Genomic DNA, 52,346 nt, shown 5'->3' with positions numbered 1-52,346 from the left:
CGCCCGGTTACATTCCGAACCCGGAAGCTAAGCCTTTCAGCGCCGATGGTACTGCAGGGGGGACCCTGTGGGAGAGTAGGACGCCGCCGAACAATTATTCCGGGAAAGCCCCGTACCGCAAGGTACGGGGCTTTTCTGCGTTCCCGTACTGTTTGCGCCGGTCATGTTGCGCCGGACTTGGCTGGTCGTGGCCGGCGGTCCTGCACAGCCGATCGGCGGTTTTGCACGGCCGGTCGACGGTTTTGCAAACCCCCGATCTCAGGGTAAGCTTTAGCTCGTTGCCGCAGGGCAGCAAGGCCCCAATAGCTCAGTCGGTAGAGCGTCTCCATGGTAAGGAGAAGGTCTGCGGTTCGATTCCGCATTGGGGCTCATCAATGAAAAGGCCCCCGCCACTGGCGGGGGCCTTTTTCGTGTCCGGAGGAGTAGCCCCTAGAGCATCGGCGGCTCGGGCACCCTCATGGCCAGGATGGCCATGTCGTCGGATGCCGGCTCGGCGGCGAAGCGCTCGACGGCCCGCAGAATGCGTGCCGCCACCGCACCGGCCGTGAGGCCCGTACACGTGGCCAGGACGTCGGCCAGGCCGTCGTCACCGAGCATGCGCGCGCCCTCGCGGCGTTCGGTCACGCCGTCGGTGACGCACAGCAGGACATCGCCCGGGTCGAGGGTGAGCTCCTCTTCGTACAGCTCCAGGTCCTCGATGACGCCCAGGAGGGGCTGAGGCTCCGCGGCCGCGACGACCGAGCCGTCCTGTCGCAGACGCAGGGGCAGGGGGTGACCGGCGCACACCACCTTCAGGAGCGCGCTGCCGTCCTCCTGGGGCCACAACTCGCCGTACAGGAGCGTGAGGAAGCGGCTGCGGGTTCCCTCGTCCAGGATGGCGGCGTTCAGGCGCTCCAGGACCGCGGGGCCGGTGAAGCCCTCGCGTGCCAGCAGGCGCAGGGCGTGCCGGGCGAGGCCCGTGACCGCTGCGGCTTCGGGGCCCGTACCGCAGACGTCACCGATGGCGAAGCCGTAGGCGCCGTCGTGGATCGGGAAGACGTCGTAGAAGTCGCCCCCGACCTCGTTGCCCTCGCCGGCGGCCCGGTAGATGACCTCGATCTCCACGTTGGGCACATCGGGCAGGCCCGGGGGCAGCAGGCTGCGCTGGAGCGACTGGCTGATCGCCATGCGCTCCGAGTAGAGGCGGGCGTTGTCGAGTGCCAGCGCGGCCCGGCGGGAGAGGTCCTCGGCCAGTTCCAGGATCTCCTGGCGGAAGTGGTCGTCCGACGGCTTGCCCAGCGTGAGCATGCCGATGACGCGGTTACGGGCGACCAGCGGGAGTACCACCGTCTCGCCGCCCACCGCGGACGCGGTGGCGAGGATGGTGCGCGTCGCGATTCCCATGCTCAGAGGCGCGTCTCGGTCGAGGCTGCGTGTGGACGTGTGGAGGGCCGCCCGGTGAGCGGCCTGCGACGGGGCCGTCCAGACGCGTGCTCCGGGGGCCGGAACCGGGTCCGGTGGGGCGATCTTGGAGAGCAGGTCCTTGAGGCCGTCGATGCGGTCCTCGTCCTCGTGGAGGACGTACGAGAGGTACGGCTCCGACGACTGGTCCGCGATCGTGTAGACGGCGCACCAGGTGGCCAGGGTGGGGACCGTCATCTGGGCCATCAGGGCCAGGGTCTGGTCCCGGTCGAGGGTGCCTGCGAGCAGGTCGGACGCCTCGACGAGGAAGGACAGGGAACCGCGGCGCAGCCGTTCCAGCTCGCCGAGGCGGGCGGACTCGACGGCCAGGGCGATGCGGTCGGCGGCGAACTGGAGGCGCAGTGCCTCCTCGTTGGAGTAGCGGCCGGGTGCTTCGGCGGCGACGCCCAGGGAGCCGGTGAGGCGTCCCTCGACCTTCAGCGGCACCGTGACGACGGACCGCATGCCCGTGTCGCTGAGCAGCGGGACCGCGCCGGGTACCGCCGTGAGGTCTTCGTGGACGGCGGGCATTCTCGCGGAGCCGTACCGTCCGGTGCCGGCTTCGACGGGGACCCGGGCGAAGCGCTGGCGGGCCGAGGGGAGGCCGGTCGTGGCCCGTACCTCGAGTTCGGTCTCGTCGTCGGTGGCGAGCAGCAGGAACGCCGAGTCGGCGTCGAGCATGTCGCGCGCCCGCTCGACCGTGCGCTGGAGCAGCCCGTCGAGGTCGTCGGGGGCGGGGGAGCCGATGAAGACCTCGAAGGGGTCCGTGGTGCGGCTCTCGGTGCCCGTGTCGGTGACCGGCGTGCGTACGGGGGACTGGAGGACGGCACGCTCGTAGTCGCGGACGAGGAGGCAGACCGTGGACGGTTCGCCCTGGGTGTCGCGGACCCGCAGGTGCGAGGCGTAGACCGGGATGACGCGGCCGTCTGCGCCGCGGAATCCGTAGCTGCCCTCCCAGCGGGAGAGCTGGAGCGCGTCGGCGATGCCGGTGCTCGTGCCGGGGGTCTGCGGCCACGCGGCGAAGTCGGTGAGCTGTTTGCCGGTGACCTGGTCGGCCTCGTGCCCGAAGAGGAAGGTGGCGTCGTCGTTCCAGGCGGTGACCGCGCCGGTGCTGTCGATCTGGACGACGGCCACCCGTACCCGTTCGTCGGTGACGGGGAGCAGGGCCGTGGGCAGGACGGGGCCTGCGGAGCGGATGCCGACGGGCCGTTCGGGCAGGTCGAGTTGGAACCAGACGTGTTTGTGCGCGGGTGTGTACTCGACGCCCCAGCGGGAAGCGAGTGCGGCGCAGAGCAGCAGGCCGCGGCCGCTCTCCCGTTCCGGGCTGGTGTCCATGCCTGAGCCCTGGAGGGGGATCTCCCGCTCGGGGTAGTGGTCGGAGACCTCGATCCGTACGCCGTCCTCCGTGCGCAGGCACAGGACGTCCGCCGCGGTCCCCGCGTGCACGACGGCGTTGGTGACGAGTTCGCTGGTGAGGACGACGGCGTCGTCGACGATGTCGGTGTATCCCCACCCCTGGAGGGTGTCACGGACAAAGGCACGGGCGGTCGCGACCGAGCGCCCTACCGGCTCGAAGGTGGCAGCCGCGCGCGCGGTGATCACAGCACTCCCCATATGGTGTCTCGTCGCTTCCCCGAGTCCTGTGCCCGATACTTGCCGCTTCGATTCGCCTAGCCAGGCTAGACGCTCGCTCACTGTCCCGGGTACACGAGGGCCGACTTCGGTACGGAGGAGGTCCGGTGGCTGTGCGCCGGCGCACAACTATGGGCTTGGGGAGGAGGATGGGGGGTAGGGGCCCGGAGGTTCCACCCCGACCTGTCGCGGCCTGGTACGTTTCAACGATTTGACGTCCACATGGTCACCCGTCAACGGTGTCCTGTGGCGGTGAGCCAAACAAGATCTGGGCAAGCTTCCGGATAGGCCCGAGCGATACGGTCAACCCCTGCGGGAGGGACACGGTGGAGTCTGGCGTGGCGGCGCGGGGTTCAGGCACGCGCACAAAAGGCGGACAGTCCGTGAAAAAACAGCGCAATGGGACCATCGATGTGGACGCGGCAGCTCTGAACAGACTGCTCGCGGCCCTCGTGGCGATGCGGGACGGCAACTTCCGCAGGCGGCTGACCGTCTCCGGCGACGGCGTGCTGACCGAGATCGCGGCGGTCTTCAACGAGGTCGCGGACCGCAATCTGCACCTCACGGGTGAGCTGGCTCGTGTCCGGCGTGTGGTCGGACGTGAGGGAAAGCTCACCGAGCGGCTGGAGACCGGGGCCTGTGAGGGGTCCTGGGCGGCCGCCATCGACGCGTCCAACGAGCTCGTGGACGATCTGGCGCGGCCGGTCTCGGAGGTCGGGCGGGTGCTGTCGGCGGTCGCCGACGGTGACCTCGAGCAACGCATGGAGCTGCGGTCGCACACGGCCGACGAGACCGTGCGGCCGCTGCGCGGTGAGTTCCTGAAGGTCGCGCGCACGGTCAACAACCTGGTCGACCAGCTGTCGGCGTTCACCGAGCAGGTGACGCGGGTCGCGGTCGAGGTGGGGACCGAGGGCAAGCTGGGCGGACAGGCGCAGGTGCGCGGTATGTCCGGTTCATGGAAAGACCTCACGGATTCCGTGAACACCATGGCGTACCGGCTGACCGCTCAGGTGCGTGACATCGCTCTCGTGACGACGGCGGTCGCCAAGGGTGATCTGTCGCGGAAGGTCACCGTTCATGTGGCCGGCGAGATGCTTCAGCTGAAGAACACCGTCAACACGATGGTGGACCAGCTGTCGTCGTTCTCCTCCGAGGTGACCCGGGTCGCTCGTGAGGTGGGCACGGAGGGCGAGCTGGGCGGTCAGGCCACGGTGCCGGGTGTGGCCGGGGTGTGGAAGGACCTCACCGACTCCGTCAACACGATGGCCGGGAACCTGACCTCCCAGGTGCGCGGTATCGCCGAGGTGACGACGGCGGTCGCCAATGGTGACCTGTCCCAGAAGGTCACGGTGAGCGCGCGCGGCGAGGTCGCGCAGCTGGCCGAGACCATCAACCAGATGACCGAGACGCTGCGGACCTTCGCGGACGAGGTCACCCGGGTCGCCAGTGAGGTCGGGGGCGAGGGTCTGCTCGGCGGGCAGGCACAGGTGCCGGGTGCCGCGGGGACGTGGAAGGACCTCACCGACTCGGTGAACACGGTCTTCCGGAACCTGACGACGCAGGTGCGCGACATCGCGCAGGTGACCACCGCGGTGGCCAGCGGCGATATGACCCAGAAGGTCACCGTCGATGTGGCCGGCGAGATGCTGGAGCTGAAGAACACCGTCAACACGATGGTGGACCAGCTCCAGTCCTTCGGTTCCGAGGTGACCCGGGTCGCCCGGGAGGTCGGCGTCGAGGGCCGCCTCGGCGGGCAGGCCGAGGTGCCGGGTGCGGCGGGGACGTGGAAGGACCTCACGGACTCGGTGAACACGGCGTTCCGGAACCTGACGGGTCAGGTGCGGGACATCGCGCAGGTGACCACGGCGGTCGCGAACGGTGACCTGTCGCAGAAGGTCACGGTCGATGTGGCCGGCGAGATGCTGGAGCTGAAGAACACCGTCAACACGATGGTGGCGCAGCTGTCGTCCTTCGCCGACCAGGTGACCCGGATGGCGCGGGACGTGGGTACGGAGGGCCGCCTCGGCGGACAGGCGCGGGTCGACGGTGTCTCCGGTACGTGGAAGGAGCTCACCGACTCCGTCAACTTCATGGCGGGGAACCTGACCTCCCAGGTGCGTCAGATCGCGCAGGTGACCACGGCGGTGGCCCGGGGCGATCTGTCCCAGAAGATCGATGTGGACGCCCGGGGCGAGATCCTGGAGCTGAAGAACACCATCAACACGATGGTGGACCAGCTCTCCGCCTTTGCCGAGCAGGTGACCCGGGTGGCCCGTGAGGTGGGCACGGACGGGCGGCTCGGCGGTCAGGCGCAGGTTCCCGGTGTGGCGGGCGTGTGGCGTGATCTGACCGATTCGGTGAACGGCATGGCGGGGAACCTCACCGCTCAGGTCCGTAACATCGCCCAGGTCGCCACGGCGGTGGCCCGGGGTGATCTGTCGCAGAAGATCGATGTGGACGCCCGGGGCGAGATCCTGGAGCTGAAGAACACCCTCAACACGATGGTGGACCAGCTGTCCAACTTCGCCGAGCAGGTGACCAGGGTCGCCCGTGAGGTGGGTACGGAAGGCATCCTGGGCGGTCAGGCCGAGGTGCAGGGTGTGTCCGGTACGTGGAAGGACCTCACCCAGTCCGTCAACGGCATGGCGAACAACCTGACCATGCAGGTGCGCAACATCGCCGAGGTCACCACGGCGGTCGCCAAGGGTGACCTCTCCAAGAAGATCACCGTTGACGCCAAGGGCGAGATCCTCGAACTGGTGACGACCGTCAACACGATGGTCGACCAGCTGCTGAACTTCGCCGACGAGGTGACCAGGGTCGCCCGTGAGGTGGGCACCGAGGGCATCCTGGGCGGTCAGGCCCGGGTGCGTGGTGCGACGGGCATCTGGAAGGACCTCAGCGACAACGTCAACCTGATGGCCAACAACCTGACCAGTCAGGTGCGCAACATCTCGCGTGTCTCGTCCGCCGTCGCCAACGGCGATCTGACCAAGAAGGTCACGGTCGAGGCGCGCGGCGAGGTCGCCGAGCTCGCGGACACCGTGAACACCATGGTGACGACGCTGTCCTCGTTCGCGGACGAGGTGACGCGGGTGGCGCGCGAGGTGGGCACGGAAGGCGAGCTGGGCGGGCAGGCACGGGTGCCGGGTGTCTCCGGTACGTGGAAGGACCTCACCGAGTCGGTGAACTCGATGGCGTCCAACCTGACCGGACAGGTGCGGCAGATCGCGACCGTCACCACGGCCATCGCCAAGGGCGATCTCACCAAGAAGATCGACATCGACGCGCGGGGTGAGATCCAGGAGCTGAAGAACACCATCAACACGATGGTGGATCAGCTGTCGTCGTTCGCCGAGCAGGTGACCCGGGTGGCCCGGGAAGTGGGCACCGAGGGGCAGTTGGGCGGCCAGGCCCGGGTCCGGGACGTGGACGGCACCTGGCGTGACCTCACCGAGTCGGTGAACGAGATGGCCGGCAACCTCACCCGGCAGGTGCGCGCCATCGCGGCCGTCGCGACCGCGGTGACCCGTGGTGACCTCAATCTCAAGATCGACGTGGACGCGGCCGGCGAGATCCAGGTGTTGCAGGACAACATCAACACCATGATCGCGAACCTGCGTGACACCACCCTCGCCAACAAGGAGCAGGACTGGCTCAAGGGCAATCTCGCCCGGATCTCCGGTCTGATGCAGGGCCGCCGCGATCTGGACGACGTGGCGTCGCTGATCATGAGCGAGCTGACTCCGGTGGTCTCGGCCCAGCACGGCGCGTTCTTCCTGGCCATGGCGCCCGGAGACACCGACGAGGTGGGCGCGGACGACGGCAGGGAGAGCGCGTACGAGCTGCGCATGCGCGGCAGTTACGGCTACTCGGCGGGTTCGATGCCGACGTCCTTCCGGCCCGGTGAGACGCTCATCGGGACGGCTGCCGAGGAGAAGCGGACGATCCAGGTGGACAACGTGCCGCCCGGTTATCTGAAGATCTCCTCCGGTCTCGGTGAGGCCCCGCCCGCGCATGTGATCGTGCTGCCGGTGCTCTTCGAGGGCAAGGTCCTCGGTGTGATCGAGCTGGCCTCGTTCCAGCCGTTCACGCACATTCAGCGGGACTTCCTCAACCAGCTCGCCGAGATGATCGCGACGAGTGTCAACACGATCAGCGTCAACACCAAGACGGAGAAGCTCCTTGAGCAGTCGCAGGAGCTGACCGAGCAACTCCGGGACCGCTCGCAGGAGTTGGAGAACCGGCAGAAGGCTCTTCAGGCGTCCAACGCCGAACTGGAGGAGAAGGCCGAGCTGCTGGCCCGGCAGAACCGGGACATCGAGGTGAAGAACACCGAGATCGAGGAGGCCCGGCAGGTGCTGGAGGAGCGCGCGGAGCAGCTCGCGGTCTCCATGCGCTACAAGTCCGAGTTCCTGGCGAACATGTCGCACGAGTTGCGTACGCCCCTCAACTCGCTGCTGATCCTGGCCAAGCTGCTCGCGGACAACGCCGAGGGCAATCTCTCGCCGAAGCAGGTCGAGTTCGCCGAGACGATCCACGGGGCAGGTTCCGACCTGCTCCAGCTGATCAACGACATCCTCGACCTCTCGAAGGTCGAGGCGGGCAAGATGGATGTCAGTCCGACCCGGATCGCCCTGGTCCAGCTGGTCGACTACGTGGAGGCGACGTTCCGGCCGCTCACCGCGGAGAAGGGGCTCGACTTCTCCGTACGGGTGTCGCCTGAGCTTCCCGCCACGCTGCACACGGACGAGCAGCGGCTCCTCCAGGTGCTGCGCAACCTCCTGTCCAACGCGGTGAAGTTCACCGACAGCGGGGCCGTCGAGCTGGTGATCAGGCCGGCCGGCGCCGATGTGCCCAACTCCATCAAGGAGCATCTGCTGGAGTCGGGTTCGCTGCGCGACGCGGACGCCGATCTGATCGCGTTCTCGGTCACCGACACCGGTATCGGGATCGCGTCCAGCAAGATGCTGGTGATCTTCGAGGCGTTCAAGCAGGCGGACGGGACGACCAGCCGTAAGTACGGCGGTACGGGCCTCGGCCTCTCCATCAGCCGGGAGATCGCCCGGCTGCTGGGCGGTGAGATCCATGCGGCGAGCGAGCCGGGCCGGGGTTCCACCTTCACGCTCTATCTGCCGCTGCACGCGAGCGAACTGCCGGCGCAGGGTTATCCGCAGATGGGGCCGGGCCCCATCGAGGCGCATGGCAACGCGATCGAGAACGGCCTGCGTGCGGAGGCACCGGCCGGCCACCCGGCCGGGTCGGAGCTGCCGCTGGGTGATCCCGCCGGCACCGCCGGGATGTTCCGGCGGCGGCGCAAGGCCCTGGGCGGGTCCGGACGGCAGACCGCTCTGCCGGCCGGCCGGCAGCAGAGCGCTGGGGGCGCCGCGCACGAGGAGTGGGTGCAGGGTGCGCCGGCGGGTCAGGAGGAGCAGGAGCCGCGGCGGACGTTCCGGTTCCATGGCGAGAAGGTGCTGATCGTCGACGACGACATCCGTAACGTCTTCGCGCTCACCAGTGTGCTGGAGCAGCACGGTCTGTCGGTGCTGTACGCGGAGAACGGCCGCGAGGGTATCGAGGTCCTGGAACAGCACGACGATGTGACGGTCGTGCTGATGGACATCATGATGCCCGAGATGGACGGTTACGCGACGACCACGGCGATCCGCAGGATGCCGCAGTTCGCCGGTCTGCCGATCGTCGCGCTCACCGCGAAGGCGATGAAGGGTGACCGGGAGAAGGCGATCGACTGCGGGGCTTCCGACTATGTCACCAAGCCGGTCGATCCTGATCACTTGCTGTCTGTCATGGAGCAGTGGATGCGCGGAGAGTGATGACAAATTGAAAGAATCGCGATGAGTTGCTGATCGACTGTGTCTGAACGGGTGTGAGTACGGGGGATCCGGGGAACCTTCTGGTCTCCCACCGCGTTTTCGGTACGTGCACAGTGACATCGCGGTGACAGGGTGTGGTGACGGGCGGGGTGCGGCTACCATGACCGGCACAAGGACGGACGGCGTAAGGGAGTCGTCCCCTGGGGCGGCACCCGGTGCGATTCCGGGGCGAGGAGGACGGGCCATGGTGCAGAAGGCCAAGATCCTCCTGGTCGATGACCGGCCGGAGAATCTGCTGGCGCTGGAGGCCATCCTCTCTGCGCTCGATCAGACACTGGTACGGGCATCGTCAGGGGAGGAAGCGCTCAAAGCGCTGCTCACGGACGACTTCGCGGTCATTCTGCTGGACGTCCAGATGCCAGGCATGGACGGTTTCGAAACCGCCGCGCACATCAAGCGGCGGGAGCGGACCCGGGACATCCCGATCATCTTCCTCACCGCGATCAACCACGGTCCGCATCACACCTTCAGGGGTTACGCGGCGGGTGCGGTCGACTACATCTCGAAGCCGTTCGACCCCTGGGTGCTGCGCGCCAAGGTCTCGGTCTTCGTCGAGCTGTACATGAAGAACTGTCAGCTGCGCGAGCAGGCCGCTCTCCTGCGGCTCCAGCTGGAGGGCAGCGGCCACGCGGGCGCCGCCCACGAGAAGGAGCCGGCCGGTCTGCTGGCCGAACTCTCCGCGCGGCTCGCGGCTGTCGAGGAGCAGGCGGAAGCGCTTTCCAAGCAGCTCGACGACGAGTCGGCGGACGCGGCGGCCGTGGCGACGGCGGCCCATCTGGAACGCAAGCTCACCGGCCTCCGCCGCGCGCTGGACGCGCTGGAACCGGGTACCGGCGGCTCCACGGCCGTCCTGCCCTCCCAGGGCTGAGACCGGGCGCTGCGGCCCCGTCCGAGCCGGACGGGCCCGCCAGGCTCCCGTAGGGCCCACAGGCTTCCGCAGGGCCCCAGACTTCCGTATGGCATGAACGCGCGTCAGTTTCCGGCCCCTGTACGGCGACACGGTCGGGTGAAGCAGTAGGCACACGTGTCCACCGGCGTCGACACCGGTAACCTCTGGCCCATGGCCTCACGTACGTCCGGCAAGGGTTCCCAGGGCACGGCGGGCACCGCGAAGCGCGTCGGCCGTACCCAGGGGCCGGCGAAGAAAGCCGCGCCCGCCAAGAAGTCCGCCCCGAAGAAGAGCGCGCCGCCCAGGAAAGCGCCTGCCAGGAAGGCCGCGCCCAAGCCCGCGCCGTCCCCGACCGGGGGCATCTACCGCCTCGTTCGCGCCGTCTGGCTCGGGCTCGCGCACGGCATCGGAGCGATGTTCCGCTCCATAGGGCGTGGCGCGAAGGGACTCGACCCCGCCCACCGCAAGGACGGACTCGCGCTCCTGCTGCTCGGTCTCGCGCTGATCGTGGCCGCCGGCACCTGGTCGAATCTGCGCGGGCCCGTCGGCGACCTCGTCGAGATGCTGGTCACCGGGGCGTTCGGCCGGCTCGATCTGCTCGTACCGATACTGCTGGGCGCCGTCGCCGTACGGCTGATCCTCTATCCCGAGAAGCCCGAGGCCAACGGCCGCATCGTCATTGGCCTGTCCGCCCTCGTGCTCGGGGTGCTCGGGCAGGTCCACATCGCCTGCGGGTCACCCGGCCGCGAGGACGGTACGGAAGCGATGCAGGACGCGGGCGGCCTGATCGGGTGGGCCGCGTCCAAGCCGCTGATCTTCACCATGGGCGACGTGCTCGCCGTACCGCTGCTCCTGCTCCTGACCGTGTTCGGTCTGCTCGTCGTCACCGCGACGCCGGTCAACGCGATTCCTCAGCGGTTGCGCGCGCTCGGCGTGAAGCTGGGCATCATCGAGCCGGTGTACGCGCCGGGCGCGGAGGGCGGCAGCGACGACGACCGGTACGACGAGCAGTGGCGTGAAGCGCTGCCCGAGCGGTCGCGGCGCTCCGCACGGCGCGCCGCGGCGGATGCGGAGCACGACCCCGATCACGCCGAGTCGGCGGCGCTCTCCAAGCGACGACGGCCGCGCAGGCCGTCCGTGCAGCCCGCCATGAACCGCACCATGGACGCCGTGGACGTCGCGGCCGCCGCCGCGGCGGCGCTCGACGGCGCGGTACTGAACGGCATGCCGCCCTCGCCGGTCGTCGCCGATCTGACGCAGGGCGTCTCCGTCGACCGTGACCGCGGCCGTGAGCGGTCCGGTACGCCGGTGCCCGGGGCCCGCGAGGCGGAGAAGCCCCGGGCCGGTGAGAAGTTCAGGCCCGGTGAGAAGGTGGCGTCGCCGTCCGGCGGCGTACCCGATCTGACCAAGCCGGCTCCCGAGCGCTCCGAGTCGCTGCCCACGCGCGCCGAGCAGCTCCAGCTCTCCGGCGACATCACGTACTCCCTGCCCTCGCTCGACCTGCTGGAGCGCGGTGGGCCCGGCAAGACGCGCAGCGCCGCCAACGACGTGGTCGTGGCCTCGCTGACGAACGTGTTCATGGAGTTCAAGGTCGACGCGGCCGTCACGGGCTTCACCCGTGGCCCGACGGTCACGCGGTACGAGGTGGAGCTCGGCCCGGCCGTCAAGGTCGAGCGGATCACCGCCCTCACCAAGAACATCGCGTACGCCGTGGCGAGCCCGGACGTCCGGATCATCTCCCCGATCCCGGGCAAGTCCGCCGTCGGCATCGAGATCCCCAACTCCGACCGCGAGATGGTCAACCTGGGCGACGTCCTGCGTCTCGCGGACGCGGCGGAGGACGACCATCCGATGCTGGTCGCACTCGGCAAGAACGTCGAGGGCGGCTACGAGATGGCCAACCTCGCGAAGATGCCGCACGTCCTGGTCGCGGGCGCCACCGGATCGGGCAAGTCCTCCTGCATCAACTGTCTGATCACCTCGGTCATGGTGCGGGCGACCCCGGAGGACGTGCGCATGGTGCTGGTCGACCCGAAGAGGGTCGAGCTGACCGCGTACGAGGGCATCCCCCACCTCATCACCCCCATCATCACCAACCCCAAGAAGGCCGCCGAGGCGCTTCAGTGGGTGGTGCGGGAGATGGATCTGCGCTACGACGACCTCGCGGCGTACGGATACCGGCACATCGACGACTTCAACCACGCCGTGCGCAACGGCAAGGCCAAGGCGCCCGAGGGCAGTGAGCGCGAGCTGTCGCCGTACCCGTACCTGCTGGTCATCGTCGACGAGCTCGCCGACCTCATGATGGTCGCGCCGCGTGACGTGGAGGACTCCATCGTCCGCATCACCCAGCTCGCCCGTGCCGCCGGAATCCACCTGGTGCTCGCCACGCAGCGTCCCTCGGTCGATGTCGTGACCGGTCTGATCAAGGCCAACGTGCCGTCCCGTCTGGCCTTCGCGACCTCCTCGCTCGCCGACAGCCGCGTCATCCTCGATCAGCCCGGTGCCGAAAAGCTCATCGGAAAGGGTGACGGACTGTTCCTGCCGATGGGGGCCAACAAGCCCACGCGTATGCAGGGAGCGTTCGTCACCGAGGACGAGGTCGCGGCCGTCGTCCAGCACTGCAAGGACCAGATGGCGCCGGTCTTCCGCGAGGACGTCGTCGTCGGGACCAAGCAGAAGAAGGAGATCGACGAGGACATCGGCGACGACCTGGATCTGCTCTGCCAGGCCGCCGAACTGGTCGTCTCCACACAGTTCGGGTCGACCTCGATGCTCCAGCGCAAGCTGCGGGTCGGCTTCGCCAAGGCGGGCCGGCTGATGGACCTCATGGAGTCGCGCAACATCGTCGGTCCGAGCGAAGGGTCCAAGGCCCGTGACGTGCTCGTGAAACCGGACGAGCTCGACGGGGTGCTGGCCATCATCCGGGGGGAAACCGCTTCGTAGAGGTTTTGTGGGCAACCGTTTCGCCCGGTCGTACGTCAAGTTGAGGGAAGGGACGGGGGGATGTTCCGCTTCCGTCCCGTCCGCAGGGGCGTCCGGCGAACCCGATGGCGTACAAAGTCGTGTCTCCCGGTTGCCCCACCCTTTCGTACCCCCCCTAGACTGAACACCCAGCAGGTGGCTCACGCTCGAAAGGCGCCCCCGTGTCCATCGGCAACTCTCCCGAAGACGACCGGCCTTCGATCGGTCGCGTGCTCCAGCAGACTCGTATCGCCGCAGGTTTGACGGTCGAGGAAGTCAGCAGCTCCACCCGGGTGCGCATCCCCATCGTGCACGCGATCGAGGAGGACGACTTCTCGCGCTGCGGCGGTGACGTCTACGCGCGCGGTCACATCCGTACGCTCGCCCGTGCCGTCGGTCTCGATCCGGATCCGCTGGTCGCCCAGTACGACGACGAGCACGGCGGCCGTCCGGTTCCCACCCCCGCGGCGCCGCTGTTCGAGGCCGAACGCATCCGTTCGGAACCCCGACGGCCCAACTGGACCGCGGCCATGGTCGCGGCCATCGTCGTCGTGGTCGGCTTCGTCGGCTTCACGCTGTTCAGCGGCGAGGACGAACGCCCGAGCACGGCCCAGGTCGCCGAGGGCTCGACGCCCGACAAGACGACACCCAAGCCGACCCACACCAAGCCGGCCGACCCCAAGCCCGTGCCCTCGGAGAGCGCCATCGCGGCGGCTCCGCGGGACAAGGTGACGGTCAAGCTCAGCGCCGTACAGGGCAAGAGCTGGATCTCCGCCAAGGACCACAACGGGCGGCTGCTCTTCGACGGGCTGCTGCTCCAGGGCCAGTCCAAGACCTTCCAGGACAAGGAGCGCATCGACCTCGTCCTCGGTGACGCAGGGGCGATCGAGCTCTTCGTCAACGGCAAGAAGGTCGAGGACCAGTTCGAGCCCGGACAGGTCGAGCGGCTCTCGTACACCAAGGGCGATCCCGAAGCGGGCTGACCCTGACCTCCACTTCCACCTCGGTGAGCGTCCGGCGGTTATGCCGGGCGCTCACCGTCTTTGTCACTGCCTGTAAGGGGGGAACCCTGCACGGCGGGGCCAGTGCCGGGACAAAGTAGTCTTGAGTCCATGCCCGAACGCCGTACCGTCGCCCTTGTCACTCTCGGCTGCGCCCGTAACGAGGTGGACTCGGAGGAGCTTGCAGGCCGCTTGGCAGCGGACGGCTGGGAGCTCGTCGAGAACGCCTCCGACGCGGATGTCGCCGTCGTCAACACCTGTGGGTTCGTCGAAGCCGCCAAGAAGGACTCCGTCGATGCCCTGCTCGAAGCCAATGATCTGAAGGACCACGGCAGAACCCAGGCCGTGGTCGCCGTCGGCTGTATGGCCGAGCGTTACGGCAAGGATCTCGCGGAGGCCCTGCCGGAGGCGGACGGGGTGCTCGGATTCGACGACTACGCCGATATCTCCGACCGGCTCCAGACCATCCTCAACGGTGGCATCCACGCCTCGCACACGCCTCGCGACCGGCGCAAGCTGCTGCCGATCAGCCCGGCCGACCGCCAGGACGCCTCCGTGTCCCTGCCCGGACACGCCCAGGAGATCGCCCCGGCCCCCGAGGACCTGCCGGAGGGCGTCGCCCCGGTCTCCGGCCCGCGGGCCCCGCTGCGCCGTCGGCTGGGCACCAGCCCCGTCGCCTCGGTGAAGCTCGCCTCCGGCTGCGACCGCCGCTGCTCCTTCTGCGCCATCCCGTCCTTCCGCGGCTCGTTCATCTCCCGGCGCCCCTCCGACGTCCTGGGTGAGACCCGGTGGCTGGCCGAGCAGGGCGTCAAGGAGGTCATGCTCGTCTCCGAGAACAACACCTCGTACGGCAAGGACCTCGGCGACATCCGCCTCCTGGAGACCCTTCTGCCGGACCTCGCGGATGTCGAGGGGATCGAGCGGATCAGGGTCAGCTACCTCCAGCCCGCCGAGATGCGGCCCGGCCTGATCGACGTCCTGACCTCCACGCCCAAGGTCGCCCCGTACTTCGACCTCTCCTTCCAGCACTCCGCCCCCGATGTGCTCAGGGCCATGCGCCGCTTCGGAGACACGGACCGTTTCCTGGAGCTCCTGGACACGATTCGCGGCAAGGCGCCGCAGGCCGGTGCCCGGTCGAACTTCATCGTGGGCTTCCCGGGCGAGACCGAGGCCGATCTCGCCGAGCTGGAGCGCTTCCTCACCGGAGCCCGTCTGGACGCCATCGGCGTCTTCGGGTACTCCGACGAGGAGGGCACCGAAGCGGTCGGTTACGAGAACAAGCTGGACGCCGACGTCATCGCCGAGCGGCTCGCCCACATCTCGCAGCTGGCCGAGGAGCTGACCTCGCAGCGTGCCGAGGAGCGGATCGGCGAGACCCTCCAGGTGCTCGTCGAGTCCGTCGAGGAGGACGGCCAGGCCGCTGACGGCCCGGTCGCGGTGGGCCGTGGGGCACACCAGGCGCCCGAAACGGACGGACAGGTCGTCTTCACCACACGCGAGGGTCTCGTACCGGGCCTTATGGTCGAGGCAAAGGTCGTAGGTACCGAGGGAGTGGACCTCGTGGCCGAACACCACGAGCTCGCGGAGGTGGCCAGATGACCGGAGTCCCGGCATCCGCGGCAGGCGGGTCCGGCGCGAAGCCGGCCCGCGGCGGCAAGCTGGGCACTACGGCCGTCAACCAGGCCAGCCTGTGGAACATCGCCAACATCCTCACGATGGTGCGGCTGCTGCTCGTGCCCGGCTTCGTGATGCTGCTGCTCCACGACGGCGGCTACGACCCGGTCTGGCGCTCCTTCGCCTGGGCCGCGTTCGCCGTCGCGATGATCACCGATCTCTTCGACGGCCACCTGGCACGCAGGTACGACCTGGTCACCGACTTCGGGAAGATCGCCGACCCGATCGCCGACAAGGCGATCATGGGCGCGGCACTGATCTGTCTGTCGGTCCTGGGCGATCTGCCCTGGTGGATCACGGGCGTGATCCTCTTCCGTGAGCTGGGCATCACGCTGATGCGCTTCTGGGTGATCCGCCACGCGGTGATCCCGGCCAGCCGCGGCGGCAAGATGAAGACGCTCGCCCAGGGCACGGCCGTGGGCATGTACGTCCTGGTGCTGACGGGGCCGCTGGCGACGCTCCGCTTCTGGATGATGATGATCGCCGTCGCGCTGACGGTGCTCACCGGCCTCGACTACGTGCGCCAGGCCGTGGTGCTGCGGCGCAAGGGGCTCGCGGCCGAGCGGGTCGCGGCCCTGGCGGCTGTCACGTCCGCCGCCGACGTGCCGGGGGCGGAGAGCCCCGAGGACGTGGAGGCCGGCGCGGCCGCCTCCCGTGCGGGTGCCGAGGCACGGGGCCCGGCGGAGGCCGAGCGGTGACCGCCGCGGCCCGGGTGCTGGGGCGACTTGTGGAGCGCGGCGAGACCCTTGCCGTCGCCGAGTCGCTGACCGGCGGTCTGGTCGCGGCCGAGATCACCTCCGTGGCCGGTGCCTCGCGGTCCTTCCGCGGGTCCGTCACGGCGTACGCCACCGCCCTCAAGAGGGATGTGCTGGGCGTCGACGGGCCCCTCCTGGCCGACCGCGGCGCGGTCGACGCCGATGTGGCCCTGGGCATGGCTGCCGGGGTACGGCGGGTGCTGGGCGCGGACTGGGGCATCTCGACGACCGGCGTCGCGGGCCCGGAGGAGCAGGACGGCCGGCCGGTCGGCACGGTGTATGTGGCGGTTTCGGGGCCTGGGGGCGTGGAGAAAGTCGCCGCGTTGCGGTTGAACGGCGGGCGGGCGGACATCCGTAGAGAGAGCGTACGGAGCGTGCTCGAACTGCTGTCCGGAGAACTCGGTGAAAATGCGAGGGCACAGGATACGGAACAGATCGGGGGGAATTGATGTTTGCAGCCCTGAGTGAACACGACATCGCTCCCCGCACGGCCGCGGCGCAAGGCGGTACGGTGGGGCGTGAAGGATGCGGCTACGCGGTCCGAGGAGGGAGCCACCGATGATTCTGCTCCGTCGCCTGCTTGGTGACGTGCTGCGTCGGCAGCGCCAGCGCCAAGGCCGTACTCTGCGCGAAGTCTCCTCGTCCGCCCGGGTCTCGCTCGGTTATCTGTCCGAGGTGGAGCGGGGGCAGAAGGAGGCATCCTCCGAGCTGCTCTCCGCGATTTGCGACGCGCTTGACGTACGGATGTCCGAGCTCATGCGTGAAGTGAGCGATGAACTGTCGCTGGCTGAACTGGCCGAGTCGGCAGCAGCCAGTGATCCGGTACCTGTACCGGTACGCCCGATGCTCAATTCCGTCTCCGTCTCGTCGGTGGCAGGTGTGCCGTCGGGCCGGGTGACCATCAAGGCGCCCGCGGAAGCGGTGGATGTCGTCGCCGCCTGATCCGCGCGGTCATGCGTGAACCGGAGCCCCGGTCGACCCCTCAGGGGTGGACCGGGGCTTCTGGTTTTCTCTGGCTTCCGTGTGTGCGGGTGTGGGGGCTGTTCGGATGCAGCCCGGTCGGTCTCGGGGGAAACTGCCCAGGAGGCGCGTGAACCGGGTCCGCCGTCGCTGTGCGCCCCGGTGTCACACCGGTGCGCCCTCCCGCGGGGAGATCGTGCCGGACTAGCGTCGCCCGGAGGAGGCAGCCATGACACGGCGATGGATACCGGCGCTCGTGTTCGGCGGGCTGTGGTGGTGGGCCGTGCTGCGGCTGGTGCTGGTGCCGGAACACGCCGGGGTGGTCGAGGGTGCGGTGGCGGCGGGCGGGTGGGGGCTGAGTCTGCTGCCGGTCCATGTGGCGGCGACCGCTCGGCCGGCGCGGGCGGGGTCCCGGTCTGGTGGGGGCGGGTCTCGGTCCGGTGGGGACGGGTTTGGGGCTGAGGGGGGCGGGTCCCGGTCCGGTGAGGGCGGGTCCCGGTCCGCGGGTGCGGGGGAGGGTGGCGCCGGGAGCGTGGGCCGGTGATGCTTCACCTGGGCATGGCGACGCCGCCGTTCGGCCGGAGGATCTGGCCGGTCATGAAGGCCGAAGCGTCCGATGCGAGGTGCAGGACCGTGTGCGCGACGTCCATCGGTTCGCCGACCCGGCCGAGTGGGGACATGCGGGCCATCGTGGCCTCCGTCCGGTGCTGCTGGTCCGCGTCATGGCGGTCGGTCATCGGTGTACGGATCCAGCCGGGGGCGACGGCGTTCACCCGTATGGAGTGCGGGCCGAGTTCGGTGGCGAGCGTCCTGGTGAGCTGGACGACCGCGGCCTTGGCGGTGCTGTAGCAGAGGAGGCCGGGGCTTGCGGCGTCGATGGCGCCCGAGGCCATGGTGATCAGGGAGCCGGGGGCGGAGCGGGTGATGAGGCTGCGGGCCACTTCCTGGCAGGCGTAGAGCACGCCCTTGAAGTTCACCGCCAGGACCCGGTCGAGGTCCGCGTCGTCGGTGTCGAGGACGCTGCTCGTGTGCATGATCCCCGCGATGGCGGCCAGGATGTCCACCGCGCCGGCCTTCGCCACCGCGGACCGGACCTGACTACGGTCTGTCACATCCAGCAGATGGGTGTGGGCCGTGCCACCTGAGCCGGTGATCAGCTCGTGGGTCGCGTGGAGCCCCTTCTCGTCCAGATCGGCGCAGTGGACTGTGGCTCCCGCTTCCGCCAGGAGGACGGCGACGGCCCGGCCGATGCCGCTTGCCGCACCGGTGACGAATGCGGACCGGCCGGTGAGGTCGTACGCGGAGAGGGGCATGACGGGACCGTACGACCGGACCTGATGACCCGTCAACTACGGTGTGGGGCCCGCTTGGCAGTGTGGGCACCAGTAGGTGGGGCGGCCGGCGTCGTCGGCCTTTCTGATGGGTGTGCCGCAGCGCAGGCAGGAGCGGCGCTCCCGTCCGTACACATAGAGGTGTTCCTGAGGGCGGGCTCGGGCGGGTGTGCGCATGGGCGTGCGCGCGCCCGTGCGGGAGGCGCCGGCGGCGGGTGTCGGGCCTGTGGTGGTGCGCGTGGGGCGGTCGCGGTTGGCTTCGAGGAGCTGTTTGGCGGTGGTGACCAGCCGGGCGGCGGTGGGTGCGGGGAGTTCGCCGACCGGGAGCCAGGGGGTGAAGCGGGCCATGAAGCAGAGCTCGCACTTGAAGACGTTGCCGATACCCGCCAGATTGCGCTGGTCCAGGAGTGCTTCCCCGAGGGGGCGCTCCGGGTCGGAGAGCAGATTGCGCAGCGCGGTGTCGGCGTCCCAGTCGGGGCCCAGCAGATCGGGGCCCAGGTGGCCGACGATCTTCTCCTCGTCCAGGGTGCGGAGGAGGTCGAGGACGGGGAGCCGGTAGCCGACCGCCGTGTGTGCGGCGTTGCCGAGGACGGCGCGGATCTGGTGAGCGGGTCCGCCGCGCCAGCGCTCGCCCGCCGCGTAGATGCGCCAGGCTCCGTCCATCCGCAGGTGGCTGTGGAGGGTCAGGCCGCCCTCGATGCGCGTGAGGAGGTGCTTGCCGCGAGGGGTGACGTCGAGGACCTTGCGGCCGGTCAGGTCGACGGTGGCGAGGCGGGGGACGCGGAGGTCGGAGTGGGTGAGGACCTGACCTGCGAGCGCGGTGTGCAGACGCTTGGCGGTCTGCAGGACGGTGTCTCCTTCGGGCATGCCTCCATTTTGCGGGGTCGGGGGTGGGGTGGGGCGTTGACGGGCGGTCCTGGGGTGCGGGCGTTGGTCCGGGTGGCCGGGACCGGCTTCGTACGGCGCGGGCGCCTGGGGTCAGGCGCGGAGGCGCAGGCCCCTTGGGGTGGCGAGGAAGCCTGCCGCTTCCAGGGTGCGGCCCAGGGGTGAAGTGAGGGATGAAGCGCCGTTGGTGCGTTCCACCGTGACGGTGCCGAGGGCTCCGGCCCGCGCCGCGGAGGCCAGGGCCTCGGCGGCTGCCCTGAGGGCCGGGTCGTCCGGATCGGTCGGCCAGGCCAGCAGGGTCTTCCCGCCGCGCTCCATGTAGAGCGTCAGCTCGCCGTCGACGAGGACCACGAGCGCGCCGGCCTTGCGGCCGGGTTTGTGTCCCGCGCCCTCCGGCGGCTCGGGCCAGGACAGCGCAGCCCCGTACGCGTTGGCCGGGTCCGCGGCGGCGAGCACCACCGCACGTGGGGCGGTGCCCGGGTCCGTACGGTCGCGGGCCGTGGACGCGGCCCTGAGCCGGTCCACGGCCCCCTCCATCGCGAACTGGGCCGCTCCGAGGCCCTCGACGACATAGCCGCGACGCGCCTGCCCGTTGTCCTCGAAGGCGGCGAGGATGCGGTACGTCGCGGAGAAGCCGCCCTCGACGCCTTCGGCCTGCACCGCTCCGCGCGTGACCACGCCGTGGCGGTCCAGGAGTGTCCGGGCCAGTGCATGCGCCCGGTGCGTGGGTTCCGGCTCGGTCGCGGGGAGCAGGGACCAGCGGCCAGAGACCGTGGGCGGGCCGGTGCGGGAGGCCGGACGGGCGGCGGCGGTCAGCGAGCCGTAACGGCCGCGCGGGACGCTGCGTCTGGCGCGGTGGGCCGTGGAGCCCGCCGTGCGCCCGGAGCCGAGGAGTGCGCGCAGGGGGGCGAGGGTGTCGTTGGTGAGACGGCCCGACCAGGCCAGGTCCCAGAGGGCGTCGGCCAGTTGGGGGTCGGTGCAGTCGGGGTGGGTGGTCGCACGGACCTGGTCGGCGATCTGGCGGAAGAACAGGCCGTAACCGCCGGAGAGCGTGGTCAGGACCGACTCGTGCAGTGCGGATTCCTCCAGCGGGTGCGGCGGGGGCAGCAGCAGCGGAGCGCTGTCGGCGAGGTAGAGGGAGAGCCAGCCGTCCTTGCCGGGGAGCGAGCCTGCGCCGGCCCAGACGACTTCGCCGGTCGTCGTCAGCTCGTCGAGGAGCGCGGGGGTGTAACCCGACACCCGGCTCGGCAGGATCAGCTTCTCCAGTGCGGACGCTGGTACGGGAGCGCCCTGCAACTGCTCGATGGCGCGGGCCAGTCCGTCGATCCCGCGCAGGCTGTTGTCGCCCATGTGCTGCCACTGGGGGAGGAAGGTCGCCAGGGCGGCCGGAGGTACTGGTTCCAGCTCGTGGCGGAGCGCGGCGAGCGAACGGCGGCGCAGCCGGCGCAGGACGGTGGCGTCGCACCACTCCTGGCCGATGCCGGCGGGGTGGAACTCGCCCTGGACGATCCGGCCCGAGGCGGACAGCCGCTGGAGCGCTCCGTCCGTGACCGCCGTACCCAGGCCGAAACGGTCGGCTGCCTGGGTGGAGGTGAACGGGCCGTGCGTACGGGCGTGGCGGGCGAGGAGGTCACCGAGGGGGTCCTTCACCGGTTCGGTGAACGCCTCGGGGACCCCGACGGGGAGCGCCGTACCCAGCGCGTCGCGCAGGCGGCCCGCGTCCTCGATGGCTGCCCAGCGGGGGGCTCCGGCGACGCGGACCTGGATGGCGCGGCGGGCCGACGCCAGTTCCGGTGCCCACTGAGGCTGCGCGCCGCGCTCGGCCAGCTCGGCATCGGTCAGCGGGCCCAGGACGCGCAGGAGGTCGGCGACTCCTTCGATGTCCTTGATCTTCCGGTCCTCGGTCAGCCACTGGAGCTCCTGCTCCAGCTCGGTCAGCACCTCGGGGTCCAGAAGTTCCCGCAGCTCCGCCTGGCCCAGCAGTTCGGCCAGCAGATGCGAGTCGAGCGAGAGGGCGGCCGCGCGCCGTTCGGCGAGGGGGGAGTCGCCCTCGTACAGGAACTGCGCGACGTAACCGAAGAGGAGGGAGCGGGCGAAGGGCGAGGGTTCCTGGGTGGTCACCTCGACCAGGCGGATGCGCCGGGCTTCGAGATCACCCATCAGTTCCGTGAGACCCGGGACGTCGAAGACGTCCTGCAGGCATTCGCGGACCGCTTCGAGGACGATCGGGAACGAACCGAACTCGGAAGCGACCTGGAGCAGTTGTGACGCGCGCTGGCGCTGCTGCCAGAGCGGTGTGCGCTTGCCGGGGCTCCGCCGGGGCAGCAGCAGGGCGCGTGCGGCGCACTCGCGGAACCGGGACGCGAACAACGCGGAGCCGCCCACCTGGTCGGTGACGATCTGGCTGATCTCGCCCTTGTCGAAGACGACGTCGGACGCACCGACCGGAGGCTGCTCGCTGTCGAACGAGGCGGCGGGGAGCGCGGGACCCCGCTCCCCGCCGATGCCGCCGGTGTCCAGGTCCTGGGCGGGGTCGAAGTCGAGGAGGTCGAGGCCCATCAGGTCGGCGTCGGGGAGCCGCAGCACGATGCCGTCGTCGGCGTGCATGACCTGGGCGTCCATTCCGTACCGCTCGCCGAGACGGGCGGACAGGGCCAGTGCCCACGGGGCGTGCACCTGGGCTCCGAAGGGGGAGTGCACGACCACCCGCCAGTCGCCCAGCTCGTCCCGGAACCGCTCGACGAGGATGGTCCGGTCGTCCGGGACGTGGCCGCAGGCGCGGACCTGTTCCTCCCGGTACGACAGGATGTTGTCGGCAGCCCAGTCGTCGAGACCGGCGGCGAGCAGTCTGGCCCTGGCGTCCTGTGGGGACAGGCCCCCGATCTCCCGCAGGAACGCGCCCAGCGCGCGGCCCAGCTCCAGCGGGCGGCCCAGCTGGTCGCCCTTCCAGAACGGCAGCCGGCCCGGGACGCCGGGCGCCGGGGAGACCAGGACCCGGTCCCTGGTGATGTCCTCGATCCGCCAGGACGTGGTGCCCAGGGTGAAGACATCGCCGACCCGGGACTCGTACACCATTTCCTCGTCGAGCTCGCCGACCCGTCCGCCGCCCTTCTTGGGGTCGGACCCCGCGAGGAAGACCCCGAAGAGCCCCCGGTCGGGAATCGTCCCGCCGGAGGTGACAGCGAGCCGCTGGGCGCCCGGGCGGCCGGTGACCGTACCGGCGACGCGGTCCCACACCACGCGTGGGCGCAGCTCCGCGAAGGCGTCGGACGGATAGCGGCCGGCGAGCATGTCGAGGACGGCCGTGAACGCGGATTCGGGGAGCGAGGCGAACGGGGCGGCACGGCGGGCCAGGGCGAGCAGGTCGTCGGCCTGCCAGGTGTCCAGGGCGACGATGGCGACCAGCTGCTGGGCGAGCACGTCCAGGGGGTTGGACGGGACCCTCAGGGCCTCGATGGCACCTTCGCGCATGCGCTCGGTGACCACGGCAGCCTGGACCAGGTCGCCCCGGTACTTCGGGAAGACAACCCCGGTGGAGACGGCCCCCACCTGGTGTCCGGCGCGGCCCACCCGCTGGAGTCCGGAGGCGACGGACGGCGGGGACTCGACCTGGATCACCAGGTCGACCGCGCCCATGTCGATGCCGAGCTCCAGGCTGGACGTGGCGACGACGGCGGGCAGTCGTCCTGCCTTGAGGTCCTCCTCGACCTGGGCGCGCTGTTCCTTGGAGACCGATCCGTGGTGGGCGCGGGCGAGCAGCGGCGGGGCGCCCTTGGCCGCGCCGGACTGGGCCATGATCTCGGCGGGGGAGTGGGCCTCCGGCAGCGGGGCGGCGTGTTCGTCGAACACGGTGCCTGTCGCCCGCTCGTACGCGATCTCGTTGAGTCTGTTGCAGAGCCGCTCCGCGAGGCGCCGGGAGTTGGCGAAGACGATGGTGGAGCGGTGGGACTGGACGAGATCGGCGATCCGCTCCTCGACATGGGGCCAGATCGACGGCTTCTCGGCCTGGTCCGCTCCGCCGTCCGTGGCCGGGGATCCGCCGAGCTCACCCAGATCCTCGACGGGCACGACCACCGACAGGTCGAACTGCTTGGCGGACGGCGGCTGGACGATCTCCACCTTCCGCTGGGGCGACAGGAACCGTGCCACCTCGTCGACGGGGCGGACGGTCGCCGACAGGCCGATCCGTCGCGCGGGCCGGGGCAGCAGTTCGTCGAGACGCTCCAGCGACACGGCGAGGTGGGCGCCGCGCTTGGTACCGGCGACGGCGTGCACCTCGTCCAGGATCACCGTCTCGACACCCGCGAGGGCTTCGCGGGCCGAAGAGGTGAGCATCAGGAACAGCGATTCGGGTGTCGTGATCAGGATGTCGGGCGGCCTGGTCGCCATGGAGCGGCGTTCGGCCGGCGGGGTGTCGCCCGAACGGATTCCGACACGCACCTCGGGCTCGGGGAGCCCCAGGCGTACGGACTCCTGGCGGATGCCCGTCAGAGGCGAACGGAGGTTGCGCTCCACGTCCACGGCGAGGGCCTTGAGCGGTGACACGTACAGCACGCGACAGCGCTTCTTCGCCTCGGCGGGTGGCGGGACGGCGGCCAGCCGGTCCAGTGAGGCGAGGAACGCGGCGAGGGTCTTGCCCGATCCGGTGGGCGCGACCACGAGCACGTCCGACCCCTCGGCGATGGCCCGCCAGGCCCCCTCCTGCGCCGCGGTGGGCGCGCTGAAGGCCCCCGTGAACCAGCTGCGGGTCGCGGGGGAGAACGAATCGAGTGCGGTACCGGCCATGTCCCCCATCGTGCACCTCGCCACTGACAACGGCCGGTGACGGCGGCCCGTGGCGGGGGCCGGGATCTGCGTACGGTGCCCCGGAGCTGCGAGAATGCGCGTATGGCGGCAGCGGGGACGGACAAGGAGTGGGCACGGTACTGGCAGTACGCGGAGCTGCCCGGACTCGATCTGCTGCGGGCCCGCTACGTCCGCCACACCTTCCGGCGCCACAGCCACGAGGGCTATGTCTTCGGCGCGATCACGCGCGGGGTCGAGGACGTCGGCCTGCCCGGCGGCTCCGTGCACGCGGGTCCCGGCGCCGTGGTCATGATCAATCCGGAGGTCCCGCACACCGCCCGTGCCGGCGTCCCGGAGGGCTGGGTGTACGCCACGCTCTACCCTTCCGCGCAGGTGATCAACGACATCGCGGCCGATATGACGAACCTGCGCGGCACAGTCGGCTTCGCCGAGACCAGCGTGCTGGACCCGCACGCGGCCCGGCTGATCACCGAGGTCCACCGGGCGGCCGAGGAGGGCAACGCCCTCGCGGCGGACAGCGTGCTCCGTGTCCTGGTCGCCAGGCTCCTCGGCCGGCACGGCGGGGTGCTGCCGGCCCCCGCACCCCACTCGGCGGGCGCGCGCGACGCTGCGCGCGCCCGGGCGGTGCTCCAGGAGCGGATGGCCGACCCGCCGACACTGGAGACGCTCGCCGCCGAGCTCGGGACCAGTCCGTTCGCGCTGCTTCGCGCGTTCAGGAAGCAGTACGGGATGCCTCCGCACACCTGGCTCACCGACGCCCGGGTGCGGCGGGCTCGCCGCCTGCTGGACGGGGGCACCGCACCTGCCGAGGCCGCCGCAGCCGTCGGCTTCACGGATCAGCCCCACCTCAACCGTCACTTCACCCGGATCGTGGGGGTGCCGCCGGGGGCGTACCAGCGCGAGCGCGCAAGAACGTACAAGACCGCTACGGACACCTCCCCGTAGCGTTCCGGGCGTGGCAGAACAGACAGCACCCCCAGGAAGAGACCGCGTGGACGACAGCGGAGCCGGCGGCCCGGACGCACGAGCGACCGGAGCGCCCGGTACGGACACCTCCGGTACGGCGATGTCCGACGCGCCCAAGCGTGATGCCGAGGTCGTCCGGGACGCGCTCGGCGTCGGTATCGCCGTCGGGCTCTCCGGGTTCGCCTTCGGGGTCACCTCGGCCGGCGCCGGACTGACTCTGCTCCAGACGTGCGCGCTCAGTCTTCTCGTCTTCACCGGCGCCTCGCAGTTCGCTCTGGTGGGCGCGCTCGCGGCGGGAGGGAACCCGTACACCGCGGCGGCCGGAGCCTTCTTCCTCGGCGTACGGAACGCGTTCTACGGGCTGCGGCTCTCGCAACTGCTCGCGCTGCCCCGCGCGGTACGTCCGTTCGCCGCGCAGTGGGTCATCGACGAGACGACCGCCGTCACCCTGCCCCAGCCCACCAGGCGGGCCGCCCGGATCGGTTTCACGGTCACCGGGCTCACCCTGTACGTCCTGTGGAACCTGACCACTCTGGTGGGCGCGCTCGGCGCCGAGGCGCTTGGTGACACCGACGCGTGGGGGCTGGACGCGGCGAGCCCCGCGGTGTTCCTGGCGCTGCTCGCGCCGATGCTGAAAAGCACCGGGGAGCGCGTCACGGCCGCACTCGCCGTCCTGCTGTTCCTGGGACTGCTGCCGGTGCTGCCCGCGGGACTTCCGGTCCTGCTGTCCGCGCTCGCCGCACCCGTCGTGCTCTTTCTGATGGGGCGCCGCAAGAACGGAACGACCGTGGTGACGCAGGACGAGGAGCGCCGTCGATGAACGTCTGGATCGCCATCGGACTCACCGCCGTCGGCTGCTATCTCGCGAAGCTCCTTGGGCTGCTCGTTCCCGCCGGAGCGCTGGAACGCCCCGTGGTGCAGCGTCTGGCCGCGCTGCTGCCCGTAGCGCTGCTGGCGGCCCTCACCGCGGAGCAGACCTTCGGTGACGGGCAGCAGCTCGTTCTCGACGCGCGGGCAGCGGGACTGGCGGCAGCGGCCCTCGCCCTGGTCCTTCGCGCGCCCTTCCTGGTGGTCGTCGGGGCCGCCGTGGTGGTGACGGCCTTGATACGCGCCCTGGGGTAGGGGTCCGCGCACACGGTAAGGGGCTCGGTCCACTGGACCGAGCCCCTTACCGTGCGACGCCCCGACGCCCGCTCAGTGTGCGAGCGGAGCAGCGGAAGGCATCTCCGGTACGCCCAGCCGTGCCGCGTCCCTCTCCGGCCGCAGGAAGCAGACCGCGCATACGCCGGCCACCGCCACGAGCCCCGCCATCAGCAGATACGCGGAGTGGTATCCGGCAGGCACCGATGCGGCGGCATCCACCATCCGCCCCGTGACCAGCGGCGACAGGATGCCCGCGAGGGCGTACACGAAGGCCAGTGCGCCCAGCACCACACCACGCTGCGCGGAGGGCGTGATCCGGGCGACGGCTGTCTGCGACACGGTGAGGATGACATTCGTCAGCGCCATGGGGCCCACCATCAGCGCGATCTTCACCCCCACCGAATCCACCTGGGCGAACGCCGCGATCGCCACGGCGGCCACGCACATCACCAGACCGCCACCGAGGCCGGAGGGGAGCCGGCCGGAGGTCTGCTTGCGGGAGGCCCGGCGTGCCAGCAGTCCGTGTCCGAGGAGCACCACGGCGTTGCCGACCGCGGTGGCCGTGACCACCGTACCGGACTGCCGCAGGCTCAGGCCGGAGACCTCGTGCAGATAGTCCGGCGCCCAGGTCAGTCCGGCCGACAGCAGCCAGTACGCGGCGAAGGCGCCGAACGCGGCCGTCAGCCAGGTGCCGGAGAGCAGCAGCCTGCGGTACGGGACCGTGGGCGCGTCCTCGGCGCTGGACGCGGTCCGGCCGAGCGGCGGGGCGAGCGGCCCCTCCTCCCCCCGGAGGTGCCAGCAGACCGCCCAGACCAGGCCCACCAGGCCCACGACGCCGAAGGCCCACCGCCAGCCCCACACATCGATCACGACCGTGAGCAGGGGAGCCGACAGGGCCACCCCGCCGGCCGCGCCGACCATCAGCACGGCGGTGGGCAGGGTGCGGTCCTTCTGCCCGAACCAGCCGTGCAGATGGTGCACGGCGACCGGGGCGGCGGGTCCCTCGGCCGCACCGAGCAGCACCCGAGTGGCCAGCAGAGTCCCGAACCCGGCCGCACCGAGCAGCATCGGAAGCTGCGCCACCGACCACAGCAGCGCCATGCCGAGGAGGAGGACGGTGGTGCGGATGCGGCGGGTCAGGAACGACACCCCGAGTGCGGCCAGACTGAACAGTGCGAAGAACGACGACTGTGCCGTGCCGAACTCACCCCGGGTCAGACCCAGCTCGTCCCGGATCGGGCCGGCGGCGAGCCCCATGACGGTCTTGTCGGCGAAGTTGACCAGCATGAAGGCGAGCAGCAACCAGGTGGTGCCCCAGGCCCCACGCGGCGTGCGGTCCGTGCCGGCGCCCGGCCCGGTGGCTCCGGGGCTGTGCGCGGTCGGCACCGCCCTCGGAGGGGTGCTCATCCGGCTTCCCCCGGCGCCCCGCCGCAGCCGCAGGAGTCGTCCTCGGTGACGCCCACGCTGATCATCCCCGCGGCGCGCCTGCGGCCCGCCGGAGAGCGAGTCAGCTCCGTCTCCAGGTCCGTCCCCTCGGCCACCGCAGCCGATTCGGCCGAGGCCCAGTTGAACACGCCCCGGGCCATCGTGGACGTTTCGGCCGCCGCCCGTTCCGCGTACACCCGTGCCCGTATCCGCGCCACGTCCACGTCGGCCGGAGCCGCCAGGGCGGCCGTCTCCGCGAGATGCGAGGCGAGCCGCAGTTCGCCCTCCTCCAGCAGCTTCACCGCACGGTCGGCCAGCACCGTCGCACCGCCCGCCGCACGCGCGAACTCGGCGGCGACGGCGGCGTCCGGAGCGGGCTTGAGGTGGGCCGGATTCTGGTCGTACCAGCCGCCCCAGAGCCGCCACAGGTTGCGCACGACGAATTCGGGCTCGTCGTAGGCGGGGTGCAGATACGGCTTCTCCAGCAGCTCCTGCGGAACCCGCACCCCGTGCAGCACCGCGTCGAGACGGTGCCCCGCGTTCATCAGGGTGCGCGTCTGCTCGCACAGCGACTCCAGGAACCGCGCCGTGTCGTCGAGTGCCTGGTGGACCCGTTCCTTGCCGACGATCGGCACACCGTGCCCCGGGAGCAGCAGTTCCGCGCCGAGCTCCTGCATGGCACGCAGGGCGCGCGCCCAGTCCTCCGGGTAGCGCTGCACCTTCTGGGGGTTGCCGGCGTTGGGGGTGTTCCAGATGAAGAGGTCGCCCGTGCACAGCGTTTTGAGTTCAGGCACCCACACATAGGTGCTGTCGTCCGTCTCACCCCTGGCGTGAACCAGCTCGAACGTGAGGTCGCCGCGCTCGACGGTCATCGTGTCCCGGTAGGTGGTGTCCGGGTAGCGGTAGGTGGACGGCCAGTTCAGGGACGGTACGCCGAACTGCCGCCGGTTGATCCAGGTGTTGTAGCCCGCGGTGCTGACGTAGCGGTCGAACCGTGCGGTCACCGCCTCGTGCGCGATCACCTCGGGGCGTGCACGTCCCTCGGCGTCGGCCTGGGCGTCGAACGGGGCCACTCCGAAGACGTGGTCCACGTGGCCGTGCGTGTAGACGACCGTGCTGACGTGCCGCGGGCTGAAGGCCCGCACCGCCTGGTGCAACGGCTGTGCGGTACGGATGTCCCCGGAGTCCACGAGCACCAGGCCGTCACCGGTGTCGAACACCGCGACGTTGGCGAACGCCGGGAGGAAGCCGACCCGCTCGCGCACGGTCACCAGTTCGGTGAGCGGGTAGGTGCCCGAGAGGTGGGCCAGCAGTGAATCCTCACCGCGCCACACCTGGTCGGCATAGGTGAGATAGTCCGTCGGGCTGTGCTCCGTCATACCTGCGGCTCCTTCGGCTGAACGGCGATGGCCAGGAACCCGAGTCTCAGCCCCGGAAGTGGCCGACGACACCCGCTCTGGTCACACCGAGGACGGCTGCGTACTGTGATCCGTCACAAGAGCCGCCGGGGGCGCAGGGAGCCGTCATGCCGCTGTCCGAGGAAGCCCGGGCCCTCGCTCTGCGGTGCGAGCCCAAGGTCAACGAACTGGCCCGCCGCATGGCCCGCGAGTCCTTCGAGGAGCTTCCCGGCTATGCCGGGCTCCCGAGCGAGATGAAGGACCTGGAGGTCGCCGCGACCGCCCGGTACGGGGTCCGGCTCTTCCTGCGCCGCGCCACCGACCCGCATCCCGGAGCCGGCGGTCTGCGGCTGTTCCGGGAGCGGGCGGCGCAGCGCGCAGAGGAAGGCTTTCCGCTGCATCTCCTGCTGCGTTCCCACGCGCTCGGGATGTACGTGCTGTGGCAGGCGCTGCGAGACGCGGCGAAGCCCGGCGAGGAGGGCGCTCTCACCGAACTCGTCGACCTGCTCCTGCGCTCGCACCACAAACTGATGGGTACCGTCGCGGAGACCTATCTGGACGAGCGTTCGGCCCTGGAGGCGGAACAGCGGGAACAGCGCCGCTCCCTGGTACGCGGTTTCCTCGACGGCGCCCTGGAGCCCCGCCAGGACCTGCTGGACGAGCTGGGTCTCACCGGGCCCGCCCTGGTGCTCGCCCTGGCCCTGGAACCCTCGTCCGGTGCCGATCCCGGGAGCGGGGACTCGGTGACCGTGCGGCGGCGGACGCGGCGCGTCCAGACCGCTCTCGACCAGACCTTCGGACCGGAACTGCTGGTGCTGTTCGACGCGGGCGCCGGCCGGGCCGTCGTACCGCAGGGGAGCGAGCCTCCTCCCGATCTGGCGCGGAGGCTCACCAGGGCCTGCGGGGCGGACGTCCGGGTCGCGACGGTCCCTGCCGACACCCCGGACGCCGTCCCCGAGGCGTCCCGGACGGCCGTGGAGGTCCTGCGGGTGGCGCGTGCGTGCGGGCTGCCTTCCGGGCTGCACTCCCTGGACGACGTTCTCCTGGAGTACCACCTCTCGCGCCCGGGTCCGAGCAGCCGTCGCATCGCCGCGCTGCTGGCCCCCGTCGCCGCCCGTCCCGAGCTGCTGCGGACCGTGCGTACGCACCTGGCCCACCAGCAGGACCGCCGCCGCACAGCGGACGTACTGGGACTGCACCCCAACACGGTCGACAACCGCCTGGCCCGCTTCACCACGCTGACCGGCCTCGACCTGGCCTCCCCGCGGGGCACCGCGCTGGCCATCGCCGCGCTGCTGCTCCACGACACCGAGGCGTACGGCTCGACGGCGGCGAAGGGCCCCGGTGCCCCGGGGCGGATCAGCTGAGGCGGCGACCGTACGCCCGCAGGGTCTGGAGCGCCCGGAGCGTCACCAGCGGACGCCCCTCCAGGGCCGTCCCCGGCGCCCACTGCCGCCAGGTGACCGGCCAGCCACCGTCCTCCTGCTGCCCGGCCGCCAGATGGTCGAGCGAACGCTCCAGCTCCGCGTCGGTGAACCAGCTTCGGGCGAGCGATCCGGGTGTACGGGCGAAGTCGTACGGGAAGTGGTGTTCACCCGGTGCGTATCCGGGCGCCACCGGGTACTCCGAACGCCGCTGCGGGTCCAGCACCGCCAGCCGCTGGTCGCGTACCAGCCGTCCCAGGCGGTCGGCGGCCGCCTGGGCCCGGGCCCGGTCCGGGACATCGTCCAGGAAGGCGACGGCCGCCTGGATCTCGTACGGATGGGACTGCTCCAGCGCGTCGACGGCGGCCCAGCAGAAATCGGTGGCCCGGAACAGCCACGCGTGCCACACCTGATTGCGGTGGAGCAGCCCCACGACGGGGCCGGTGGCAAGCAGCTCGGCGGGAGGGTCGTCGACGACCGGGATGAACGGAGCGGCCGGGTAGCCCCGTTGCGAGGGGTGGATCGCGGGCAGCGCACCCTCCTTGGTCGACACATCGGTCAGATAGCGGCAGATTCGCTCCACACGCATGCCGGTGCACCGGCCGATCGAGTCGAGCACGCTCAGCGCGTGAGCGGTGTGCAGAGGCTGGCTCACGGGACCGCGCAGATCGGGTTCCAGCGCGTGCCCGTAGCCGCCGTCCTCGTTCAGGTAGGCGGCGAGCGCGGTCTCGACCGCGTCCGCGCCCGCGCCCAGGAACTCCTGGGCGAACCGCCGCTGTTCGAGGACGCGGGCCGTGAGCCAGATGAACTGCTCGGCGCGGGCGAGTGGGTGTGCTCCGGTTCCAGCCATGGACCGACCGTAGAGCGGAAAGCGCTGTCGGCAAGGCCGGGCGGCCCGGCTGCACTCTCAGGAGCGGGATAATGGATGCATGCGGTTGACGATTTTCTGGGAGCGGATGGCGGACCATTTCGGTGCGGCGTACGCGGATTCCTTCGCTCGCGATCATGTGATGTCCGAGCTCGGAGGCCGTACGGTCCACCAGGCGCTGGCTGCCGGATGGGACGCGAAGGACGTCTGGCGCGGGGTCTGCGCGGCGGTCGGCGTCCCCGCCGAAAAGCGCTGACGTCCCCGGGCGCGCACGGACAGCCCCCGGCCCGGCGTCGGCGGTCCCCCCGGACGGGCGGTGGCACCAGGTGACGTTGACGGCATCCGGCCGCTCCGTTCACAGGCGTCCGGGGCGGGCGGTGTCACAGGTATGGGCGAGACTTGTCCCGTGGCACCGACAGACGAGACCGCTCAGACCCAGCCGCCCGCTTCACCGCCCGTCCCGCCGGCCGCGCCACCCGCGCCGCCCACCGGTGCCGGACCGGCTCGTATGCCCGGCTGGCTGCCGCGCGCGATGGTGCTCGCGCTCGCGCTCTACGCCTGTTTCCAGCTCGGCAGCTGGGCGTTCGACCAGCTCATCGGCCTGCTGATCAACGTACTCATCGCCTTCTTCCTGGCCCTGGCCATCGAACCGGCCGTGAGCCGGATGGCGTCGCGCGGCATGCGCCGCGGACTTGCCACGTTCCTGGTGTTCCTCGCCGTCCTGGCCGCCGCAGCCGGCTTCGTCGTCCTGCTCGGTTCGATGCTCGCGGGCCAGATCCTCGACATGGTCGAGGACCTCCCGGAGTACCTCGACTCGGTGATCAACTGGGTGAACCAGACCTTCCGCACCGAGCTGTCCAGAGTCGACGTCCAGGACAGCCTGTTGCACTCCGACTGGCTGCAGAAGTACGTCCAGAACAGCGCGACCGGCGTCCTCGACGTCTCGACGACGGTGCTCGGCGGACTGTTCCGGCTGTTGACGATCTTCCTGTTCTCCTTCTACTTCGCGGCCGACGGCCCCCGGCTGCGCCGCGCGCTGTGCTCCGTCCTGCCGCCCGCGCATCAGGCCGAAGTGCTGCGCGCCTGGGAGATCGCCGTCGACAAGACCGGCGGCTACCTCTACTCGCGCGGACTGATGGCGCTGATCTCCGGCGTCGCGCACTACGTGCTGCTGGTGATCCTGGGCGTGCCCTACGCCCCGGCGCTCGCTGTCTGGGTCGGACTGGTCTCCCAGTTCATCCCCACCATCGGTACGTATCTGGCGGGCGCCCTGCCGATGCTGATCGCGTTCACCGTCAACCCCTGGTACGCGCTGTGGGTCCTCGGTTTCGTGGTGGTCTACCAGCAGTTCGAGAACTACGTGCTGCAGCCCAAGCTCACCTCCAAGACCGTCGACATCCATCCGGCGGTCGCCTTCGGCTCGGTCGTCGCCGGTACGGCGCTGATGGGAGCCGTGGGCGCGCTGATCGCGATCCCGGCGATCGCGACGCTGCAGGCGTTCCTCGGCGCGTATGTGAAGCGGTACGCGGTGACGGACGACCCCAGGGTGCACGGCGGCGGCCGTGGGCGCCGCGGCGGGCCGGTGGGGGCGCGCCTGCGCCACCTGCTGCGGAAATCCGACGGCGGGGGCGAGCGGCCGGACAGGGACGCACGCGGCTGACGCGTGGCGACCGGGGGCAGGGCTGCCGGCGACCGGGGTCTGGGGTAGCGGCGACCGGGGGTCAGCGGTATCCGGTGACGTCCGCGGGAAGGCCGGGGTCCTGGACCTCGGTGAGGTATCGCCAGGCATCGGGCCGACTGCCGTCGATGTCCGTGAAGCCGTACACCTGTGCCAGTCGGCCGCTGGACAGCGACTCCCCGTTCCAGCGGGCGACCTCGGGGTCCTGGGCCAGTGCGGCGACGGCGCGGCCGACGTAGGCGGGGCTCTCGGAGATGGCGAAGTGGGGCGAGTGCGCGATCGCGTCACGCCAGTCGGCCTCGGTGACGCCGTGTGCCTGGAGCATGGCCTCGGACCTGAGCCAGCCAGGGGTGAGCGATACGGCGGTCGCCTGGTGGGGCGCCAGCTCGTGCGCCAGCGCGAAGGCCATCCGGTTCACCGACGTCTTCGCCAGGTCGTAGAAGAACGAGACCCGGTAGTTCTCCGCGTTGTACTCGGTGGTGCCGTCGGTCACTTCGACGACCAGACCGCCGGGCGTCCCGATGAGCAGCGGGATCGCGTAGTGGCTGGTGATGGCGTGCGTGTCGACGGCCAGCCGCAGGGTGTGCAGCCCGGTGTCCAGGGACGATTCCCACACGGACCTGTTCCACTCGATCCGGGCACCCCAGATGTCGTTCACCAGCACGTGGAGGGCGCCCTGCTCGCTTCGGATACGCGCAACCAGCCTGCTGACCTGGGAGGGGACGAGGTGGTCCACCTGTACGGCGATCCCGTGACCTCCCGCCCGGTCCACGAGGGCTGCGGTCTCCTCGATCGTCTCCGGCCGGTTCATCTCGGAACGTTCGGACCCGCTGGTGCGTCCCGTCACATACACGGTCGCTCCGGCGGCACCGAGCTCGACCGCGATGCCTCTCCCCGCCCCGCGTGTGGCTCCTGCGACAAGAGCAACTTTCCCTGCCAGAGATGTCCCCATAAGCCGGGAATCTAACATGATGCCGGACACTCTTCATTGACTTGCCGGGCCTACGCTGTTATAAGCCGCTATTCTCGGCTGGATGGTTCGGCGTGGTGCGCTTGACACCAAAATCGAACATCCATTCTCATGAGATTCCGGCCGGGTTTTCCCGGACCCGACCGTGGAGTTATCCACAGGCCGGGAGGACGTCGAGGCCCATTGTCAGTGGCAGGGGTTAGCGTCTTTGACGTGAAGCGATCGACTCAAGCAAATCGGGTGGAACCCATGGCAGGAACCGACCGCGAGAAGGCGTTGGACGCCGCACTCGCACAGATTGAACGGCAATTCGGCAAGGGCGCGGTGATGCGCCTCGGTGAGCGGCCGAACGAGCCCATCGAGGTGATCCCCACCGGGTCGACCGCGCTCGACGTCGCCCTTGGCGTCGGCGGTCTGCCGCGCGGCCGTGTGGTGGAGGTGTACGGGCCGGAGTCCTCCGGTAAGACGACGCTGACGCTGCACGCCGTGGCGAACGCGCAGAAGCTCGGCGGCACGGTGGCCTTCATCGACGCCGAGCACGCCCTCGACCCCGAGTACGCGAAGAAGCTCGGTGTCGACATCGACAACCTCATCCTGTCCCAGCCGGACAACGGTGAGCAGGCGCTGGAAATCGTGGACATGCTGATCCGCTCCGGTGCGCTCGACCTGATCGTCATCGACTCCGTCGCGGCTCTGGTGCCGCGTGCCGAGATCGAGGGCGAGATGGGTGACTCGCACGTGGGTCTGCAGGCCCGTCTGATGAGCCAGGCGCTCCGCAAGATCACCAGCGCGCTCAACCAGTCCAAGACCACCGCGATCTTCATCAACCAGCTCCGCGAGAAGATCGGTGTGATGTTCGGCTCCCCCGAGACCACGACCGGTGGCCGGGCGCTGAAGTTCTACGCCTCGGTGCGTCTCGACATCCGACGGATCGAGACGCTCAAGGACGGCACCGACGCCGTGGGCAACCGCACGCGGGTCAAGGTCGTCAAGAACAAGGTCGCGCCGCCGTTCAAGCAGGCCGAGTTCGACATCCTCTACGGCCACGGCATCAGCCGCGAGGGCGGTCTGATCGACATGGGTGTCGATCACGGCTTCGTCCGCAAGGCCGGTGCCTGGTACACGTACGAGGGCGACCAGCTCGGCCAGGGCAAGGAGAACGCCCGCAACTTCCTCAAGGACAATCCCGACCTCGCCGATGAGATCGAGAAGAAGATCCTGGAGAAGCTGGGTATCGGGGTGCGGCCCGAGGCCGCGGCGATCGAGCCCGCTGCCGATGCGGCGGTCACCGCCGATGGTGCGGCCGACGCTTCGGCGAAGTCCGTGCCCACGCCGGTCACCAAGGCCAAGGCCACCAAGGCTGCGGCGGCAAAGAGCTAGGCGGTGACGCGTCGTACGGAGTGGCCGGGCGGCGACGCCGTCCCCGGGGCGGTCACCGGCCCTGAATTCGCCGCAGGGTCCGCCCATGCGTCCGAGACGGAGTCCGGTTCCGGGGCGGGGTCCGGTTTCCGGTCCGAGTCCGCCGCGCGGGCCGGGGGCCGTCGGGGGAGAGGCTCGGGCGGGGAGTTCGGCGAAGGCCCGGGGCCGGGCGGGGGCGCCGGCCGCCGTTCCCGCACGGGCTCCAGAAGCGGCGGTTCCTCCTCCTCGTCGAGGGCCGAGAAGGGGGAGCCGCAGGACCCGGTAGAGCAGGCGCGCAACATCTGTCTGCGCCTGCTCACCGGGACCCCACGCACCCGCAGGCAGCTCGCGGACGCCCTGCGCAAGCGGGAGATCCCCGACGAAGCCGCCGAAGAAGTGCTGTCGAGGTTCGAGGACGTGGGGCTGATCAACGACGGGGCGTTCGCGGAGGCATGGGTGGAATCCCGGCATCACAGCCGGGGGCTGGCTCGGCGGGCCCTCGTCCGTGAGCTGCGCACCAAGGGCGTGGATTCCGCGCTGATCGACGACGCGGTCGGACAGCTCGACCCGGAGCAGGAGGAGGAGACGGCCCGCGATCTGGTGGCCCGCAAACTCCGCTCCACCCGTGGCCTGGACCGCGACAAGCGCCTGCGCCGCCTCGCGGGCATGCTCGCGCGCAAGGGGTACGGGGAGGGGATGGCCCTGCGCGTGGTGAGGCAGGCACTGGCGGAAGAGGGCGAAGAGACGGAGGGCCTGGACGAGCCCTTCTGAGCGCGGGGGGACCGGTGAGGGGGCCGGGGGCGGCACGTGGGTGGAGCGGGACAGGGGATCGGGCAAGCGACTGGTGCGGTGGCCGCGGAGATCGTGTGCCGTGCCGACGCTGGTGGTGCGGGGGATGCCGTAGCGGGGGTGCGGCATGCCGGAGCCCGGTGACGGTGTCCGGGGGGGCATGGCGGACAGGAGTTGGGCGGCGCATGGTCGGTCCCGGCCGTCGGGGGTGGTCGGGGCGGTCAGTGGCCTGCGGTCAGTGGCCCGCGCGTGCGGCTCGTCGGATGGTGGCGTCGAGCAGGGACAGGGCGTCTGCGGCGGTGCGGTCGGGGTGCCGGTTCCACGGGCCGATCAGGTCGGTCCAGCCCTGCGAGCGGAGTTCGGTGATCAGCCAGGCGCCGGCTTGGTCCACCGTGTGGAGGGAGCCGTACCCGAGGCGGTGAGCGGTGAGGAGGGCGCCGCAGATACAACGGGCGCCACGGGCGTTGCGCAACCGGTACGGGGTGTTCTGCCAGCCCCACTCGACCAGGATCTGCCGGGCGTAGCCGAGGTGGGCGGAGGGGCGCACATCGGGCTGACCGATCCGCCGCCAGCTGTGCAGACGCTCGGGCAGGACCGCGCCCAGTCGCCCGGGCAGCCGTCGCTCGCGGGGCGGCGAGGTCGGCAGCGCCAGCAGTGACTGGTCGATGATCTGCTCGACGGGGACGGACAGCAGGTCCCGCCAGTCGGCCGGGCCGCCGTCGGCCGATCCGGACCCGGGCCGTGACCCAGGCCGAGATTCCGACCTTGCCCCAGGCAGAGACTCCGTCCCTGGCTCGGGCCGAGATTCCGACCCTGACTTCCACTCCGGGCCCGAGTCCGGGGGCAGTGGTAGCGGTGCTTCGGGGACGGTGTGATCCCAGCCCGTGATGATCTCCTGCCAGACCGCGGTGTCGTGCAGGTGGGAGACCTGGTCGTCGAGCTGATCAGGGGTGAGGTGAGCGGTTTTCATCGGCGCGACATCTCCGTATATCTCCGTTATCTCCGCGTATTCCTGTCCTTGCTGTTGAGGTGAATGTGCGGGGCGCGCGGTGATTGCTCCACTGGGACGTGGCGTTCGGGTGTGCCGACGGGGATTCGTCGTGAGAGCACCGGCCGGAGGACGTCGAGGGGGCCAACCCCCGTACGAAGACGCGGGAATGCTCCAGTGCACAGGGCCCTGTGCACAGAGCAGTGTGTGCGACATGGCAGAGAAGCCCGGCGGTACCGAGATCACAGAGCTGGCAGCCCTCAAAGCGCTCGCCCAGCCGCGGCGCCAGCAGATCCTTCAGCACCTCACCCTGAACGGACCGGCGACGTCCGCGATCCTCGCCCGCGCTCTCGGGCTCAACACCGGGGCCACCAGCTACCACCTGCGCGAACTGGCCAGGTACGGCTTCGTGGAGGAGGCCGCACCGGAGGATGTCGAGCCCCGTGCCGCGAGGCTCGCGGCCTCCGGGGCCGAGGGCCCGGGAAGCAGGAGGCGACGTTGGTGGAAGGCGGTTCCGGGTGACCGGCGTTTCCCGCCGCGGTCCCGTCAGACACCCGAGACGCGGCTCGTCATGGACGAGCTCAACAGACACGCGTACGCCGCGGACCTCGCCCTCTTCGAGCAGCTCCAGCGTGACAGCGGACACCAGCTCGACCAGGGTGCCGAGGCCGGTCAGAGCGACGACGCCAACCCGGGTGGCGACGCCGAAGCGGGTGACAACGCCGGTCAGAGCGACGAGTGGGGCGATGCCTTCCCCTGCTCGCGCGGCTTCGTCCGGCTCACGCTCCCCGAACTCCGCGCGTTCTTCGAGGAGTACATCGCCTTGATGAACCGGTACAAGCGCCCGGACGCGGCGACGCCGTCCGGCGCACGCACGGTCCATACCCGCCTGCTCGCCTTCCCGGCCCCGGCCGGCCCCTCCCGGAAGCCGGGCCCCATGGAGCCCACCAGTCCCGCAGACAACCGCACAGAGACAGAGACGGACGCGTCATGATGCTGCGCTACGCACTCAACACCGTCCGGGACCGGAAAGGCGGGTTCCTGGGCGCTTTGCTGGCTCTCATGTGTGCCGCCGCTCTCATCACGGCCTGCGGCACGCTTCTGGAGACCGGACTGCGCGGAAAGATCGCCACCGAACGCTATGCCGCCACGCCCCTCGTCGTCTCGGCCGACCAGAACGTCCACCGGACCGTCGTCAAGCACAAGGGCAACGGCAAGACGAAGGTCAAGCACAAGGCGAAGCCCGTCGCCGAGCGGGCGTGGCTGTCCGCAGCCACAGCCGAACGGGTCCGCGCGGTCCAAGGCGTCGGCAAGGTCTTCCCCGAACTCACCTTTCCCGCGCAGCCCGTGGTCCATGGCCCGGCCGGCGGCCCCTCCGGCAGGCCGTCGTACGGTCACGCCTGGAGTTCCGCGCCGCTCACCCCCTTCGTCCTCACCGCGGGCCGCGCCCCCGAATCGGCCGACGAGGTGGTGATCGACCGTGAGCTCGCCCAGCGGGCCGGTCTGAAGCCCGGAGACCACCTCACCGTGCAGTCCACCAGTGACCCGCGCCCCTACCGCATCAGCGGCATAGCGGCCCCCACCGTTTCCGGAGCCCGCGACGGTCTCCGCAGACAGGCCTCCCTCTTCTTCAGCACCGCCGAGGCCGAGCGGCTCGCGGCCCGCCCCGGCCAGGTCGCCGCCCTCGGAGTGATCCCCGCACCCGGAACAGATCTCCCGGACCTGGAACGGCAGGTGAAGCAGGCGCTCACCGGCACCACCGCACAGGTCTCCACCGGCGAAGCCCGCGGGCCGGTCGAGTTCCTGGACGCCGCAGGCGCTCGTATCAAGCTCGTCTCCATGGGCGGGGCGATGGGCGGCACCTCGCTCCTCGTGGCGGTCCTCGTCGTCGTCGGCACTTTCGCGCTCTCCATCCAGCAGCGGCACCGCGAGCTGGCCCTGTTGCGCGCCATCGCCGCCACCTCACGTCAGGTCCGCCGCCTGCTCTGCCGCGAAGCCCTGCTGGTCGGAGCCGTCGCGGGTGTCCTGGGCTCGCTCGCCGGGCTGCCACTCGCCGGCTGGCTCCATGGTCGATTCATCGACATGGGTGCTGTTCCCGCCACGCTGGAGCGGACCTCGGGCGTCTTCCCCATGCTCGCCGCCGTCGCCGTCACCCTCGTCGGTGCGTGGGCGGCTGCTCGTATCTCCGGCAGCCGCATCTCCCGTATGAGACCGGCCGAGGCGATGGCCGAGGCGGCTGCCGAGCGTGAGCGTCCCGGCCGGGGGCGGCTCCTCGCCGGTCTGGCCCTGCTCGCGGGCGGTATCGTCCTCGTCCGCGTACTCGCCGCCCTGCGTACGGAGGCGGCCTCGACGCCCGTCACCTTCCTGGCCGTGGTGGTGCTGGCCACGGCCGTGTCCCTGCTGGGGCCGGTGCTCGTCAAGGGAGCGGTCGCGGTGCTGGCCGGGCCTCTGCGCCGTACCGGGCACGGCGGTTCCCTCGCCGCCTCCAACGTCCGTGGACATGCCACCCGGATGGCCGCGGTCGTCACCCCGCTCACCCTGCTCATCGGTATGACCTGCACCGTTCTCTTCGTGCAGCCGACCCTCTCCGACGCCGCCCGCACCCAGGCACGGGAGGGCACCCGAGCCACCTCGGTCCTGGTCGCGGAGGGGCCCGGCGTCCCGCCCGCCGCAGTCGAGGCGGTGCGCGGGATGAGAGGGGTGTCCGCTGTCACCGAAGTCGTACGCACCACCGTGCGGGTCGGACTCGACAGGTACACGGCCCAGGGCGTCACCCCGGCCGGACTCACCAGGACCTGGGACCCCGGGGTCACCGGCGGCTCGCTCACCGACTTCGCGAACGACTCCCGCACAGCCGCGATCAGCGAACTCGCCGCCGAACGGCTGGAGCTGCGCCCCGGTGACCGGCTGGAGCTCCATCTCGGCGACGGCACCCCGGCGAGCCTCACGGTCGCCGCCGTGTACGCCCGGGGACTGGGCTTCGGAGATCTGACCCTGCCCCGTGACCTGGTCGCCCGCCACATGGACAACCCCCTGGCCGCCACCGTCCTGGTCGCCGGCGACCGCGACCGTGCCGACATCGCCGGGCGCGTCAAGGACTTCCCCGGAGTCGCGGTACTCGCCCCCGCCGACGTCGACCGGCTCCAGGCCGACCGGCAGCAGCAGAACGCCGAGGTCACCTACCTGGCCATGGCACTCGTGCTGGCCTTCACCGCCATCGCCGTCGTGAACACCCTCGCCATGTCGGTCTCCGAGCGCGTCCGGGAGTTCGCCATGCTCCGGCTGGCCGGCGCGACCCGCCGCCAGGTGCTGCGGATGCTCCGTATCGAGGCACTGACGGTTCTGCTGATCGCCGCCGTCCTCGGGAGCGGCATCTCCCCGGCGGTCCTGACCGCCTTCAGCGTCGGAATGACCGGGAGCGCGGCGCCCGCCGTCCTGCCGGCGGTGTACGCGGCGGTGCTGGGCGTCGCCGCGCTGCTCGCCCTGGTGGCCACGGCCCTTCCCGGACGGCTGGCACTCAGGCCCCGCCCGGTGGAGGTGGCCACAGCCGGGCAGTGACCACCTCCGGTGGGCGGCAGGGGCTTTTGGTCACACCTCGACCGGGAGCCCCGCCGCGCGCCATGCCTGGAATCCGCCGATCAGGTCGGTCGCGCGGCGCAGGCCCAACTGGTGCAGGGACGCTACCGCGAGGCTCGACGCGTACCCCTCGTTGCAGATCACCACCACCTGGAGCCGGTGGCTCACCGCCTCGGCGGCGCGATGGCTTCCCCACGGATCGAGCCGCCACTCCAGCTCGTTGCGCTCGACGACCAGCGCACCCGGAATGAGCCCGTCGCGTTCCCGCAGGGCCGCGTAGCGGATGTCCACCAGCAGCGCGCCGTCCGCGGCCGCAGCGGCGGCCTGACGCGGGTCGATCCGGTCGATTCCGGCCCGGACCCGTTCCAGCAAGTCGTCGATGCCTACTGGTTCCGCGTCGATACCGCCGTTGACGCCGGTGGTCTTGTGGTCGTTGCTCACTGCCAGTCCTCCGGACGTTCGATCTGCTCCAGGCGGAGCACCGGACCCGTACGGCTGTAGCGGCGGATACGCGGCAGCGGGGGGTAGTAGGCGTGCACCGAGACGGCATGTTCACCGGCGGAGTCGTTCAGCACCTCATGCACATGGTGCCGGCCGAAAGCCCTGCCCTGACCTGCGGTCAACTTCCGCGTGCGGTCGACTCCTTCGCTCAGTTCCAGGGTCTTCCAGCCGTCGGTGGGCAGCCGGGCGGCCAGTGAATGTTCCTTGAGCGTGCCCGCCGCGGTCGTGAAGGCGCCGATGGAGTCGGCGTGGTCGTGCCAGCCGGTGCCTGTGCCGGGCGGCCAGCCGATGAGCCAGGCCTCGCTGCCGCCCGGGCCGTCGAGCCGGAGCCAGGTACGGCCCTCGGGGTCGAGGGGGAGTGAGGCGACGAGCGCCGTGTCGTCGGCGATACGGCGGACGAAGGCGAGCAGTTCCGCGGCATCCGGCGCGGACACGGATGCCGACGTCGGCCGGCCTACGGGAACAGAAAACGACGAGGGGAGTGCAGACACAGGAACCGTCCTGAGAGTTCGCGCTGAAGCCACCGCCGTACGAAGACAGCACGGCGCGGCAGTGAGAGGCGATTCAGCAGGACGGTCGACACACGCAGCCCGCATAGCGGACGAGGTCCATATGGACCCTCCGCCACAGGCGCACATCGGTGTCGGTCATGATCTGGAGTACACCATGTGCGCCTGTGAGGGTCAATTGATGTGCGCGGCTCGCTCGGAGCGCAGAGACGTGCGCCGCGGCTCCTCGCGCGCCGTGCCCGCACCACCCCCGCGGGCCTGTTCCGTGTCGCCTCCGCGTGCCGCGTCGGCCGCGGCGAAGAGCTCCGCGGGCCGGACCCCGCCGAACGCGGCCACCAGGTGCCCGTCCGGCCGGACCAGCAGAACGGTGTGCGCCGACGCACCGGGGTAGCTCTCCGCCACCAGGAGCTCGCTCTTCACCGGCAGCGCGGCCACGGCCTCGATGAGCCGCGGCATGACGCCTGCCGTCAGCCAGTGCCGCCGGTCCCACACTCCGGTGCCCGGAGCGACCAGGACCACCAGCAGATGCCCCAGGCCCAGCCGGTCGCGCAAGCGGACGCTCTTCCCGTCGGGCGCGGTCACCCGGACGTCGGCGACCGGCGCACCGGGGGGCGTACCCACGGAGGTGTGCGCCTCTGCGCGCGGAGGCGAAAGGGGCGAATGCGTGTACGAAGGGGGCGCACCCAGCGGTCCGCACCCCAGATGACCATCGGTGAGCAACGTGTCGTGCCCGCGCGCGCTGCCGGGCACCAGGGTCCGCAGGCCGCCGCCCCCGCGCAGTATCGGCAGCGACTGGTCGGCGGCGCGGAGCCGTGCGGCGACCGCGGCCCTGCGCTCCGCCTGGTAACTGTCGAGCAGCAGCTCGGACGCACCGTGGTGCCAGCTCTGCGCCAGCTTCCAGGCCAGGTTCTCGGCGTCCCGCACCCCTTCGTCGAGGCCCTGCGTACCGAGCGCCCCCAGAAGGTGGGCGGCGTCGCCGGCCAGGAACGCCCGCTTCGACCGCCAGCGCCGGGCCAGCCTGTGGTGCAGCGTGTACACGCCGGTGTCCAGCAGCTCGTACGGCGGAGTCTCCCCGCACCAGCCGGCCAGCGTGTCCCGGACCCGCATGATCAGGGCGTCGGGAGTGACCAGCTCACCGCGCGGCGGAAGCAGCCAGTCCAGCCGCCAGACACCGTCGGGCAGGGGCCGTGCGGTCACCTCGGGGCCGCCGCTGCGCCACGGCGGCGCCCGGTGCAGTACGGCTTCGCCCGGCCAGGGCAGTTCGGCGCGCAGGGCGGCGACAGCGTGCCGTTCCACCGCCGTGCGCCCCGGAAACCTGATGTCCAGCAGCTTGCGTACGGTGGATCGGGCGCCGTCGCAGCCGACCACGTAGCTCCCCCGCCACCAGGTGGCATCGGGCTCCCTGGTGTGCACGGTGACCCCGTCGGGGTCCTGTTCCAGGGTGTCGATCCGGCTGAGCGGAGCCATCCGCACCAGGCTCTGCGCGGCGACCGCCGCCCGCAGACCGCGGGTCAGGGCGTGCTGCGGGAGGTGGACCGGAGCAGGCAGGGGACCGGTGTCCGGCGCCTCGCCGAGCGGCAGTTCGCGTACCAGCTGCTTGCGCCGCATCGACCGCCACCCGGACCACCGAAGGCCGTCGTCGGGCAGGGTCGTGCAGCCGAGCCGCTCCACCAGAGCGGCGGTGTCCTCGCGCAGGACGACGGTGCGGGCGAGCCGCTGCTCGTCCTTCCCCGGACCTTCGTCGAGGAGGACGGAGGGGACGCCCTGTGCGGCGAGGGCGAGCGACAGCACCAGACCGACGGGCCCGGCGCCGACGACGATCACCGGGTCCACGGCGCACACCTTCCGGCCCGTACGGTCGTAGGAGAAGTGGCGACGGAGGCTCGGGGCGCGATCACAGAACGTATGCAACCTACTGCCGGTGCTTGCGTCAAGTGACAGAGACCCGTGGCGGGGGGCACGGCAGATGCGCCGGTCCCCCCGCAGGTCGGTTGTCGAGAGCCCGTCAGGTCTTGTGCAGCTCGTCCGAGTTGCCCGAAGGAGCCGGAATGGTCTGGAGCCCGCCGGCGGGACCGGCACCGACCACCGCGCCCGTGCTCTTCTTCGCGCGCCGCAGGCGTGCCTCCAGCCAGCTGGCGAACGAGGTCAGCGCGAAGTTCACCACGACGTAGATCAGGGCGATGATGGTGAAGCAGGCGATGGTGTTCGCACCGTAGTTCGCACTCATCGGGCGGACCGACGCGAGCAGCTCCGGGAAGGTCAGCACGGCACCGCCGAGCGCGGTGTCCTTCACGATGACGACGATCTGGCTGACGATCGCGGGCAGCATCGCGGTCACGGACTGCGGCAGCAGCACGTACAGCATGGTCTGGCCCTTGCGCATGCCGATCGCCTTCGCGGCGTCGGTCTGCCCGTTCGGCAGGGACAGGATGCCGGCCCGCACGATCTCCGCCAGGACCGAGGCGTTGTACAGCACCAGGCCGGTGACGACCGCGTACAGCGGACGTACGTCGCTGGCGATGGTCGTGAACTCCGAGTACGCGGCGTTCGCCGCGATCATCAGGATCAGCACCGGGATGGCGCGGAAGAACTCCACGACGATGCCGGACGGCATCCGTACCGACCGGTGCTCGGAGAGCCGGCCGATGCCGAACAGCGCCCCGAGCGGCAGAGCGATGATCAGAGCGAAGAACGCGGCCTTGAGCGTGTTCTGGAGGCCGGGCCAGAGATACGTCTGCCAGGGCAGCGAACTCGTGAAGAACGGCTCCCACTTCACCCAGTCCAGCTGGTGCTTCGCGTTCAGGGCGTCGTAGACCCACCACAGCACGCCGGCGAGCGCGATCACGAAGATCACCGAGTACAGGACGTTGCGCCGCTTGGCGCGGGGCCCCTGTGCGTCGAAGAGGACGGACGTCATCGCTTCACCGCCACCTTCTTGCTGACCCAGCCGAGGAGGAGCCCGGTCGGGAGGGTGAGGCAGATGAATCCGAACGCGAAGATCGCGGAGATCAGGACCAGCTGTGCCTCCGCTTCGATCATGTCCTTCATCAGGTACGCCGCCTCGACCACGCCGATCGCTGCGGCGACGGTGGTGTTCTTCGTCAGCGCGATCAGCACGTTGGCCAGCGGGTTCACGACGGAGCGGAAGGCCTGCGGGAGGATGATCAGCCGCAGCACCTGGGTGAAGCTCAGCCCGAGTGCCCGTGCCGCCTCGGCCTGGCCCGTGGGCACCGTGTTGATGCCCGAGCGCAGCGCCTCGCAGACGAAGGCGGCGGTGTAGAGGGCGAGCGAGAGTACCGCGAGCCGGAAGTTGATGACCGTGAAGTCGTCTCCGCCCCCGAGGGTGACCTGCAAGGTCTGGAAGAGGCCCAGCGACGCGAACACGATGATCACGGTGAGCGGGATGTTGCGGACAACATTCACATAGGCGGTTCCGAAACCGCGCATGAGGGGGACCGGGCCGACCCGCATACCGGCCAGCAGCGTTCCCCATATGAGGGAACCGAGGGCGGAGTAGACGGCGAGTTGCACCGTCACCCAGAAGGCCCCCAGTAGGTCGTAACCTTCAAGAAAGTCGAACACGATCTCCCGTGCTTCCACGTGTGGGGAGGGCTCGGTGCGCCGCCTCGGCGGCGGCGCACCTCATCAGCCCGGCTTCGGACCGCCTGGCGACGGGAGTCCTACTTGACGACGTTGCCGATCTGCGGCGCGAGCTCGTTCTTGTAGCCGGCGGGGCCGAAGTTGGCCTCGACCGCCTTGTCCCACGAGCCGTCCGTGACCATCTTGGTCAGCGCGGCGTTGATCTTCTTCTTGAGGTCGGCGTCGCCCTTCTTCAGGCCGATGCCGTAGTTCTCGTTGGTCATCTGGAGGCCGGCCAGCTTGAACTTGCCCTTGTGGGCTTCCTGCGCCGCGTATCCGGCGAGGATGGAGTCATCCGTGGTCAGCGCGTCGATGGCCTTGTTCTCCAGGCCGGTCAGGCACTCGGAGTAGCCGCCGTAGTTCTGCAGCTGAGCCTTCGGGGCCAGCTTCTCCTTGACGTTCTTCGCGGACGTCGAACCGGTGACCGAGCAGAGCTTCTTGGAGTTCAGGTCCTCGGGCGTCTTGATGGAGTTGTCGTCGGCCCTGATGAGGACGTCCTGGTGCGCCAGCAGGTACGGGCCCGCGAAGTCGACCTTCTGCAGGCGCTCGTCGTTGATGGAGTACGTCGCGGCGATGAACTTGACGTCGCCACGCTCGATCGCGGTCTCGCGGTCGGCGCTCTTCGTCTCGATGAAGTTGATGTCCTTGGCGTCGTAACCGAGCTCCTTGGCGACGTACGTGGCGACGTCGACGTCGAAGCCGGTGAACTTGCCCTCGGGCGTCTTCAGACCGAGACCGGGCTGGTCGATCTTGATGCCGATCGTGATCTTCTTGCCGCCAGCCGCGTCGTCCTTGTCGCCGGAACCACAGGCGGTGGCGGTGAGGGCGAGCGCGAGCACGGCTGCCGAGGCGGCGGTGACCTTACGAAGCTGCATGGTGAAATTCCCTAGGTTGACGCGAAGTGCGCGAGATGAGTGGTCAGCTGATCCGGGACTCAGTGGTGAAGGATCTTCGACAGGAAGTCCTTGGCCCGGTCACTGCGCGGGTTGCTGAAGAACTGGTCGGGCGTTGCCTCTTCGACGATCTTTCCGTCCGCCATGAAGACGACGCGGTTGGCCGCCGACCGTGCGAAGCCCATCTCGTGGGTGACGACGACCATGGTCATGCCGTCCCGGGCGAGCTGCTGCATGACTTCCAGCACCTCGTTGATCATCTCCGGGTCGAGCGCCGACGTGGGCTCGTCGAAGAGCATGACCTTCGGGTCCATCGCCAGAGCCCGTGCGATGGCCACGCGTTGCTGCTGGCCACCGGAGAGCTGGGAAGGGTACTTGTCCGCCTGTGAGCCGACACCCACCCGGTCGAGCAGCGAGCGGGCCTTCTCCGCCGCGGCCTTCTTCTCGGTCTTGCGGACCTTGAGCTGGCCCAGCATCACGTTCTCGAGCACCGTCTTGTGCGCGAAGAGATTGAACGACTGGAAGACCATGCCCACGTCGGCACGCAGACGGGCGAGTTCCTTGCCCTCCTGCGGAAGGGGCTTGCCGTCGATCGAGATCGCGCCCGAGTCGATCGTCTCCAAGCGGTTGATGGTGCGGCACAGCGTGGACTTCCCGGACCCCGAAGGCCCGATGACGACCACGACCTCGCCACGGGCGATGGTCAGGTCGATGTCCTGGAGCACATGCAGCGCGCCGAAGTGCTTGTTGACGTTGCTCAGTACGACAAGGTCGTTCGCCGCAGTCGCGGCATCCTCGGCGGCCTTGGTCACTGAAACTCCGCTCATCGGCTTAATGCTCCGTCCTCCTCGGTTGGCAAGGACACTAGTGACGCAGTGCGACCAGCGTCATTACATCTGAGCGGAAATTGAGCATAACGATCCGGCCGCAACCGGACACACCGCGTGAACGGGACGTCCTTGACGCTGCCGGGGCGTACCGGGTGGGTAACGGAAACCCTGCTGTAACCGGCTGGGCCTTGACTGACGCCCCTGTCATCGGCGTGGATGCCCTGGTGGCGAAGAAGCCATGTACAGCTGGAGAACCACATACGACCGTCCCGAAAATGTCGGGCGCCGGAAGGAGGGTCGATGAGACTGCTGCTCGTCGAGGACGACGACCATGTCGCGGCGGCTCTGTCCGCCGTGCTCGCCCGGCACGGTTTCCAGGTCGTGCACGCCCGTAACGGCGAGGAGGCCCTGCGGGCCCTGCTGCCCGCCGAGAAGGAACCCTTCGGTGTCGTGCTGCTCGACCTCGGCCTGCCCGACCAGGACGGTTACGAGGTCTGCGGCAAGATCCGCAAGCGTTCCGCGATCCCGGTGATCATGGTGACCGCGCGCGCCGACGTCCGGTCGCGGATTCACGGGCTCAACCTCGGAGCGGACGACTATGTCGTCAAGCCGTACGACACCGGCGAGCTGCTCGCCCGCATCCACGCGGTCGCGCGGCGCAGGACGGCCGGTGAGGACACCGCCCCGACGCCGGCCGCCGGGCTGCGCCTGGGCCCCGTCCAGATCGAGCTGCCGACCCGCCGCGTCAGCGTCGACGGTGAGGAAGTCCAGCTCACCCGTAAGGAATTCGATCTTCTGGCGCTGCTCGCCCAGCGGCCCGGAGTGGTGTTCCGGCGCGAGCAGATCATCAGCGAGGTGTGGCGCACGAGCTGGGAGGGGACGGGCCGTACGCTCGAAGTGCACGTGGCGTCGCTGCGCTCCAAGCTGCGGCTGCCCGCGCTGATCGAGACCGTGCGGGGCGTCGGTTACCGGCTCGTCTCGCCCCCCGCGTAAGGGCGTACGTTCCCCGTGCACACCCGTCTGCTTCCGCTGCTCATCATCCTCATGGCAGCCGTCCTGCTCGCCCTGGGCGTCCCGCTCGCCGGGCGGGTGGCCGCCGCCGAGCAGCAGCGCCTCGTGGTGGACCGGATCGACGACACGGCGCGCTTCGCCTCGCTCGCCCAGTTCGTCAGCGTGTCCCTGCCGGGCAACGAGGAGCGCCAGCGCATCCTCCAGGCCGAGCTCGACGCGTACGACTCCGTGTACGGGATCAGGGCCGGCGTCTTCTACCGCGACGACCAGGCCCTGGCGAAGGCCCCCTCCTCGTGGATGGTGCCGACCGAGGGCGAGGGCCGCGAGGCGTTCCGGGAGGCGCTCCTGGGGCGCCGCTCCCACGATCCGGCGCAGGTCTGGCCCTGGCAGACGGGCCGGGTCGTCGTCGCCTCGCCCGTCGTACGGGACGGCGATGTCGTCGCCGTCGTCGTCATCGACTCTCCCACCGGCGAGATGCGGTCCCGGACGCTCCGGGGCTGGCTGCTGATCGGTCTCGGCGAGGCCCTGGCCCTGCTGGTCGCGGTCGGCGCCGCGTTCCGGCTCACGGGATGGGTGCTGCTGCCCGTGCGCATCCTGGACGCGGCCACGCACGACATCGCCAGCGGCCGCATGCGGTCCCGGGTCGCCGCTTCCGGCGGCCCCCCGGAACTCCGGCGCCTGGCCCGTTCGTTCAACGAGATGGCGGACAACGTCGAAGACGTTCTGGAGCAGCAGCGCGCCTTCGTCGCCGACGCCTCGCACCAGTTGCGCAACCCGCTGGCCGCGCTGCTGCTGCGGATCGAGCTCCTCGCGCTCGAACTCCCCGAGGGGAACGAGGAGATCGCCGCGGTGCGCACGGAGGGCAAGCGTCTGGCCCAGGTCCTGGACGACCTGCTGGACCTGGCACTGGCCGAGCACGCCGCCGCCGACCTCCAGCTCACGGACATCGGCGCGCTCACGGCCGAGCGCGTCGCGTCGTGGCGCCCGCTGGCCGACGGGAAGGGGGTGCGGCTCCTGGCGGACGGGGCACCGGCCGCGACCGGCTGGGCGGACCCGATCGCGCTCTCCAGCGCGCTCGACGCCGTCATCGACAACGCGCTCAAGTTCACGCCGCCCGACGAGGAGGTACGGGTCACCGTCGCGTCCACGGGCGAGAGCGTCACCGTGCGGGTCGCCGACCGCGGGCCGGGGCTGACCAGCCAGGAGCTGGAGCGCATCGGTGACCGCTTCTGGCGCAGCAACCGGCATCAGAACGTCAAGGGCTCAGGGCTGGGGCTCTCCATCTCGCGGGCGCTGCTCACCGCGGGCCGGGGCTCGATCGCGTACGCCCGGAACGAGCCCCACGGGCTGACGGTGACGGTGACCGTGCCGCGTAACGCTCCACACGCCTGACGGTCTACGGCTTGACCGACCTGTAGTAGCGCCTGGCACCCTCGTGCAGCGGCAGCGGATCGGTGTAGACGGCCGTCCGCAGGTCCACCACCTGCGCCGAGTGCACCTCACGTCCGATGCGGTCGCGGCTGTCGATCACGGTCCGGGTGAACGCCTCGGTCATCGCCGGGTCCGTACGGTCCGTGGTGACCAGCAGATTGGCGACCGCGACCGTCGGCACGGCCTGGCCCTGCTGCGCGTTGAGATAGGCATCGGCCGGCATCACGGCCGAGCGGTAGTACCGGGTCGATCCGCCGGCCGCCTGGAGCCGGGCGATCAGCGGGTCCTCCAGCGGCACCAGCCGGATGGGCAACCGCTCCGACAGCTCCTGCACGGCGTTGGTCGGCAGACCGCCGGACCAGAAGAAGGCGTCCAGAGTGCCGTTCGCCAGCCGGGTCGGCATCGTGTCGATGCCGACCGGCACCGGGACGACGCTCTTCGCCGGATTGAGTTCCGCGGCGCTCATCAGCCGGTCGGCGACCAGGCGTACCCCCGACCCCGGCTGACCCACACCGACCCGCTTCCCCCGCAGGTCGGCGACCTTCTCGATGCCCGAGTCGCGGGGCACGACCAGCTGCACGTAGTCGTCGTACAGCCGGGCACAGGCGCGCAGCCGCTGAGCGCCCGGTCCGCCGTTCTGCATGTAGGTCGCCACGGCGTCGGCGGTGGCGATGGTGAAGTCCGCCTTCCCCGCCGCCACCCGCTCGATGTTCTGCTGCGAGCCCTCACTCGTCCGCAGCTGGATGGAGACCTCGGGCATGTCCTTGGCCAGCGCTCCTTCGAGCCGCTCGCCGTAGCGCTGGTAGACCCCGTTGCGTACCCCTGTGGAGAACGTCAGCGAGCCCGTGGGCGAGGACTCGCCCAGGGGGAGCAGCCACCACAGCAGCAGCCCCAGGACGACCATGACGGCCGCACCCCCCTGAAGGGTGCGTCGTCGGTCGAATCGGGACAGTACGGAGGGCATGGCGCGATCCTGCCAGCCACTCCCCGTAATGGCCAGGCCCAGGCTTCGGGGGCGGCTCCCTGGGCGGCTCCCGGGGGCGGGGCCCGGCCCCGGGAGCCTGGGCCGTGACTCCGGCGGCAAGGGGCATTCCCGGTACCGCCTACCCTTGTCGCATGAGCAGCGGCAACCGGAGCGAAGCAGTGGACGTCAAGAAAAGCTACGAGGTACGCACTTACGGGTGCCAGATGAACGTCCACGACTCGGAACGGCTGTCGGGGCTCCTGGAGGACGCCGGATACGTCCGTGCGCCCGCGGACGCCGACGGTGACGCCGATGTCGTCGTCTTCAACACCTGCGCGGTGCGGGAGAACGCCGACAACAAGCTCTACGGCAACCTCGGCCGGCTCGCGCCGATGAAGACCAAGCGCCCCGGGATGCAGATCGCGGTCGGTGGCTGTCTCGCCCAGAAGGACCGAGACACCATCGTCAAGCGGGCCCCCTGGGTGGACGTCGTCTTCGGTACGCACAACATCGGCAAGCTCCCGGTGCTGCTGGAGCGCGCACGCGTCCAGGAGGAGGCGCAGATCGAGATCGCCGAGTCCCTGGAAGCGTTCCCCTCCACGCTCCCCACCCGCCGTGAGTCCGCCTACGCCGCGTGGGTGTCGATCTCCGTCGGCTGCAACAACACGTGCACCTTCTGCATCGTCCCGGCGCTGCGCGGGAAGGAGAAGGACCGCCGTACCGGCGACATCCTCGCCGAGATCGAGGCACTCGTCTCCGAGGGCGTCTCCGAGGTGACCCTCCTCGGCCAGAACGTGAACGCGTACGGCTCCGACATCGGCGACCGGGAAGCGTTCTCCAAGCTGCTGCGTGCCTGCGGCGCCATCGAGGGCCTGGAGCGCGTCCGCTTCACGTCCCCGCACCCGCGTGACTTCACCGACGACGTGATCGCCGCGATGGCCGAGACCCCGAACGTGATGCCGCAGCTCCACATGCCGATGCAGTCGGGCTCGGACACCATCCTCAAGGCGATGCGGCGCTCGTACCGGCAGGAGCGTTTCCTCGGGATCATCGAGAAGGTGCGCGCCGCGATGCCGGACGCCGCCATCTCCACCGACATCATCGTGGGCTTCCCCGGCGAGACCGAGGAGGACTTCGAGCAGACCATGCACGCGGTCCGTGAGGCGCGCTTCGCGAACGCCTTCACCTTCCAGTACTCCAAGCGCCCCGGGACGCCCGCCGCCGACATGGAGGGCCAGATCCCCAAGGAGGTCGTCCAGGAGCGGTACATGCGTCTGTCGGCGCTCCAGGAGGAGATCTCCTGGGAGGAGAACAAGAAGCAGGTCGGCCGGACCCTGGAGGTCATGGTCGCGGAGGGCGAGGGCCGCAAGGACGGCTCCACGCACCGCCTCTCCGGCCGCGCACCCGACAACCGTCTGGTCCACTTCACCAAGCCCGCCCAGGAGGTGCGGCCCGGCGACGTGGTGACGGTCGACATCACGTACGCGGCTCCGCACCACCTGCTCGCCGAGGGCACCCCCCTCGGCGTACGCCGGACGCGTTCCGGTGACGCCTGGGAGGCGCGTACCGCCGCTGCCGCCGCCAAGCCCGCCGGAGTGATGCTGGGTCTGCCCGGCATCGGCGCCCCGGCACCGCTGCCGGCCGCTTCGGCTCCCGGCTGCGGCCGCGACTGACGCCGGGGACCTTCGCAGTACGCTGACCGGCATGCTTGTCGC

41 protein-coding genes, 1 tRNA gene and 1 rRNA gene (1 of these 43 only partly in view) are annotated in these 52,346 nt (G+C 70.3%); 25 read left to right on the top strand and 18 right to left on the bottom strand.

Annotated elements, in window-relative coordinates:
• Positions 1-92 (top strand): 5S ribosomal RNA (gene rrf / locus AC07FA_RS20535); the annotation flags it as partial.
• Positions 93-296: 204 nt separating this feature from the next.
• Positions 297-369, top strand: a tRNA-Thr gene (locus AC07FA_RS20530).
• Positions 370-429: 60 nt separating this feature from the next.
• On the opposite strand, the gene AC07FA_RS20525 is transcribed toward AC07FA_RS20530, so the two are convergent.
• Complete coding sequence (locus AC07FA_RS20525) at positions 430-3,054, bottom strand: SpoIIE family protein phosphatase (protein WP_479077221.1); 2,625 nt, start codon at positions 3,052-3,054, stop codon at positions 430-432.
• A gap of 401 nt (positions 3,055-3,455) precedes the next feature.
• Here AC07FA_RS20525 and AC07FA_RS20520 point away from each other — a divergent pair, with 401 nt between their 5' ends.
• From AC07FA_RS20520 to AC07FA_RS20480, 9 genes are all read left to right on the top strand, one after another.
• A complete protein-coding gene (locus AC07FA_RS20520; RefSeq protein ID WP_479077220.1) occupies positions 3,456-8,906 on the top strand; it encodes a HAMP domain-containing protein in 5,451 nt (1,816 codons plus the stop codon).
• A gap of 244 nt (positions 8,907-9,150) precedes the next feature.
• On the top strand, positions 9,151-9,834 hold the full coding sequence (locus AC07FA_RS20515; protein WP_479077219.1) for a response regulator: 684 nt from the start codon (positions 9,151-9,153) through the stop codon (positions 9,832-9,834).
• A gap of 192 nt (positions 9,835-10,026) precedes the next feature.
• On the top strand, positions 10,027-12,801 hold the full coding sequence (locus AC07FA_RS20510) for a DNA translocase FtsK (RefSeq protein ID WP_479077218.1): 2,775 nt from the start codon (positions 10,027-10,029) through the stop codon (positions 12,799-12,801).
• 200 nt (positions 12,802-13,001) lie between these two features.
• Positions 13,002-13,802: a helix-turn-helix domain-containing protein gene (locus AC07FA_RS20505; RefSeq protein WP_479077217.1), complete on the top strand. Its 801-nt coding sequence runs from the start codon at positions 13,002-13,004 to the stop codon at positions 13,800-13,802.
• Between the two features lie 129 nt (positions 13,803-13,931).
• Complete coding sequence (gene rimO, locus AC07FA_RS20500) at positions 13,932-15,419, top strand: 30S ribosomal protein S12 methylthiotransferase RimO (RefSeq protein WP_479077215.1); 1,488 nt, start codon at positions 13,932-13,934, stop codon at positions 15,417-15,419.
• Positions 15,416-16,192, top strand: coding sequence for a CDP-diacylglycerol--glycerol-3-phosphate 3-phosphatidyltransferase (pgsA, locus tag AC07FA_RS20495; RefSeq protein ID WP_479077213.1), 777 nt, complete (start codon positions 15,416-15,418; stop codon positions 16,190-16,192). Before rimO ends, pgsA begins: the two co-directional genes overlap by 4 nt.
• Positions 16,189-16,698, top strand: a complete 510-nt coding sequence (locus AC07FA_RS20490; RefSeq protein WP_479077211.1) for a CinA family protein — start codon at positions 16,189-16,191, stop codon at positions 16,696-16,698. The genes pgsA and AC07FA_RS20490 overlap by 4 nt, the downstream gene beginning before the upstream one ends.
• A 109-nt stretch (positions 16,699-16,807) precedes the next feature.
• Positions 16,808-17,191 (top strand): helix-turn-helix domain-containing protein, encoded by a 384-nt coding sequence (locus AC07FA_RS20485; RefSeq protein WP_003965837.1) that lies wholly within the window; start codon positions 16,808-16,810, stop codon positions 17,189-17,191.
• 247 nt (positions 17,192-17,438) lie between these two features.
• A complete protein-coding gene (locus tag AC07FA_RS20480; protein WP_479077209.1) occupies positions 17,439-17,753 on the top strand; it encodes a hypothetical protein in 315 nt (104 codons plus the stop codon).
• Positions 17,754-17,757: 4 nt separating this feature from the next.
• Here the strand turns inward: AC07FA_RS20480 and AC07FA_RS20475 are convergent, their stop codons facing one another.
• The 3 genes from AC07FA_RS20475 to AC07FA_RS20465 form a co-directional block, all read right to left on the bottom strand.
• On the bottom strand, positions 17,758-18,522 hold the full coding sequence (locus AC07FA_RS20475; RefSeq protein WP_479077208.1) for an SDR family NAD(P)-dependent oxidoreductase: 765 nt from the start codon (positions 18,520-18,522) through the stop codon (positions 17,758-17,760).
• 36 nt (positions 18,523-18,558) lie between these two features.
• Positions 18,559-19,407, bottom strand: a complete 849-nt coding sequence (locus tag AC07FA_RS20470; RefSeq protein WP_479077207.1) for an Fpg/Nei family DNA glycosylase — start codon at positions 19,405-19,407, stop codon at positions 18,559-18,561.
• Positions 19,408-19,518: 111 nt separating this feature from the next.
• Positions 19,519-24,210, bottom strand: coding sequence for an Lhr family ATP-dependent helicase (locus AC07FA_RS20465; protein WP_479077205.1), 4,692 nt, complete (start codon positions 24,208-24,210; stop codon positions 19,519-19,521).
• A gap of 102 nt (positions 24,211-24,312) precedes the next feature.
• Here AC07FA_RS20465 and AC07FA_RS20460 point away from each other — a divergent pair, with 102 nt between their 5' ends.
• Genes AC07FA_RS20460 through AC07FA_RS20450 form a run of 3 tightly spaced genes read left to right on the top strand, consistent with a single transcriptional unit; the run spans position 24,313 to position 26,319 of the window.
• Positions 24,313-25,176 (top strand): AraC family transcriptional regulator, encoded by an 864-nt coding sequence (locus tag AC07FA_RS20460; RefSeq protein WP_479077204.1) that lies wholly within the window; start codon positions 24,313-24,315, stop codon positions 25,174-25,176.
• A 10-nt stretch (positions 25,177-25,186) separates the two neighbouring features.
• The gene (locus tag AC07FA_RS20455) at positions 25,187-26,017 is read left to right on the top strand and encodes an AzlC family ABC transporter permease (protein ID WP_479077202.1); all 831 of its coding nucleotides are present in this window, start codon (positions 25,187-25,189) and stop codon (positions 26,015-26,017) included.
• Positions 26,014-26,319, top strand: coding sequence for an AzlD domain-containing protein (locus AC07FA_RS20450; protein WP_479077201.1), 306 nt, complete (start codon positions 26,014-26,016; stop codon positions 26,317-26,319). The genes AC07FA_RS20455 and AC07FA_RS20450 overlap by 4 nt, the downstream gene beginning before the upstream one ends.
• 72 nt (positions 26,320-26,391) lie before the next feature.
• Here AC07FA_RS20450 and AC07FA_RS20445 read toward each other — a convergent pair whose 3' ends face one another.
• Positions 26,392-27,747 (bottom strand): MFS transporter, encoded by a 1,356-nt coding sequence (locus tag AC07FA_RS20445; protein WP_479077200.1) that lies wholly within the window; start codon positions 27,745-27,747, stop codon positions 26,392-26,394.
• The gene (locus AC07FA_RS20440; protein WP_479077198.1) at positions 27,744-29,144 is read right to left on the bottom strand and encodes an alkyl sulfatase dimerization domain-containing protein; all 1,401 of its coding nucleotides are present in this window, start codon (positions 29,142-29,144) and stop codon (positions 27,744-27,746) included. Before AC07FA_RS20440 ends, AC07FA_RS20445 begins: the two co-directional genes overlap by 4 nt.
• Positions 29,145-29,290: 146 nt before the next feature.
• On the opposite strand from AC07FA_RS20440, the gene AC07FA_RS20435 reads away from it, so the two are divergent.
• Entirely contained in the window at positions 29,291-30,529 is a 1,239-nt protein-coding gene (locus AC07FA_RS20435; protein WP_479077197.1) for a PucR family transcriptional regulator, read from the top strand.
• On the opposite strand, the gene AC07FA_RS20430 is transcribed toward AC07FA_RS20435, so the two are convergent.
• Positions 30,522-31,436, bottom strand: coding sequence for a hypothetical protein (locus AC07FA_RS20430; RefSeq protein ID WP_479077196.1), 915 nt, complete (start codon positions 31,434-31,436; stop codon positions 30,522-30,524). The genes AC07FA_RS20435 and AC07FA_RS20430 overlap by 8 nt on opposite strands.
• A 79-nt stretch (positions 31,437-31,515) precedes the next feature.
• Between AC07FA_RS20430 and AC07FA_RS20425 the strand changes: the two genes are divergently transcribed.
• Positions 31,516-31,710, top strand: a complete 195-nt coding sequence (locus AC07FA_RS20425) for a DUF3046 domain-containing protein (RefSeq protein WP_479077195.1) — start codon at positions 31,516-31,518, stop codon at positions 31,708-31,710.
• Between the two features lie 252 nt (positions 31,711-31,962).
• Positions 31,963-33,114 (top strand): AI-2E family transporter, encoded by a 1,152-nt coding sequence (locus AC07FA_RS20420; RefSeq protein ID WP_479077247.1) that lies wholly within the window; start codon positions 31,963-31,965, stop codon positions 33,112-33,114.
• Between the two features lie 61 nt (positions 33,115-33,175).
• Here the strand turns inward: AC07FA_RS20420 and AC07FA_RS20415 are convergent, their stop codons facing one another.
• Complete coding sequence (locus AC07FA_RS20415; protein ID WP_479077193.1) at positions 33,176-34,084, bottom strand: SDR family oxidoreductase; 909 nt, start codon at positions 34,082-34,084, stop codon at positions 33,176-33,178.
• A gap of 267 nt (positions 34,085-34,351) precedes the next feature.
• On the opposite strand from AC07FA_RS20415, the gene recA reads away from it, so the two are divergent.
• Both recA and recX read left to right on the top strand, forming a co-directional pair.
• Positions 34,352-35,482 (top strand): recombinase RecA, encoded by a 1,131-nt coding sequence (recA, locus tag AC07FA_RS20410; RefSeq protein ID WP_479077191.1) that lies wholly within the window; start codon positions 34,352-34,354, stop codon positions 35,480-35,482.
• A 3-nt stretch (positions 35,483-35,485) separates the two neighbouring features.
• A complete protein-coding gene (gene recX, locus AC07FA_RS20405) occupies positions 35,486-36,271 on the top strand; it encodes a recombination regulator RecX (protein WP_479077190.1) in 786 nt (261 codons plus the stop codon).
• Between the two features lie 253 nt (positions 36,272-36,524).
• Here the strand turns inward: recX and AC07FA_RS20400 are convergent, their stop codons facing one another.
• Positions 36,525-37,259, bottom strand: coding sequence for a DUF6197 family protein (locus AC07FA_RS20400; protein WP_479077188.1), 735 nt, complete (start codon positions 37,257-37,259; stop codon positions 36,525-36,527).
• 232 nt (positions 37,260-37,491) lie between these two features.
• Between AC07FA_RS20400 and AC07FA_RS20395 the strand changes: the two genes are divergently transcribed.
• Complete coding sequence (locus tag AC07FA_RS20395) at positions 37,492-38,271, top strand: ArsR/SmtB family transcription factor (protein ID WP_479077187.1); 780 nt, start codon at positions 37,492-37,494, stop codon at positions 38,269-38,271.
• On the top strand, positions 38,268-40,835 hold the full coding sequence (locus AC07FA_RS20390; RefSeq protein ID WP_479077186.1) for an ABC transporter permease: 2,568 nt from the start codon (positions 38,268-38,270) through the stop codon (positions 40,833-40,835). The genes AC07FA_RS20395 and AC07FA_RS20390 overlap by 4 nt, the downstream gene beginning before the upstream one ends.
• Positions 40,836-40,865: 30 nt before the next feature.
• Here AC07FA_RS20390 and AC07FA_RS20385 read toward each other — a convergent pair whose 3' ends face one another.
• The 8 genes from AC07FA_RS20385 to AC07FA_RS20350 form a co-directional block, all read right to left on the bottom strand.
• A complete protein-coding gene (locus AC07FA_RS20385; protein WP_479077184.1) occupies positions 40,866-41,294 on the bottom strand; it encodes a rhodanese-like domain-containing protein in 429 nt (142 codons plus the stop codon).
• On the bottom strand, positions 41,291-41,845 hold the full coding sequence (locus tag AC07FA_RS20380; protein WP_479077182.1) for a cupin domain-containing protein: 555 nt from the start codon (positions 41,843-41,845) through the stop codon (positions 41,291-41,293). The genes AC07FA_RS20385 and AC07FA_RS20380 overlap by 4 nt, the downstream gene beginning before the upstream one ends.
• 73 nt (positions 41,846-41,918) lie before the next feature.
• Positions 41,919-42,005 (bottom strand): putative leader peptide, encoded by an 87-nt coding sequence (locus AC07FA_RS20375; protein ID WP_311605579.1) that lies wholly within the window; start codon positions 42,003-42,005, stop codon positions 41,919-41,921.
• 32 nt (positions 42,006-42,037) lie between these two features.
• On the bottom strand, positions 42,038-43,696 hold the full coding sequence (locus AC07FA_RS20370; RefSeq protein WP_479077181.1) for an FAD-dependent monooxygenase: 1,659 nt from the start codon (positions 43,694-43,696) through the stop codon (positions 42,038-42,040).
• A 172-nt stretch (positions 43,697-43,868) separates the two neighbouring features.
• Positions 43,869-44,780 (bottom strand): amino acid ABC transporter permease, encoded by a 912-nt coding sequence (locus AC07FA_RS20365; RefSeq protein WP_479077180.1) that lies wholly within the window; start codon positions 44,778-44,780, stop codon positions 43,869-43,871.
• Positions 44,777-45,445, bottom strand: coding sequence for an amino acid ABC transporter permease (locus AC07FA_RS20360; protein ID WP_479077179.1), 669 nt, complete (start codon positions 45,443-45,445; stop codon positions 44,777-44,779). The genes AC07FA_RS20365 and AC07FA_RS20360 overlap by 4 nt, the downstream gene beginning before the upstream one ends.
• 98 nt (positions 45,446-45,543) lie before the next feature.
• A complete protein-coding gene (locus AC07FA_RS20355; protein WP_479077177.1) occupies positions 45,544-46,377 on the bottom strand; it encodes a glutamate ABC transporter substrate-binding protein in 834 nt (277 codons plus the stop codon).
• 59 nt (positions 46,378-46,436) lie between these two features.
• Positions 46,437-47,222 carry an amino acid ABC transporter ATP-binding protein gene (locus tag AC07FA_RS20350; protein ID WP_479077176.1) on the bottom strand — a complete coding sequence of 262 codons (786 nt, stop codon included), beginning with the start codon at positions 47,220-47,222 and terminating at the stop codon, positions 46,437-46,439.
• Between the two features lie 303 nt (positions 47,223-47,525).
• On the opposite strand from AC07FA_RS20350, the gene AC07FA_RS20345 reads away from it, so the two are divergent.
• Both AC07FA_RS20345 and AC07FA_RS20340 read left to right on the top strand, forming a co-directional pair.
• The gene (locus AC07FA_RS20345; protein ID WP_479077174.1) at positions 47,526-48,218 is read left to right on the top strand and encodes a response regulator transcription factor; all 693 of its coding nucleotides are present in this window, start codon (positions 47,526-47,528) and stop codon (positions 48,216-48,218) included.
• Between the two features lie 15 nt (positions 48,219-48,233).
• Positions 48,234-49,628, top strand: a complete 1,395-nt coding sequence (locus AC07FA_RS20340; protein ID WP_479077173.1) for a sensor histidine kinase — start codon at positions 48,234-48,236, stop codon at positions 49,626-49,628.
• 4 nt (positions 49,629-49,632) lie between these two features.
• Here the strand turns inward: AC07FA_RS20340 and AC07FA_RS20335 are convergent, their stop codons facing one another.
• Complete coding sequence (locus AC07FA_RS20335; RefSeq protein ID WP_479077171.1) at positions 49,633-50,631, bottom strand: TAXI family TRAP transporter solute-binding subunit; 999 nt, start codon at positions 50,629-50,631, stop codon at positions 49,633-49,635.
• A gap of 152 nt (positions 50,632-50,783) precedes the next feature.
• Between AC07FA_RS20335 and miaB the strand changes: the two genes are divergently transcribed.
• Entirely contained in the window at positions 50,784-52,304 is a 1,521-nt protein-coding gene (miaB, locus tag AC07FA_RS20330; RefSeq protein WP_479077170.1) for a tRNA (N6-isopentenyl adenosine(37)-C2)-methylthiotransferase MiaB, read from the top strand.
• Between the two features lie 31 nt (positions 52,305-52,335).
• On the top strand, positions 52,336-52,346 hold the start of the coding sequence (locus AC07FA_RS20325) for a class III extradiol dioxygenase subunit B-like domain-containing protein (RefSeq protein WP_479077169.1). 709 nt of this gene lie beyond the right edge of the window; only the first 11 of its 720 coding nucleotides appear in the window; its start codon is at positions 52,336-52,338; its stop codon lies off the right edge, out of view.

Source organism: Streptomyces sp. NPDC045968 (assembly GCF_056430475.1).
The sequence above is the reverse complement of the archived record's forward strand: the minus strand, read 5'-3'. Positions and strand labels throughout refer to the sequence as shown.

What these genes read in the sequence shown, in the direction of transcription:
- AC07FA_RS20525 (WP_479077221.1), bottom strand. Translation starts at nt 3,054, where the DNA reads ATGGGGAGTGCTGTGATCACCGCGCGCGCGGCTGCCACCTTCGAGCCG.
- AC07FA_RS20515 (WP_479077219.1), top strand. Translation starts at nt 9,151, where the DNA reads ATGGTGCAGAAGGCCAAGATCCTCCTGGTCGATGACCGGCCGGAGAAT.
- AC07FA_RS20510 (WP_479077218.1), top strand. Translation starts at nt 10,027, where the DNA reads ATGGCCTCACGTACGTCCGGCAAGGGTTCCCAGGGCACGGCGGGCACC.
- rimO (WP_479077215.1), top strand. Translation starts at nt 13,932, where the DNA reads ATGCCCGAACGCCGTACCGTCGCCCTTGTCACTCTCGGCTGCGCCCGT.
- pgsA (WP_479077213.1), top strand. Translation starts at nt 15,416, where the DNA reads ATGACCGGAGTCCCGGCATCCGCGGCAGGCGGGTCCGGCGCGAAGCCG.
- AC07FA_RS20485 (WP_003965837.1), top strand. Translation starts at nt 16,808, where the DNA reads ATGATTCTGCTCCGTCGCCTGCTTGGTGACGTGCTGCGTCGGCAGCGC.
- AC07FA_RS20480 (WP_479077209.1), top strand. Translation starts at nt 17,439, where the DNA reads ATGACACGGCGATGGATACCGGCGCTCGTGTTCGGCGGGCTGTGGTGG.
- AC07FA_RS20475 (WP_479077208.1), bottom strand. Translation starts at nt 18,522, where the DNA reads ATGCCCCTCTCCGCGTACGACCTCACCGGCCGGTCCGCATTCGTCACC.
- AC07FA_RS20470 (WP_479077207.1), bottom strand. Translation starts at nt 19,407, where the DNA reads ATGCCCGAAGGAGACACCGTCCTGCAGACCGCCAAGCGTCTGCACACC.
- AC07FA_RS20465 (WP_479077205.1), bottom strand. Translation starts at nt 24,210, where the DNA reads ATGGCCGGTACCGCACTCGATTCGTTCTCCCCCGCGACCCGCAGCTGG.
- AC07FA_RS20460 (WP_479077204.1), top strand. Translation starts at nt 24,313, where the DNA reads ATGGCGGCAGCGGGGACGGACAAGGAGTGGGCACGGTACTGGCAGTAC.
- AC07FA_RS20450 (WP_479077201.1), top strand. Translation starts at nt 26,014, where the DNA reads ATGAACGTCTGGATCGCCATCGGACTCACCGCCGTCGGCTGCTATCTC.
- AC07FA_RS20445 (WP_479077200.1), bottom strand. Translation starts at nt 27,747, where the DNA reads ATGAGCACCCCTCCGAGGGCGGTGCCGACCGCGCACAGCCCCGGAGCC.
- AC07FA_RS20440 (WP_479077198.1), bottom strand. Translation starts at nt 29,144, where the DNA reads ATGACGGAGCACAGCCCGACGGACTATCTCACCTATGCCGACCAGGTG.
- AC07FA_RS20435 (WP_479077197.1), top strand. Translation starts at nt 29,291, where the DNA reads ATGCCGCTGTCCGAGGAAGCCCGGGCCCTCGCTCTGCGGTGCGAGCCC.
- AC07FA_RS20430 (WP_479077196.1), bottom strand. Translation starts at nt 31,436, where the DNA reads ATGGCTGGAACCGGAGCACACCCACTCGCCCGCGCCGAGCAGTTCATC.
- AC07FA_RS20425 (WP_479077195.1), top strand. Translation starts at nt 31,516, where the DNA reads ATGCGGTTGACGATTTTCTGGGAGCGGATGGCGGACCATTTCGGTGCG.
- AC07FA_RS20420 (WP_479077247.1), top strand. Translation starts at nt 31,963, where the DNA reads ATGCCCGGCTGGCTGCCGCGCGCGATGGTGCTCGCGCTCGCGCTCTAC.
- AC07FA_RS20415 (WP_479077193.1), bottom strand. Translation starts at nt 34,084, where the DNA reads ATGGGGACATCTCTGGCAGGGAAAGTTGCTCTTGTCGCAGGAGCCACA.
- recA (WP_479077191.1), top strand. Translation starts at nt 34,352, where the DNA reads ATGGCAGGAACCGACCGCGAGAAGGCGTTGGACGCCGCACTCGCACAG.
- AC07FA_RS20400 (WP_479077188.1), bottom strand. Translation starts at nt 37,259, where the DNA reads ATGAAAACCGCTCACCTCACCCCTGATCAGCTCGACGACCAGGTCTCC.
- AC07FA_RS20395 (WP_479077187.1), top strand. Translation starts at nt 37,492, where the DNA reads ATGGCAGAGAAGCCCGGCGGTACCGAGATCACAGAGCTGGCAGCCCTC.
- AC07FA_RS20390 (WP_479077186.1), top strand. Translation starts at nt 38,268, where the DNA reads ATGATGCTGCGCTACGCACTCAACACCGTCCGGGACCGGAAAGGCGGG.
- AC07FA_RS20375 (WP_311605579.1), bottom strand. Translation starts at nt 42,005, where the DNA reads ATGACCGACACCGATGTGCGCCTGTGGCGGAGGGTCCATATGGACCTC.
- AC07FA_RS20365 (WP_479077180.1), bottom strand. Translation starts at nt 44,780, where the DNA reads ATGACGTCCGTCCTCTTCGACGCACAGGGGCCCCGCGCCAAGCGGCGC.
- AC07FA_RS20355 (WP_479077177.1), bottom strand. Translation starts at nt 46,377, where the DNA reads ATGCAGCTTCGTAAGGTCACCGCCGCCTCGGCAGCCGTGCTCGCGCTC.
- AC07FA_RS20350 (WP_479077176.1), bottom strand. Translation starts at nt 47,222, where the DNA reads ATGAGCGGAGTTTCAGTGACCAAGGCCGCCGAGGATGCCGCGACTGCG.
- AC07FA_RS20345 (WP_479077174.1), top strand. Translation starts at nt 47,526, where the DNA reads ATGAGACTGCTGCTCGTCGAGGACGACGACCATGTCGCGGCGGCTCTG.
- AC07FA_RS20335 (WP_479077171.1), bottom strand. Translation starts at nt 50,631, where the DNA reads ATGCCCTCCGTACTGTCCCGATTCGACCGACGACGCACCCTTCAGGGG.
- miaB (WP_479077170.1), top strand. Translation starts at nt 50,784, where the DNA reads ATGAGCAGCGGCAACCGGAGCGAAGCAGTGGACGTCAAGAAAAGCTAC.